General features: G+C 64.4%; 52 protein-coding genes, 1 tRNA gene and 1 other RNA gene (2 of these 54 running past the window's edge). 30 read left to right on the top strand and 24 right to left on the bottom strand.

The window, feature by feature from the left end:
- The 4 genes from ACN9MX_RS06665 to ACN9MX_RS06650 form a co-directional block, all read left to right on the top strand.
- Positions 1 to 645, top strand: the 3' portion of a protein-coding gene (locus tag ACN9MX_RS06665) for an N-acetylmuramoyl-L-alanine amidase (RefSeq protein ID WP_363826518.1). Its footprint begins 54 nt before the window's first position; the window shows 645 of its 699 coding nt (coding positions 55–699); its start codon lies beyond the left edge, outside the window; its stop codon occupies positions 643 to 645.
- 58 nt (positions 646 to 703) lie between these two features.
- Positions 704 to 1090, top strand: an RNA gene (gene rnpB, locus ACN9MX_RS06660) — RNase P RNA component class A.
- A 100-nt stretch (positions 1091 to 1190) separates the two neighbouring features.
- Positions 1191 to 1739 carry a DnaJ domain-containing protein gene (locus ACN9MX_RS06655; RefSeq protein ID WP_426387404.1) on the top strand — a complete coding sequence of 183 codons (549 nt, stop codon included), beginning with the start codon at positions 1191 to 1193 and terminating at the stop codon, positions 1737 to 1739.
- Positions 1712 to 2050: a (2Fe-2S) ferredoxin domain-containing protein gene (locus tag ACN9MX_RS06650; RefSeq protein ID WP_426387403.1), complete on the top strand. Its 339-nt coding sequence runs from the start codon at positions 1712 to 1714 to the stop codon at positions 2048 to 2050. Before ACN9MX_RS06655 ends, ACN9MX_RS06650 begins: the two co-directional genes overlap by 28 nt.
- 2 nt (positions 2051 to 2052) lie before the next feature.
- Here ACN9MX_RS06650 and ACN9MX_RS06645 read toward each other — a convergent pair whose 3' ends face one another.
- Together ACN9MX_RS06645 and ACN9MX_RS06640 are read right to left on the bottom strand one after the other, a co-directional pair.
- The gene (locus ACN9MX_RS06645) at positions 2053 to 2499 is read right to left on the bottom strand and encodes a hemerythrin domain-containing protein (protein ID WP_363734415.1); all 447 of its coding nucleotides are present in this window, start codon (positions 2497 to 2499) and stop codon (positions 2053 to 2055) included.
- A 122-nt stretch (positions 2500 to 2621) separates the two neighbouring features.
- Positions 2622 to 3236: a superoxide dismutase gene (locus ACN9MX_RS06640; protein ID WP_133654793.1), complete on the bottom strand. Its 615-nt coding sequence runs from the start codon at positions 3234 to 3236 to the stop codon at positions 2622 to 2624.
- 214 nt (positions 3237 to 3450) lie between these two features.
- Here ACN9MX_RS06640 and ACN9MX_RS06635 point away from each other — a divergent pair, with 214 nt between their 5' ends.
- Positions 3451 to 4008: a urate hydroxylase PuuD gene (locus ACN9MX_RS06635; protein WP_363734417.1), complete on the top strand. Its 558-nt coding sequence runs from the start codon at positions 3451 to 3453 to the stop codon at positions 4006 to 4008.
- Positions 4009 to 4184: 176 nt separating this feature from the next.
- On the opposite strand, the gene ispZ is transcribed toward ACN9MX_RS06635, so the two are convergent.
- The 5 genes from ispZ to ACN9MX_RS06610 all read right to left on the bottom strand — a co-directional run bounded on the left by ispZ (position 4185) and on the right by ACN9MX_RS06610 (position 9427).
- Positions 4185 to 4835: a septation protein IspZ gene (ispZ, locus tag ACN9MX_RS06630; RefSeq protein ID WP_363734418.1), complete on the bottom strand. Its 651-nt coding sequence runs from the start codon at positions 4833 to 4835 to the stop codon at positions 4185 to 4187.
- Positions 4836 to 4936: 101 nt separating this feature from the next.
- Complete coding sequence (gene ftsY / locus ACN9MX_RS06625; RefSeq protein ID WP_133654796.1) at positions 4937 to 5869, bottom strand: signal recognition particle-docking protein FtsY; 933 nt, start codon at positions 5867 to 5869, stop codon at positions 4937 to 4939.
- Between the two features lie 54 nt (positions 5870 to 5923).
- Complete coding sequence (mtaB, locus tag ACN9MX_RS06620) at positions 5924 to 7183, bottom strand: tRNA (N(6)-L-threonylcarbamoyladenosine(37)-C(2))-methylthiotransferase MtaB (RefSeq protein WP_426387402.1); 1260 nt, start codon at positions 7181 to 7183, stop codon at positions 5924 to 5926.
- 1 nt (position 7184) lies between these two features.
- The gene (gene dapF, locus ACN9MX_RS06615) at positions 7185 to 7985 is read right to left on the bottom strand and encodes a diaminopimelate epimerase (protein WP_426387401.1); all 801 of its coding nucleotides are present in this window, start codon (positions 7983 to 7985) and stop codon (positions 7185 to 7187) included.
- A 41-nt stretch (positions 7986 to 8026) separates the two neighbouring features.
- Entirely contained in the window at positions 8027 to 9427 is a 1401-nt protein-coding gene (locus ACN9MX_RS06610) for an amino acid permease (protein WP_426387400.1), read from the bottom strand.
- A gap of 697 nt (positions 9428 to 10124) precedes the next feature.
- Between ACN9MX_RS06610 and ffh the strand changes: the two genes are divergently transcribed.
- From ffh to rplS, 6 genes are all read left to right on the top strand, one after another.
- On the top strand, positions 10125 to 11597 hold the full coding sequence (gene ffh, locus ACN9MX_RS06605; RefSeq protein WP_363734423.1) for a signal recognition particle protein: 1473 nt from the start codon (positions 10125 to 10127) through the stop codon (positions 11595 to 11597).
- A gap of 44 nt (positions 11598 to 11641) precedes the next feature.
- Positions 11642 to 12109 carry a 30S ribosomal protein S16 gene (rpsP, locus tag ACN9MX_RS06600; protein WP_426387399.1) on the top strand — a complete coding sequence of 156 codons (468 nt, stop codon included), beginning with the start codon at positions 11642 to 11644 and terminating at the stop codon, positions 12107 to 12109.
- A gap of 5 nt (positions 12110 to 12114) precedes the next feature.
- Positions 12115 to 12594 (top strand): ribosome maturation factor RimM, encoded by a 480-nt coding sequence (gene rimM, locus ACN9MX_RS06595; RefSeq protein WP_363734424.1) that lies wholly within the window; start codon positions 12115 to 12117, stop codon positions 12592 to 12594.
- Positions 12595 to 12696: 102 nt separating this feature from the next.
- On the top strand, positions 12697 to 12969 hold the full coding sequence (locus ACN9MX_RS06590; RefSeq protein ID WP_426387398.1) for a hypothetical protein: 273 nt from the start codon (positions 12697 to 12699) through the stop codon (positions 12967 to 12969).
- Entirely contained in the window at positions 12966 to 13697 is a 732-nt protein-coding gene (gene trmD, locus ACN9MX_RS06585; RefSeq protein WP_426387397.1) for a tRNA (guanosine(37)-N1)-methyltransferase TrmD, read from the top strand. Before ACN9MX_RS06590 ends, trmD begins: the two co-directional genes overlap by 4 nt.
- 11 nt (positions 13698 to 13708) lie before the next feature.
- Positions 13709 to 14077 carry a 50S ribosomal protein L19 gene (gene rplS / locus ACN9MX_RS06580; protein ID WP_022681436.1) on the top strand — a complete coding sequence of 123 codons (369 nt, stop codon included), beginning with the start codon at positions 13709 to 13711 and terminating at the stop codon, positions 14075 to 14077.
- Positions 14078 to 14144: 67 nt separating this feature from the next.
- Here rplS and ACN9MX_RS06575 read toward each other — a convergent pair whose 3' ends face one another.
- The gene (locus ACN9MX_RS06575; protein ID WP_426386846.1) at positions 14145 to 15473 is read right to left on the bottom strand and encodes an IS110 family transposase; all 1329 of its coding nucleotides are present in this window, start codon (positions 15471 to 15473) and stop codon (positions 14145 to 14147) included.
- Positions 15474 to 16014: 541 nt separating this feature from the next.
- Here ACN9MX_RS06575 and ACN9MX_RS06570 point away from each other — a divergent pair.
- Both ACN9MX_RS06570 and ACN9MX_RS06565 read left to right on the top strand, forming a co-directional pair.
- The gene (locus ACN9MX_RS06570) at positions 16015 to 18492 is read left to right on the top strand and encodes a TonB-dependent receptor plug domain-containing protein (RefSeq protein WP_426387396.1); all 2478 of its coding nucleotides are present in this window, start codon (positions 16015 to 16017) and stop codon (positions 18490 to 18492) included.
- A 90-nt stretch (positions 18493 to 18582) separates the two neighbouring features.
- Positions 18583 to 19119 (top strand): GNAT family N-acetyltransferase, encoded by a 537-nt coding sequence (locus tag ACN9MX_RS06565; protein WP_426387395.1) that lies wholly within the window; start codon positions 18583 to 18585, stop codon positions 19117 to 19119.
- Here the strand turns inward: ACN9MX_RS06565 and ACN9MX_RS06560 are convergent.
- The 4 genes from ACN9MX_RS06560 to rph all read right to left on the bottom strand — a co-directional run bounded on the left by ACN9MX_RS06560 (position 19091) and on the right by rph (position 22702).
- Positions 19091 to 20410 carry an MFS transporter gene (locus ACN9MX_RS06560; RefSeq protein ID WP_363735350.1) on the bottom strand — a complete coding sequence of 440 codons (1320 nt, stop codon included), beginning with the start codon at positions 20408 to 20410 and terminating at the stop codon, positions 19091 to 19093. The genes ACN9MX_RS06565 and ACN9MX_RS06560 overlap by 29 nt on opposite strands.
- Entirely contained in the window at positions 20410 to 21210 is an 801-nt protein-coding gene (locus ACN9MX_RS06555) for a TrmH family RNA methyltransferase (protein WP_363734429.1), read from the bottom strand. Before ACN9MX_RS06555 ends, ACN9MX_RS06560 begins: the two co-directional genes overlap by 1 nt.
- A 98-nt stretch (positions 21211 to 21308) precedes the next feature.
- On the bottom strand, positions 21309 to 21938 hold the full coding sequence (gene rdgB, locus ACN9MX_RS06550; RefSeq protein ID WP_133654809.1) for an RdgB/HAM1 family non-canonical purine NTP pyrophosphatase: 630 nt from the start codon (positions 21936 to 21938) through the stop codon (positions 21309 to 21311).
- A 47-nt stretch (positions 21939 to 21985) separates the two neighbouring features.
- The gene (gene rph / locus ACN9MX_RS06545) at positions 21986 to 22702 is read right to left on the bottom strand and encodes a ribonuclease PH (protein WP_363755197.1); all 717 of its coding nucleotides are present in this window, start codon (positions 22700 to 22702) and stop codon (positions 21986 to 21988) included.
- Between the two features lie 96 nt (positions 22703 to 22798).
- Here rph and ACN9MX_RS06540 point away from each other — a divergent pair, with 96 nt between their 5' ends.
- The 3 genes from ACN9MX_RS06540 to grpE are packed head-to-tail and all read left to right on the top strand — an operon-like array spanning position 22799 to position 24953.
- Entirely contained in the window at positions 22799 to 23314 is a 516-nt protein-coding gene (locus tag ACN9MX_RS06540) for a DUF6438 domain-containing protein (RefSeq protein ID WP_363755195.1), read from the top strand.
- Between the two features lie 44 nt (positions 23315 to 23358).
- Positions 23359 to 24402 (top strand): heat-inducible transcriptional repressor HrcA, encoded by a 1044-nt coding sequence (gene hrcA, locus ACN9MX_RS06535; protein WP_363734433.1) that lies wholly within the window; start codon positions 23359 to 23361, stop codon positions 24400 to 24402.
- The gene (grpE, locus tag ACN9MX_RS06530) at positions 24399 to 24953 is read left to right on the top strand and encodes a nucleotide exchange factor GrpE (RefSeq protein WP_363755193.1); all 555 of its coding nucleotides are present in this window, start codon (positions 24399 to 24401) and stop codon (positions 24951 to 24953) included. The genes hrcA and grpE overlap by 4 nt, the downstream gene beginning before the upstream one ends.
- 18 nt (positions 24954 to 24971) lie before the next feature.
- On the opposite strand, the gene ACN9MX_RS06525 is transcribed toward grpE, so the two are convergent.
- Positions 24972 to 25229 (bottom strand): hypothetical protein, encoded by a 258-nt coding sequence (locus tag ACN9MX_RS06525; RefSeq protein ID WP_426387527.1) that lies wholly within the window; start codon positions 25227 to 25229, stop codon positions 24972 to 24974.
- Between ACN9MX_RS06525 and ACN9MX_RS06520 the strand changes: the two genes are divergently transcribed.
- The gene (locus tag ACN9MX_RS06520) at positions 25185 to 25805 is read left to right on the top strand and encodes a PadR family transcriptional regulator (protein WP_363734435.1); all 621 of its coding nucleotides are present in this window, start codon (positions 25185 to 25187) and stop codon (positions 25803 to 25805) included. The two genes, ACN9MX_RS06525 and ACN9MX_RS06520, sit on opposite strands and share 45 nt — an antisense overlap.
- 2 nt (positions 25806 to 25807) lie before the next feature.
- Entirely contained in the window at positions 25808 to 26086 is a 279-nt protein-coding gene (locus ACN9MX_RS06515) for a DUF2218 domain-containing protein (protein WP_363734436.1), read from the top strand.
- Between the two features lie 96 nt (positions 26087 to 26182).
- Here ACN9MX_RS06515 and ACN9MX_RS06510 read toward each other — a convergent pair whose 3' ends face one another.
- Positions 26183 to 27514 carry a methyl-accepting chemotaxis protein gene (locus ACN9MX_RS06510; protein WP_363734437.1) on the bottom strand — a complete coding sequence of 444 codons (1332 nt, stop codon included), beginning with the start codon at positions 27512 to 27514 and terminating at the stop codon, positions 26183 to 26185.
- A gap of 345 nt (positions 27515 to 27859) precedes the next feature.
- Here ACN9MX_RS06510 and sdhC point away from each other — a divergent pair, with 345 nt between their 5' ends.
- Genes sdhC through sdhA form a run of 3 tightly spaced genes read left to right on the top strand, consistent with a single transcriptional unit; the run spans position 27860 to position 30395 of the window.
- Positions 27860 to 28192: a succinate dehydrogenase, cytochrome b556 subunit gene (gene sdhC, locus ACN9MX_RS06505; protein WP_414714622.1), complete on the top strand. Its 333-nt coding sequence runs from the start codon at positions 27860 to 27862 to the stop codon at positions 28190 to 28192.
- A complete protein-coding gene (gene sdhD / locus ACN9MX_RS06500) occupies positions 28192 to 28581 on the top strand; it encodes a succinate dehydrogenase, hydrophobic membrane anchor protein (protein ID WP_133654817.1) in 390 nt (129 codons plus the stop codon). Before sdhC ends, sdhD begins: the two co-directional genes overlap by 1 nt.
- On the top strand, positions 28581 to 30395 hold the full coding sequence (sdhA, locus tag ACN9MX_RS06495) for a succinate dehydrogenase flavoprotein subunit (RefSeq protein WP_426387394.1): 1815 nt from the start codon (positions 28581 to 28583) through the stop codon (positions 30393 to 30395). The genes sdhD and sdhA overlap by 1 nt, the downstream gene beginning before the upstream one ends.
- A 354-nt stretch (positions 30396 to 30749) precedes the next feature.
- On the opposite strand, the gene ACN9MX_RS06490 is transcribed toward sdhA, so the two are convergent.
- The 7 genes from ACN9MX_RS06490 to ACN9MX_RS06460 all read right to left on the bottom strand — a co-directional run bounded on the left by ACN9MX_RS06490 (position 30750) and on the right by ACN9MX_RS06460 (position 36351).
- Positions 30750 to 31745 carry a sensor domain-containing diguanylate cyclase gene (locus tag ACN9MX_RS06490; RefSeq protein WP_426387393.1) on the bottom strand — a complete coding sequence of 332 codons (996 nt, stop codon included), beginning with the start codon at positions 31743 to 31745 and terminating at the stop codon, positions 30750 to 30752.
- A gap of 116 nt (positions 31746 to 31861) precedes the next feature.
- Entirely contained in the window at positions 31862 to 32134 is a 273-nt protein-coding gene (locus ACN9MX_RS06485) for an HPr family phosphocarrier protein (RefSeq protein ID WP_363734441.1), read from the bottom strand.
- Positions 32131 to 32535: a PTS sugar transporter subunit IIA gene (locus ACN9MX_RS06480; RefSeq protein ID WP_363734442.1), complete on the bottom strand. Its 405-nt coding sequence runs from the start codon at positions 32533 to 32535 to the stop codon at positions 32131 to 32133. Before ACN9MX_RS06480 ends, ACN9MX_RS06485 begins: the two co-directional genes overlap by 4 nt.
- 32 nt (positions 32536 to 32567) lie before the next feature.
- Positions 32568 to 33500 (bottom strand): RNase adapter RapZ, encoded by a 933-nt coding sequence (gene rapZ, locus ACN9MX_RS06475; protein ID WP_363734443.1) that lies wholly within the window; start codon positions 33498 to 33500, stop codon positions 32568 to 32570.
- Entirely contained in the window at positions 33497 to 33946 is a 450-nt protein-coding gene (locus tag ACN9MX_RS06470; RefSeq protein ID WP_363734444.1) for an HPr kinase/phosphorylase, read from the bottom strand. The genes rapZ and ACN9MX_RS06470 overlap by 4 nt, the downstream gene beginning before the upstream one ends.
- A gap of 136 nt (positions 33947 to 34082) precedes the next feature.
- Positions 34083 to 35678 carry a stimulus-sensing domain-containing protein gene (locus ACN9MX_RS06465; RefSeq protein WP_426387392.1) on the bottom strand — a complete coding sequence of 532 codons (1596 nt, stop codon included), beginning with the start codon at positions 35676 to 35678 and terminating at the stop codon, positions 34083 to 34085.
- On the bottom strand, positions 35644 to 36351 hold the full coding sequence (locus ACN9MX_RS06460; RefSeq protein ID WP_363826480.1) for a response regulator transcription factor: 708 nt from the start codon (positions 36349 to 36351) through the stop codon (positions 35644 to 35646). The genes ACN9MX_RS06465 and ACN9MX_RS06460 overlap by 35 nt, the downstream gene beginning before the upstream one ends.
- A gap of 260 nt (positions 36352 to 36611) precedes the next feature.
- On the opposite strand from ACN9MX_RS06460, the gene ACN9MX_RS06455 reads away from it, so the two are divergent.
- The 3 genes from ACN9MX_RS06455 (at position 36612) to ACN9MX_RS06445 (ending at position 40024) form a co-directional block, all read left to right on the top strand.
- Positions 36612 to 38207: a phosphoenolpyruvate carboxykinase gene (locus ACN9MX_RS06455; RefSeq protein ID WP_363826476.1), complete on the top strand. Its 1596-nt coding sequence runs from the start codon at positions 36612 to 36614 to the stop codon at positions 38205 to 38207.
- A gap of 132 nt (positions 38208 to 38339) precedes the next feature.
- Positions 38340 to 38657, top strand: a complete 318-nt coding sequence (locus ACN9MX_RS06450) for a hypothetical protein (RefSeq protein WP_133654826.1) — start codon at positions 38340 to 38342, stop codon at positions 38655 to 38657.
- 551 nt (positions 38658 to 39208) lie between these two features.
- Positions 39209 to 40024 carry a ferredoxin--NADP reductase gene (locus ACN9MX_RS06445; RefSeq protein ID WP_363734448.1) on the top strand — a complete coding sequence of 272 codons (816 nt, stop codon included), beginning with the start codon at positions 39209 to 39211 and terminating at the stop codon, positions 40022 to 40024.
- A 110-nt stretch (positions 40025 to 40134) separates the two neighbouring features.
- On the opposite strand, the gene ACN9MX_RS06440 is transcribed toward ACN9MX_RS06445, so the two are convergent.
- Positions 40135 to 41739, bottom strand: a complete 1605-nt coding sequence (locus ACN9MX_RS06440; RefSeq protein WP_426387391.1) for an alpha-amylase family glycosyl hydrolase — start codon at positions 41737 to 41739, stop codon at positions 40135 to 40137.
- A gap of 139 nt (positions 41740 to 41878) precedes the next feature.
- Between ACN9MX_RS06440 and ACN9MX_RS06435 the strand changes: the two genes are divergently transcribed.
- The 4 genes from ACN9MX_RS06435 (at position 41879) to ACN9MX_RS06420 (ending at position 49570) form a co-directional block, all read left to right on the top strand.
- Positions 41879 to 43462: a Na+/H+ antiporter gene (locus tag ACN9MX_RS06435; RefSeq protein WP_426387390.1), complete on the top strand. Its 1584-nt coding sequence runs from the start codon at positions 41879 to 41881 to the stop codon at positions 43460 to 43462.
- A 156-nt stretch (positions 43463 to 43618) separates the two neighbouring features.
- A complete protein-coding gene (locus ACN9MX_RS06430) occupies positions 43619 to 44509 on the top strand; it encodes an ImuA family protein (RefSeq protein ID WP_426387389.1) in 891 nt (296 codons plus the stop codon).
- Positions 44406 to 45995 (top strand): Y-family DNA polymerase, encoded by a 1590-nt coding sequence (locus ACN9MX_RS06425; protein WP_426387485.1) that lies wholly within the window; start codon positions 44406 to 44408, stop codon positions 45993 to 45995. Before ACN9MX_RS06430 ends, ACN9MX_RS06425 begins: the two co-directional genes overlap by 104 nt.
- On the top strand, positions 45992 to 49570 hold the full coding sequence (locus tag ACN9MX_RS06420; RefSeq protein WP_426387388.1) for an error-prone DNA polymerase: 3579 nt from the start codon (positions 45992 to 45994) through the stop codon (positions 49568 to 49570). The genes ACN9MX_RS06425 and ACN9MX_RS06420 overlap by 4 nt, the downstream gene beginning before the upstream one ends.
- Before the next feature lie 86 nt (positions 49571 to 49656).
- Here ACN9MX_RS06420 and ACN9MX_RS06415 read toward each other — a convergent pair.
- Positions 49657 to 49732 (bottom strand) — tRNA-Glu (locus tag ACN9MX_RS06415).
- Positions 49733 to 49852: 120 nt separating this feature from the next.
- Positions 49853 to 51619 carry a single-stranded-DNA-specific exonuclease RecJ gene (gene recJ / locus ACN9MX_RS06410; protein WP_426387387.1) on the bottom strand — a complete coding sequence of 589 codons (1767 nt, stop codon included), beginning with the start codon at positions 51617 to 51619 and terminating at the stop codon, positions 49853 to 49855.
- Between the two features lie 137 nt (positions 51620 to 51756).
- Between recJ and ACN9MX_RS06405 the strand changes: the two genes are divergently transcribed.
- Both ACN9MX_RS06405 and ACN9MX_RS06400 read left to right on the top strand, forming a co-directional pair.
- Positions 51757 to 53847, top strand: a complete 2091-nt coding sequence (locus ACN9MX_RS06405) for an autotransporter assembly complex protein TamA (RefSeq protein WP_363755065.1) — start codon at positions 51757 to 51759, stop codon at positions 53845 to 53847.
- A protein-coding gene (locus tag ACN9MX_RS06400; RefSeq protein ID WP_426387386.1) for a translocation/assembly module TamB domain-containing protein crosses the window boundary here: on the top strand, positions 53847 to 56185 show its 5' portion. The gene runs 1849 nt beyond the window's last position; only the first 2339 of its 4188 coding nucleotides appear in the window; its start codon is at positions 53847 to 53849; its stop codon lies off the right edge, out of view. Before ACN9MX_RS06405 ends, ACN9MX_RS06400 begins: the two co-directional genes overlap by 1 nt.

Below are 56185 nucleotides of genomic sequence, written 5' to 3'. Positions count from 1 at the left end.
CTGCCGGTTTCGATGCTGGTGCTGCACTATACCGGGATGGTGGATGCGGCGACGGCGATCAACTGGCTCGTCAGCCCGGAATCCAAGGTTTCCGCCCATTATGTCGTGACCGAGGACGGGCAGGTCATTCGCATGGTGGATGAAGAAAAGCGCGCGTGGCATGCGGGCCGGGCCCATTGGCGCGGCATTGACGATATCAATTCCGCCAGCATCGGGATCGAGATCGTCAATCCAGGCCATGAATGGGGCTATCGGCCCTTTCCGGACGCGCAGATGGGGTCGCTGATCCCGCTGATCCACCAGATCGTGCAGCGCCACAAGATCACCCGCGGCAATATCGTCGGGCACAGTGACGTCGCTCCGGCCCGCAAGCAGGATCCTGGCGAGTTATTTCCCTGGGCCCAGTTGGCGCGGCTGCGGCTGGCCCTGCCGCGCCCCACCAGGAATCTCATGGACCCGCATTGGAGCGACGGGGGCTTCATGCTGGCGCTCGAACGCTTCGGCTATGACATTGCCGAGCCGCGGGCGGCGGTGGTGGCGTTTCAGCGCCGGTTCCGGCCGGAACTGATCGACGGGATCATCGACGGAGAATGTCGCGCCATCCTGTTGGCCCTGCTGTTGCCGAAGCCGCAGGGCGACGATTGAGCGGAATGATGATGCAAAGGGATGACGAGCGCCGCTGACCTGTGTATAGGCGCCTCTGCCAGAGGGCCGGGCGGCCGCGGCGTGGCGGGTAACTTCCACGGCGAGGAAAGTCCGGGCTCCACGAAATGACGGTGCCGGCTAACGGCCGGCTGGAGTGATCCAAGGGACAGTGCAACAGAAAGCAGGTCGCTACAGCTTCGGCTCAGCGAAATTGAAAGGGTGCGGTAAGAGCGCACCGCGCCTCCGGCAACGGAAGGCGGCACGGTAAACCCCACCGGGAGCAAGACCGAATAGGGGCGGCGCGCAGTTTTAGGCTGCTAGGCCTGTTTCGGCTGAGACCGCCCGGGTTGGTTGCTTGAGGGACGGAGCGATCCGCCCCCTAGAGGAATGGTCGCCACCTCTCGCAAGAGGGGGACAGAACCCGGCTTACAGGCCCTCTGGCATTGGGATTCTCGCCATCCGACGATGGGGAGGATTTGAAATGAAGGCAATTTTCATCAGCAGCCGGGGTGGCGTTCCGCCTGCGGCCTGCCTAATTTGGAACCATGGCAAGAAGCAGCCGATCCAATGACTGGGGCTTTCCCCGCTGGCGCAGCTATGGCGCATCGCGTGAGGCGCAGCAGGTGCGCCTGTGCGACCGGCATGGCTGCGACCGGCCTGGCGCCTGCCCCGCGCCCAAATCGCCGAACAGCCGCGAGCGCTGGTATTTCTGTACCGATCACGCGGCGGAATATAATCGCAACTGGGATTATTTTCAGGGTCTCGACCAGGAAGAACGCGATCAGCGCGAACGTACCGAGCGGCGTGATGCGGGCGGCTATCAGAACAGCGCCTACCATGGCTGGGGCGGGCCGGGAGACGGCACCCGGTCCCGTGACGAACTGCATGCGCTGCAGGCGCTGGAACTGGAGGACGACGCCGATTTCGATGCCGTGAAGAAAAGCTGGCGGCGTCTGGCCAAGGAATATCATCCCGATGTGAAGCCTGGCGATGCACAGGCCGCCATACGCTTCCAGACGATCCAGGCCGCCTATGAAGTGCTGAGGGCCGCGGAGGAGCGCCGGACATGGAAGCCGCGGGAGCGGACGGATTGAAGGATCGCATCGGGTCGAACTGGGATCATGCGGTGCTTGTCTGCCGCAAATGTTCGAAGAAGCTGGACGGCGGCTTCGGTCCTGAGGGTGACGAGCGGCTCGCCAAGGCGTTGCGGCGGCATCTTTCGCTGAAGAAGGGACGCAAGGCGGCGGCGGGGATCGTGGAGGTGAATTGCCTGGGCGTCTGTCCAAAAGGGGCAGTGACGGTCGTCGACGGCGCGCAATCCCGTGACTGGTTGCTGGTGCGGGCTGGCGCTGACCTGAATGAATTGGCCGAGGCGCTGAATCTCGTCCCGGTGGGGGAAGGCTGAGTTCAGCCTCCGCGCATTATCCGGGCCGGTTCGATCAATCCGGCATCGGACAGCAGGGGCATCAGCAATCCTTCTTCCTGGTGCAGCCGATTCATGATGCTGGCCAATATCTCACGGGTTTCGCGACAGAAGCCGGTCCATTCGCGTTCGATCCGGTCATCGCTCCATCGTGCCATATAGGCGGCAAAATCGCCGGCGATGGGAGCCATTTCGCTTTCGAGACGGGCGGCCGTGCTTCGCAGCTTTTCATGTCGTTGCCGCTGCATGTTGGGATAGAAAATCCGGTCTTCCAGCGCCAGATGCGCCATCAGCAGCCGCGCGAACTGCCAGCGCAGCGTACCCAGTCTTTGCGGAACATTGTCATCCGCGATCGCCTGACGAAAACGGACGGCCATCGCCTCTATCTCATCATGCTGTTTCTGCAAATTCTGCAAACTTTCGAGGTCCATGCGCTGTTCCCTCATCCCCGTGGGATATTCCCCCAAGCCGGGTTAAGAAACAGTTGTCGGGACTTCAAAGGTTCGAGGAGCGGGAGGCCCGCCGCGCACTGCGAGCGGCGGGCCTTCTCCAATCAGGCCGGCTGGTCGGCGCGGCTGACGCCTTGGCCGTCGAGATTCTGCGCGGCGAAGTCCCAGTTGATCGCTTCCTTGAGGACGCGGTCGGCATAGTTGGGACGTGCGTTGCGATAATCGATATAATAGGCATGCTCCCACACATCGAGGATCAGCAGGGGCTGGTGGCCCTCATGCGCGACGGGCGTGTCCGCATCATGATAGCTGGTGACTTCCAGCTTGCCGTCCTTCAGGATCAACGCAGCCCAGCCGCTGGCGAAATGACCCACCGCCTCGGCCTTCAGCTTTTCGATCAGCGCATCGACCGAACCGAAACCCTCATTGATGAGGTCCAGCAACTGGCCCGACGGCGCGGTCTTGGTGGGAGAGAGCGACTGCCAATAGAAGCTGTGGTTCCAGATCTGGCCAACCTGGTTGAACAGGCCACCCTTGCTGGACTTGATCAGCTCGACCAGCGACTTGCCCTGGAGAGAGGCGTCGGCCGCGACCAGTTCATTGGCCTTCACGACATAGGCATTGTGGTGCTTGCCATGGTGGAAGTCGAAGGTTTCGGCGGTCAGGATGTCGCCAAAGGCATCCTTGGGATAGGGCAGGGGGGGCAAAACAAAGGCCATGTCGGAACTCCTCGGGTTCTTGGATCGGATGGCCGCATAACGATGATGCGGCCGGAAGGCTCCCCGCCCCTAGCAGTGTTATCGATTGACGAAAAACAGGATATTTTCGTCTAAGATACGGAAATATCCATGTGACATCGGCGTAACGATCGCATAGCATCACCGGTCAGGCCGTCAGGAGAATGCGGCGGTCGGAACTTTGGGGGAAGGGTCCATGGCAAAATTCTTCGGCAATCTGCATCTTGTCCTGGCTGCGGGGCTGCTGCTCGCGATCATAGTGATGTTCGGCGCGCATGCGGGGATGGTGGATGCGAACACGATCTTTCGATGGCTGCACCTGTTCTTCGGCATCACCTGGATCGGGCTGCTTTATTATTTCAACTTCGTCCAGATCCCCACCATGCCGAAAATTCCGGCTGAACTGAAGCCGGGCGTTTCCAAGCATATCGCGCCTGCGGCCCTGTTCTTCTTCCGCTGGGGCGCGGCCATGACGGTGCTCACGGGTCTGATCGTGGCCTGGCTGGCGGGTTATGTCGTCCAGGCGCTGACCTTGCAGCAGCCTTATCTGCTGATCGGCATCGGCATGTGGCTGGCGCTGATCATGGCGTTCAACGTCTGGTTCGTGATCTGGCCGAACCAGAAAAAGGCGCTCGGCATCGTTCCGGCAGAGGATGACGTGAAAGCGAAGGCGGCGACCACCGCGATGATGTTCAGTCGCATGAACACCCTGCTTTCGCTGGCGATGCTCTATTGCATGGTCAATTTCAGCTGATGCCTGATCAAGGGGGCGGGTGTCTGGTGACGCCTGCCCCCGGGCAGGTTTCGATCTGATCAGATCCACCGGCCTTAGAGCGCGTTGCGTTAAATCCGAATCATGCAGCGCGCTCTATGCTTTTGATGTCGCATCGTTTTTGCGCAAAACCGGTTCCCACTTTTGCGCACGATGCTCTAGCCCTGCGGCGGGGTCGTTTCGCCAACCTCGTCACTGTCGAGCGTTTCGCCCAGGTCGAGGCCGTGGCGCATCAGCATCGGGATGTTTGCGGCGGCGAACAGGACCGACACTATGGTAACGCCCCAGACCTTGACGGCGAGCCAGCTGTCGAAGCTCATCGTCCGGCGCATCACCTCATTGGCGAGCGCCATGGCCACGAAGAAGAAGGCCCAATTGCGCGACAGCTTCCGCCAGCCGGTCTCGGTCAGGCCGTCATAGGCCGCCTGGAGGAGATATTTGAGTAGCGCCTTGCCGCGCATCAACCCGGCAAACAGCATCAGTGCGAAGAAGGCGTAGATGATGGTCGGCTTGATCTGGATGAAGCTCTGGTCGCGGAAATAGATGGTGAGGCCGCCGAAGAAGAGGATCAGCAGAGCCGACAGCCAGAGCATGGGGGAGACCCGGCCGAGCTTCACGCGGGAGATGATCACGGCGATGACGATCGCAGCCATGAAGGCGGCCGTGCCGAACATCATGGCGGTGATCGGATTGCCCGGACCCCAGAGCCAGCCCGCGCCCTTGTAGGTGAGGAAGAAGACGAGGAGCGGGCCGAAGTCGAGCGCGAGGGACAGGTTGCCGTTGTGGGTGGTTTTTTTTCGATTATCCATTGTGCGCTTCCGTGCTCCTGCGAAGACAGGAGCCCAGGCCTGCCGTCTGAACTGGGCCCCTGCCTTCGCAGGAGCACGTTGTTGCCTTGGGAGGGGTCGGTTCACCGCGCATAGGCGGTTCCCGCTATCGCCCGCGCCATGTCGCCTGGATCGAAGGGGCGCAGATCCCCGATCTTCTCACCGACACCAATGGCATGGATGGGCAGGCGGTATTTCTCCGCCGCTGCGACCAGTACGCCGCCGCGTGCCGTGCCGTCCAGCTTGGTCATGACAAGGCCTGTTACCTGCGCGAATTCCTTGAACACCTCGATCTGGTTCAACGCATTCTGTCCCGTCGTCGCATCCAGCACCAGCACAACGTCATGCGGCGCCGCCGGGTTCAACCGGCCGAGCACGCGGCGAATCTTCGCCAGTTCATCCATCAGTTCGGTCTTGTTCTGGAGACGGCCCGCCGTGTCGACGATCAGCACGTCGATGCCGGTGGCGGTGGCCTGCTTGACCGCGTCGAAGACGATGCCCGCCGCGTCGCCGCCTTCCTTGCCCGCGACGATGGGAATGCCCAGCCGCTCGGCCCACACCTTGAGCTGGCCGATGGCGGCGGCGCGGAAGGTGTCGCCCGCCGCCAGCATCACGCCATAATCCTGCTCCAGGAAGAGGTTGGCGAGCTTGGCGATGGTGGTGGTCTTGCCCGATCCGTTGACGCCGATGACCAGGATCACCTGCGGGCGTGGGAAAGCCTCTATCTCCAGCGGACGGGCAACGGGAGCGAGAACCTTCTCGATTTCCTCCGCGATGATCTCCCGCAGATAATCTTCGGTCAGTTCGCGATTGTAGCGGCCCTCGGACAGGCGGTCGCGCACGCGGGCGGCCATGGCGGGGCCAAGGTCGCTGATAATCAGCGCTTCCTCGATCTCGTCCAGCGTCTGTTCGTCCAGAGCCGCCTTGGTGAAGAGGCCGGTGAGATTTTCGCCGAGCTTGTCGGACGTGCGCTTGAGGCCGCCGAAGAGGCGATCGCGCCAGGATGTTTCAGCCATGTCTATCCACCAGCGTCATCCTCACCTGCGCGGGAATGAGCGAAAAATTGTCTTTCACGCCGCCTCTTGCGCGATCAGCGCGCCATTCTCAAGGGCCGTGATGGTCGCAGGGACGATGAAGGAGGGCGATTGCGGCGTCGAAAATCGCACGGGCGCGAAATTTTCGGCATGGCCAGAAAGGCCGTTGCGCTCCACCAGCACGGATTGCCGGCTGCCGATCAGGCTGCGCAGCCAGCGTTCCCGTTGCGCCTCGCATGCCGAACGAAGGCGGGCGGCGCGGGCTTTTATCACGGCCCGGTCAACCTGCGGCATGCGGGCGGCGGGGGTGCCCGCGCGCGGGGAATAGGGAAAGATATGGCCATGGACGACGGCGCATTGCTCGATCAGCCTGACGCTGTTTTCGAACATGGCATCATCCTCTGTCGGAAAGCCGGCGATGATATCTGCGCCGATGCTGATGTCCGGACGGGCAGCCTTGAGGCGTTCGACGATCGCTATGGCTTCGGCGCGGCTGTGACGGCGCTTCATGCGCTTCAGGACCATGTCGTCCCCGGCCTGGAGCGACAGGTGCAGATGCGGCATCATGCGCGGCTCATGGGCGAGGAGGTCGAACAGCCGTTCGTCGATCTCCACGCTGTCGAGCGAGGAAAGGCGCAGGCGGGAAAGGTCGGGCACGCCCTTCAGGATGCGTTCGACAAGCAGGCCGAGCGAGGGCGCGCCGGGCAGGTCCGGGCCATAGCTGGTGACGTCCACGCCGGTAAGCACGATTTCCCTGTACCCCGCGTCGACCAGTTCACGCGCCTTGTCGATCACCGCGCCTGCGGGCACGGAACGGCTGTTTCCCCGGCCAAAGGGGATGATGCAGAAGGTGCAGCGATGATCGCAGCCATTTTGGACTTCAAGGAAGGCGCGGGCATGTTCGGCGAAGGCGCTCGCCATATGCGGCGCGGTTTCGCGTACCGCCATGATGTCGGATACCAGGGCCTTCTCCGACGCATGGGCCGTGTAGTGGGTGGGGTCCATCTTGTCGCGGTTGCCGATCACCGCATCGACCTCGGCCATTTTCGTGAAGGTTTCCGGCTCCGTCTGCGCGGCGCAGCCGGTCACCATGATTCGCGCATCGGGTCGGTCCCGGTGGGCGCGGCGGATGGCCTGGCGGGTCTGGCGAACCGCCTCGGCCGTCACCGCGCAACTGTTCACGACGATCAGGTCATCCTGTCCGTCGGCCATTTCGCGACCGATAATCTCTCGAATCGCCTCGCTCTCCGCGATGTTGAGGCGACAGCCCAGCGTGATGATCTGCGGCCCGCTCATCTCAGAAGCGTGCCCAGTCAGCCTCGCCGTCGAAGACATGGGTGGCAGGTCCGGTCATCATGATATGTCCGCCCGGCGCCCAGTCGATCACCAGATCGCCGCCCGGCAGGCTCACCGTGGTCGGCCCGTTCACCAGCCTGCGCCGCACCGCCGCCACCGCCGTCGCGCAGGCGCCGGTACCGCAGGCGCGGGTCAGCCCGGCGCCGCGTTCCCAGACGACCAGGCGGATGTGATTTTCCCCCACGACCTGCGCGAAGTTCACATTCACGCGCGCGGGGAAGAGCGGATCATGTTCGATCAGCGGCCCCAAACGGTCGAAGTTCACACCGTCCAGACGGTCCACGAAGAAGATCACATGCGGATTGCCGACATTGACGGCGGCCGGGGCGGGCAGGTCTTCCCAGCTTGTCGGCATGGTCAGCGTGTCCATGGCATAGGCGAGTGGGATCGCGTCCCATTCCAGCCGCGGGGCGCCCATGTCGACGCTCGCGCCGCCATCGACGCCCTTCGCGTCGAGCAGGCCCGCCTTCGTCTCGATCAGCACGTCCCGGCCGACGAACAAGGGCACGCAACGGGTCGCGTTGCCACAGGCCTCCACCTCGCTGCCGTCGCTGTTGAAGATGCGCATCGATACATCGGCGCATTCGCTGTTGCCGATCAGGATGAGCTGGTCGCAGCCGATCCCGGCATGACGGTCGGCAATGGCCTGCGCGCGCGCAGGCGTCATGTCGATCGCGGCTTCCCGCGCGTCGATCACGACAAAGTCGTTGCCCAGTCCATGCATCTTCGAAAAACGGCCCATAGTGCGCGCGCATGTAAGGCCTGCAAGGGCAAAAGGCCAGACTATCCTGCGTTCAGCGCGGCACGCCGGCGCCCATAGAGGAAATAGACCGCCAGACCGACGGCGTTCCAGATCAGGCAGGCGAGGATGGTCTTCACCGGCAGGCTGATGAACAGATAGGCGCAGCCTAGCACCGCACCCAGGCCGACTAGCGTGGCAGCAGGCGTGCGGAAGGGTCGTTTCAGGTCGGGCATCCGCCGCCGCAGGATCAACAGGCATGCACCCACCGCGGTGAAGGCGATCAGCGTTCCCGCATTGGCGAGCGCCGCGATCTCGTCAATGGGCAGCAGGCCGGCGATGATGGCGACGAGCATGGCGGTGACGGCGGTGATCCGGGCGGGCGTGCCGCGCCGGGAGATCAGCGCCAGCCTTTGCGGCAGGAAGCCGTCGCGCGCCATGACGAGGAAGATGCGGCTCTGGCCATAGAGGAAGCCGAGCAGCACCGTGGGCAGCGCGATCACCGCCGCGATGGCGACGATCCGCGCCACCTGCCCCTGGCCCATTTCGCGCAGGATGAGCGCCAGCGGTTCCGGGCTGTCGGCGAAGCGGGTGAAGGGCATCGCGCCGATCGCCGCCGCGGCGACGAGGATGTAGATGAGGGTGCAGACGACCAGCGATCCGACGATGCCGATGGCGAGGTCGCGATCAGGGTTCTTCGCTTCCTCTGCGGCGGTGGAAATGGCGTCGAAGCCGTAAAAGGCGAAGAAGATGATCGCGGCGGCCGCCATGACGCCCCGCTCGACGCCGTCCGGGCCCGTCGACTTGGCGAAGCCGAATGGCATGAAGGGGTGAAGATTCTGTGCGTCGAAGGCGGGCAGGGCGATGGCGACGAACAGGCTGAGGGTGGCGATCTTGATGAGGACGAGCAGGCTGTTCAGACGCGCGCTTTCATGCGTGCCGAGCATCAACAGGCTCGCGACCACGGCGATGATGAAGATGGCCGGTGCGTTCAGGAGCCCGCCCAGTTCCGGCCCCCTGGTCAGCAACTCCGGAAAGCCTGCCGAGGTCAGCAGCGGTGCGGCATAGCCCGACCAGCCCACCGCCACCGTCGACACCACCAGCGAATATTCGAGGATCAGGCTCCATCCGACGATCCATGCAATGCCTTCGCCCAGCACCGCATAGCTGTAGCTGTACGCGCTGCCGGCGGCGGGCATCATGGTGGAAAGCTCCGCATAGGCGAGGGCAGCACAGGCGCAGATCGCGCCCGCAATGGCGAAGGACAGCAGCACGGCGGGACCGGCCCGATCCGCGCCGACGCCGATCAGGGTCAGTATGCCAGTGCCGACGATCGCGCCGACGCCCAATGCCAGCAGATGCGGCCAGGACAGGGTGCGCGCCAGCCGGTGCCCTTCATGGCTGGGCATCATTGCTTCCATCGGCTTGCGGCGTGTCCAGCTCATTGGCCAAATTTCCTTTGTTCTTGGGCTATAGCCGCTCTGGGTGGGCAGCGGACTGAGAGCTTCTGGCTTGTCTTCACGACAAAGCGACGCTCAAGCGGTGTGTCACTTTGCGAGGATTGCGACCCGGATAGCGATAGCAAAGAAAGTCGGCGCAGCTAATATAAGGGCGACTAGAGGGGCACCAAAAGCACCAGGGCCATCATACGGCCCGCCGAGGATCCAATAAGCGCCCACGGCATAGGAGATAACCCACGGCAGCAACCACCTTGAGGGGACTAGTGCCGTCACGACCAGTGGCCCAAAAGCAATTGCTATAATTTTCAGTAATAGCAGGGTTGCAGCTGACATTGATTAGCCTGCCCAATTAGCATGAGTTGAAGTCATGGCTCTTCCGTAGCGAAGGATACTTATCCACAAGCCGAATGTCCGCAAGTGGCCGATTTCGAAGACGCGGTGGATGGTGAAAAATGATCGAAAGCCATCCTCCCCTGCGAAGATCGCGCCGGTTGCATCTCCCCGGTCGTTGCGCTAAAGGCGCCCTGCAATCGGGCGGTTTGCCGTCTGATACCCTGACAGATCCAGGACGCTCAAAATGGGGCATCGGATGGACGCTGGCCGGCGAGGTTTCGCCCGCCGGCGATTTTGTCGTTTGGCAGGGTAGGCACGATTTTCCGGGCCTTTCGGCCCATATGAGGTGATGATGTTCGATTCGCTAAGCGATCGTCTCGGTGGGGTATTCGACAAGCTGCGTGGGCGCGGTGCGCTGACGGAGGACGATGTCCGCGCCGCGATGCGCGAGGTGCGAATCGCGCTGCTGGAGGCCGACGTCGCGCTTCCGGTGGTCCGCCAGTTCGTCGATCAGGCGACGGAACGGGCCGTCGGCAGCGATGTGCTGCGTTCGGTCACGCCGGGGCAGATGGTCGTCAAGATCGTTTCCGACACGCTGACCGAGACGCTGGGCGCCGAAACTTCCGAACTGCTGATCGACGTGACCCCGCCCGCCGTCATCATGATGGTCGGCCTGCAGGGGTCGGGCAAGACCACCTCCACCGCGAAGATCGCCAAGCGCCTGAAGGAAAAAGAGCGCAAGAAGGTGCTGATGGCGTCGCTCGACGTTCAGCGCCCGGCGGCGCAGGAGCAGTTGGCGGTGCTGGGTACGCAGACCGACGTCGCGACCCTGCCGATCGTGCCGGGACAGCAGCCGGTCGATATCGCCAGGCGGGCGCTGCAGTCCGCGAAGCTCCAGGGCTTCGACGTGGTGATGCTCGACACCGCGGGCCGCCTGCACGTCGACCAGGCGCTGATGGACGAGATGAAGGCGGTCGCCGAAGTCTCCAACCCGGCGGAAATCCTGCTGGTGGTCGACTCGCTGACCGGGCAGGACGCGGTCAATGTCGCGACCAGCTTTTCGGCGCAGGTGCCGCTGACCGGCGTGGTGCTGACCCGCATGGATGGCGACGCGCGTGGCGGTGCGGCGCTGTCGATGCGTGCCGTGACGGGCCGTCCGATCAAGTTCGCGGGCACGGGCGAAAAGCTGGACGCGATCGAGCCTTTCCATCCTGCGCGCGTGGCGCAGCGCATCCTGGGCATGGGTGATGTCGTATCGCTGGTCGAAAAGGCCGCCGAGACGATCGACGCCGAGGAAGCCGACAAGCTGGCCAAGAAAATGGCCAAGGGTCAGTTCGACATGAACGACCTGCGCGCTCAGCTCAATCAGATGCGCCGCATGGGCGGGCTGGGCGCGCTGGCGGGCATGCTGCCGGGCCTCAAAAAGGCGCAGCAGGCGATGGCGAACAGCGGCGCGAACGACAAGACGCTGATCCATCTGGACGCGATGATCGGATCCATGACGCCCAAGGAGCGGGAGAAGCCCGCCCTGATCAACGCCAAGCGCAAGATTCGTATCGCCAAGGGGTCCGGCACTACGGTGCAGGAAGTCAACCGTCTCCTGAAAATGCATCAGGAAATGGAAACGGCGATGAAGAAGATCCGCAAGATGGGTGGCCTGAAAGGGCTGGCCAAGATGTTCACCGGCGGCGGCATGGACAAGCTGATGGGCGGCGCGGGTGGCGCGCCGGACCTTGGCGGGCTTGGCGGATTGGGTGGTCTTGGCGGTGGCGGCAACATGCCGAACCTGCCGCCCGGTTTTCAGAATTTTATGAAGAAATAAACAGTTTCAACAGATTAGATTAGAGTAGAAAGGTCAATAACAACATGGCAACGTCCATTCGTCTTTCGCGCGGCGGTTCCAAGAAGCGTCCCTATTACCGCATCGTCGTGGCCGACAGCCGCGCCCCGCGTGACGGCAAGTTCATCGAGCGCATCGGCAGCTACAACCCCGTCCTGCCCAAGGGCGACGAGAAGCGCGTCGTTCTGGACGTCGAGCGCGCGAAGCACTGGGTTGCCGCCGGCGCGCAGCCGACCGACCGCGTTGCCCGCTTCCTGGACGCAGCCGGCGTGAAGGAACGTGCCGCCCGCAGCAACCCGAAGAAGGCCGAGCCGGGCCAGAAGGCCAAGGATCGCGCCGAAGATCGCGCTGCCAAGGCCGCTGAAGCCGTTGAAGCTGCCGAAGCCGCAAAGGCTGCCGCCGCCGAGGCTGCTGCCGCTCCCGCCGAAGAAGCCGCTGCTGAAGAAGCTGCTGCTGAAGAAGCTGCTCCGGCCGAAGAATCGGCGGAAGGCTGAGCCCCTTGACCGACAAGCCCGTCACTCTTGCCGTCATCATCGGCGCGCATGGAGTGGCGGGCGAGGTTCGCCTGAAACTGTTCGGGGAGGGGGCCGAGACGCTCAAATCCTATGATGGTTTCGATGCGGCTGGTGCCAGGCTGACGCTGAAGTCGGTGCGTCCCGGTCCGAACGGCGCCGTCGCCCGCTTTGCAGAGATCGGCGATCGCACCGCTGCGGAGGCCCTGCGCGGCACGGAACTGACCGTCCCGCGCGCGGCTTTGCCTCCCCTGGGGGAGGGCGAATATTATCATGCCGATTTGATCGACCTGCCTTGTTTTTCCAGCGATGGCGAAGGGCTGGGGCATGTCGTCGCGGTCGAGAATTTCGGTGCGGGCGACATCATCGAGGTGGAGCGGCCCAACGGCAAGCGCTTCATGGCGCCGATGCACGCCGTGACCATTGCCGAAGGACGGGCTGTCGTCGAGGCGGCGTTCGCTATTTGATTTTTCGGTTGGCGTGCTCCTGCGAAGGCAGGAGCCCAGTCCTGCCGTCTGAACTGGACTCCTGCCTTCGCAGGAGCGCGTTGTGTAGTTCGAGGGCGAACCATGCCGAAACTTCTTGCCGCTCTCTATCTGCTCCTGATGGTCGCCGCGGGCTGGCGCCTGTTCGGCATGGCATGGTCGCGCGGGCTGAAGATCGCGGCTGCGGCGGGGCTGGTCATTCCCATTCCCATGCTGTTCCTGCTGCCCGCGTTGATGCAGCCTGACCGGCCCTTTGCAGACCTGCTGCGCGCCATCGGCACCGCGCTGATGCTGGGGGGCGCCGTATCGCTGCTGGGCGGCATGGCGGGCGCCTGGCTGAGGGCGCGGCGGGCGTGACCTTTCGCGCGCAGATATTGACGCTCTATCCGGAGATGTTTCCTGGGCCTCTGGCGGTGTCGCTCGCCGGGCGCGCGCTGGCGGAGGGCAAATGGGCCTGCAATCCCATCCATATTCGCGACTTCGCCACGGACCGGCATCGCACGGTGGACGATACGCCCGCGGGCGGCGGTGCGGGGATGATATTGCGCGCCGACATATTGGGCCTGGCGATCGATCATGCGCTGCAGAAGGCGCCCGACCTGCCGGTCATCGCCATGACGCCGCGGGGCGCGCCGATCACCCAGGGGCGGATTCGCGAACTCGCCGCCGGTCCCGGAGCGACCATCCTCTGCGGCCGGTTCGAGGGTTTTGACGAGCGGATTTTCGAGGCGCGGCCGGTCGAACAGATCAGCATGGGCGACATCATTCTTTCCGGCGGGGAAATGGGTGCCCTGATGCTGCTGGATGCTTGCATCCGCCTGCTTCCTGGGGTAATGGGCGCCGCTTCCAGTGGGGATGAGGAGAGCTTCGAAAGCGGCCTTCTCGAATATCCCCACTATACCCGGCCCGTCATATGGGAAGGGCGCGCGATCCCCGAAGTGTTGCGATCGGGGGATCATGCGAAGATCGCCGCCTGGCGGAAACAAAGGGCGGAAGAGGACACACGGCTAAGGCGGCCGGACCTTTGGGAACGCCATATCGGCGTTCGGGACCAGTCGCCCTCTGGTGCGCAACGCGAAGAGTAGGACTTGAAGTCATGAACCTGATCCAGCAGATCGAGGCCGAGAATATCGCGGCCCTTGCCAAGGATATCCCCGAATTCCGTCCCGGCGACACGCTGCGCGTCGGCGTGAAGGTCATCGAAGGTGACCGCAGCCGCGTCCAGAATTATGAAGGCGTGTGCATCGCCCGCTCGAACAAGGGCATGGGCAGCAACTTCACCGTGCGCAAGATTTCGTTCGGTGAAGGCGTGGAGCGCGTCTTCCCGCTCTACTCGCCGAACATCGATTCGATTACCGTCGTCCGCCGTGGCGTCGTGCGTCGTGCGAAGCTCTATTATCTGCGCGGCCGCACCGGCAAGCGCGCTCGCATCGCCGAGCGCCGCGACGTGCGCAGCGAGGATTGATCGCTTTTACGCTGGCTTGACAGTTGTAAAAAAGAGACAGGCGGCGCCCCATGCGGGCGCCGCTTTCCTAAGAAACAGCCATATCAGGCTCCGGTGTCAGTTCCTGAAGCGAGAAGCCAAAGGCCTTGGCGCGGCGCTGGAGGTTGCCGATCACCCGGCTGCGATACCGCTCTTCATATTGGGTGGCGCCGGGATCATGATACGCCATCCCGAAGCGCAGGCTGTTATAAAAAAGGACAGCGATCTTTCGCGCCGTTGCGGTCACGGCTTTCGCCTTTCCCGCTCGGGCAGATAACCGCCGGTAAAACGCGCCCAGCGCGGTGTCGCTGCGGCCGATCGTGGTTGCAGCCAAGCGCAAAAGTGCCGCCGCGCGGCTCGACGATCGCCGTGTCTTTGATGACAGCAGCTTGCCGCCCGATATCTTGTTACCCGGCGCCAGGCATAGCCAGGACGTAAAATGCTTTGAACTGGGCCAAGCCGAAAGGTCGGTGCCGCACTCGCCGACGAGCTTGAGCGCCAGAGACGGTCCGATTCCATGGATCTGTGTCAGGTCCACGCCCAGCACGCGATAAAGCGCGGACCGGACCTCGAAGTCAGGCGCGTTCACCTGCCGTCTTTTAGTCCGGACTTTGGGGAGGCGGCGGATATCGTGCCCCTTGTCGATTTCGAGCGCCTTGAGCGCGACCTCTAGCTTACGATCGCATTCGAGGATTTTGGTCTGATAAAAGTCGTACAAGGCCAGCGACTGGCAGAGTGCAAAGATGTGCTCATCCCGCCAGTTTCCCGACAAGGCGGCGCAAATGGTCTCCACGGACGCGTGGCAACGGACGTCGCGCATTTCCGCCAGCGTGATGGGCGTGCGTTCGCCGGCCACAATGGCCCTGATGATCCGCATGCCCGTAACCCCGGTGATATCGGAAACGACGTGATGAAGCTGCACGTTCATCTCCATCAGCGCCTTCTGCATGTGCTGGATATGGGACGCTGCATATTCGATCAGACGCTCGCGCTGCCGGAGGTAAGAACGCATGGTCGCCACGCCCGCCTCAGGACGGAAGCTCCCTCGCAATAGCCCATAGCTGTGAAGGCGTTGCAGCCAGGCCGCATCGCTGACATCGGTCTTTCGGCCCGGGACGTTCTTGGCGTATCGGGCGTTGACGAGAATGACGTGAAAGCCGTGCTCCTCCAGCACTTCATAGGCCGGGATCCAGTAAACGCCGGTGGATTCCATCGCCACGCTGGTGACACCACTCGCCTTGAACCAACGGGCCATATCATGCAGCTCGCCGGTGAACGTGCCAAATGCCCGCACGGGATTGTCGTCCGCCTGCGGATTAATGGCCGCCAAGTGCATGGTCGAGCCGATATCGATGGCGGCGGCGCCAGGGTTGACCATGGACAAAGCGTCTGAACCTGGGGATTTTGCTCCTGTCATTCCATGTCCTCCTTCAAAGCGGAGGGTATGGGCTATGCCAACCGTCATCTTCCTAATCGGGATCGCCGCAGCACGGCGTCACCACTCTCAAGTACGCAAATGCCCACGGGCCACGTTTTTTAACGGGGTATCATGCCTCCAATAAGCGAACGGCCGCGACCCTCCTAGCCAACACCATAGCACGGCCCGTTTCTACCCTGCACAGGCGGGCTCAGCCGGGGACCGTTTTTTATGAATTTCAGGGATTTGACGGATGAGTCCGCACCCTTTTCGATTTCCATGGCGAAACGATTTTGGGCGGCAGCGGAAATTCGTTTTTCTCTGATGGCGGTTTTGTGTCAGCACTCCGTTTCCACATATTGCTGAATATTTCTGACGATCGGGCCGCGTGGTCTGACGTACCGGTCGTGCTTACCCAAGAAACGGGAAGAAGATGAACAAGGGAAAATAAGAAAATATCGGTCGGGAGAGGCTCTCTTCATTGGAAGCAAGGGGGCTGTTCATGAATTGCAAGAGTTTCGTTTCTCGCGCCGCCATGGTTGTCGCAATCTCGTCTCCGATGGCCGTTCTGGCCCAGACCAGCGACCCGCAGGCAGCCTCCGCCACGGATGGCGCCGCGATCATCGTCACCGGCACACGGGCGACCGGCGTCACTGCGGCGGAAAGCGCAGCGCCGATCAAGGTTCTCGACAGCGAGGCGCTGACCAAGGTGGGACAACCCAATCTCAACCAGGTGCTGACGCAACTCGTCCCCTCCTTCACCGCGGAAGCCTTTGGCGGAGATACCGCGAACCTGACGCTGGCGGCCCGTCTTCGCGGCCTCAGCCCCAATCATGCGCTGGTGCTGGTCAACGGGAAGCGGCGTCACGGCACCTCCAACCTGCATGTGTTGAGTGGCCCCTACCAGGGCGCGGCCTCACCCGACCTCGACCTGATTCCGCCGGGCGCGATCGGCCGGATCGAGGTGTTGGAGGACGGCGCGGCCGCCCAATATGGGTCCGATGCGATCGCGGGCGTCATCAACATCATCCTCAAGGAGGACAAGGGCCTGATTTCCGGCAACCTGACCGCCGGGCAATATTATAAGGGCGACGGCGAAACCTATTCGGGCAGCGTCACCTTTGCGCCCGACATGGGACCGGACAGCTATCTGAATTTCACCATGTTCCACCGTTTCCACGATTTCTCGCAGAGGGGCGGCGTGGATCGCGGCATCTACAATCGCGACGGGTCGATCCGCACCGATATTTCGGCCGAGCATCAGGCGATGGCGGCCATCGGATTGCCGGGTGCGCCCTATACCAACCGTATCGTCGGGGATGCGCGATCGGAACTCACCACCATCGTCTACAATGCCGGTCATGATTTCGGCGGCGTGGAACTCTATGCCTTTGGCAGCTACGGCCGTCGCGATGCCAGCGCCTATGAAAATTATCGCCAGCCCTGGCGCGTGTCGCGGTCCCCGGTCCTGGGCGTCGCGGGCGAGCAGATCCTCTACAGCGCCGCCGGCTTCAGCCCGCGCGAGGCGATCAAGGAAGATGATTTTTCCAACACCGGCGGCATCAAGGGCGAGACGGCCGGTTTCCGCTGGGACATCAGCACCACCTATGGCCAGGACTATGCCAAGCTCTACACGCTGGGTTCGGCCAACCGTTCGCTGTTCATCGACACCGGGACCACGCCTGCCAACTTCTATGACGGCTTCCTGAAGGCGTCGGAATGGACCAGCAATATCGACATTGCGAAGGAGGTCGATCTGGGCATGGCCCAGCCGGTCAATATCGCCTTCGGCGGCGAATATCGGGAAAATCGCTTCCAGATCGGCAAGGGCGACTTCGGATCGACCTATTTCGAGGGTGGCCAGTCCTATCCCGGCTTCCTGTCCACCGACGCGGGCAAGCACAAGCGGAACAACAAGGCGGCCTATCTGGACATCGCGATGAACCCGATCGAGATGTGGAAGGTCGATGGCGCCGTCCGCTATGAGGACTACAGCGATTTCGGTACCAAATGGACGTGGAAGGTGACCAGCCGCCTCGACCTGTCCGAACAGTTCGCGGTGCGCGGCACGGTCAGTTCCGGCTTCCGCGCGCCGTCGCTGCTGGAGGAATATTATTCCTCGACCAATGTCGGTCCGACCACGGCCTATGTGCAGTTACCGCCCAACTCTGCCGCCGCCAAGCTGCTCGGCTATGAAGATCTGAAGCCCGAAACCTCGCAGAATTACAGCCTTGGCCTGGTCATCCGTCCCGTGCCCAAGCTGAACATCACCATCGATGCCTATCAGGTAAAGGTGAAGAACCGGATCGTGGGAACCGGATCGATCCAGGGTCTGGCCGGCGGTGTGGTCACCAACCAGGCTGTGCTGGATGCGATTGCCGCGCATGGCAATGTGCTCGATCCCTATGTTCTTCAGAACGGCGATGCGGGCATCAACCTGTTCACCAATGGCGCCGACACCCGGACCCGCGGCGTCGATGTAACCGCCAGCTATCCGACGCCGGTGGGCAGCGGTTCCATCCTCTGGTCGCTGTCGGCCAACTATAATAAAACGAAGATCACCAGGCTGCGCATTCCAGCGGCGCTGTACGCGGAAGACGCCCGTTCGACCCTGGAAGACGCATCGCCCAAGTACAAGATCATTGGCGGGGCGCTGTTCACCATGGGCGGCCTGAGCATCAACCTGCGCGAGACGATCTATGGCAAATCGTCCGAGGTCGTGATTTTCGGCACGACCAATCCGACGGTCAGGGTGCCCGAGGCAGCCATCACCGATCTGGAAGTCGGCTATGACCTGAGCAGGGCGATCAAGCTGAGCGTGGGCGCGAACAACCTGTTCAACAAGAAGGCACCGACCATGCCCAATGATGCGAGCGATATGCCGATCGACGGCGCTCGCGTGCTGGACGCCCCGCTGTCCTTCACTCCCTATGGCATCAATGGCGGCTATTATTACGCCCGCATCAATTTCAGCTTCTGACGGGCCTGACGCGGCCGCCGGGCCTTCGGGTGCGGCGGCCCTGTCCTTTTTCATTGGACCTGACGGCGGGCCACCGCGATAGGGACGGCCATGCCGCTGAACCACAGACTTGCCATGCTGGCGGATGAAACCGCCCTGGGCGCCGTCATGACATTGGCGATCGACCGCCTCCAGTCCGATTTCCTCACCCCTGAACAGGTGCGGGCCAGCCACGGCTTCATGGGTCTCGACAGTCGCCTGATCGAAGACGGCACCTATTTCGTGATCGAGGATGGCGGCGCGATCGCGGGTTGCGGCGGGTGGAGCCGGCGCGCGACCGCCTATGGCGGCAACCATAGTGGGGGACGGGACGACCGGTTGCTCGATCCAGCGACCGACGCGGCCAGGGTGCGGGCGATGTACACCCATCCCGATCATGTGCGGAAGGGGGTGGGCACGCTGATCCTGTCGCTTTGCGAAGCGGCGGCGCGGGCGGAGGGCTTCGCGGCGCTGGAGCTGTCCGCCACCATGGCGGGCGTGCCGCTCTACCGCAGCTTCGGTTTTGTCGAGATGCGCGCCTTCGAGGACAGCGGCGTGCCGCTGATCCTGATGCGAAAGCCTATTGCCGGCCCCGATTCCGGCTGGTGAACCAGAGGCCGATCAGACTGAGCGCCGCCGCCGCCGACATATAGATGCCGACAAGCTCCACGCCCCGGACCTGGATGAGCCAGGTCGCGACGATGGGCGCCAGGGCGCCGCCGATGATCCCGCCCAGGTTGAAGGCGAAGGAGGCGCCGGTATAGCGAAGCTGCACGGGGAAGAGATGCGGCAGATAGGCGCCGAGCGGGCCGTAGACGAAGCCCATCAGGAACAGGGCGAGGCTGAGTATCAGGAAGATCGGCAGCAACTGCCCGGTGCCGATTGCGGGACCGAAGATGACGCCCATCGCCACCGTGCCGATGCAGCCCGTGGCCAGCACGCGCGTCGGGCTGCTCTTGTCCGCCCACCAGCCGGCAAGAATGATGCTGAGCGCCATGAACAGGATCGCGCCCAACTGGATCGCGAGGAAGGTCTCACGGTCGATCCCGAGCGTGGTGGTGCCGTAGCCGAGCGCGAAGGCGGTCGCGATATAATAGACGGCGAAGCAGGCCGCGCATGCGAAGGTGCCGGCGACCGCCGCACCCAGATGGCTCTGGAGCAGCGTGGCGAGCGGCACGGCGGGCGGCGGCGCTTCGGCGCGGGCGGCGGCGAATTCGGGCGTCTCGGTCAGCTTGAGGCGGATCCACAGGCCCAGCAGCACCAGCACGGCGCTGCCCAGAAAGGGCAGGCGCCAGCCCCAGGCGAAGAAATCCTTGTCCGTCAGGAACATGCCAAGGACCAGGAACAGGCCGTTGGCGGCGAGGAAGCCGACCGGCGCGCCCAGTTGCGGGAACATGCCGAAACGCGCGCGCCATCCGGGAGGCGCATTCTCGACCGCCAGGAGCGCCGCGCCGCCCCATTCGCCGCCCAGCCCCAGGCCCTGGCCGAAGCGCAGCATGCAGAGGATCAACGGTGCCCACCAGCCGATGCTCTGATAGGTCGGCAGGAATCCGATGGCGAGCGTCGATCCGCCCATCAGCATCAGCGATGTCACCAGCGTGGCCTTCCGCCCGATGCGGTCGCCATAATGGCCGAACACCGCCGCGCCGAGCGGCCGGGCGAAGAAGGCAAGCGCAAGGCTGCCATAGGCCGCGAGCAACTGCGCCGAAGGGGAGGAGGCGGGGAAGAAGAGCGGCCCGAAGACCAGGCTGGCGGCCGTGGCGTAGATGTAGAAGTCGTAGAATTCGACCGCCGTGCCGATCAGGCTCGCCGCCAGTACCCGCTTGTGCCGCAGCATCGCACCGATGCCGCTCATGTCCCTCGCCCCTGCTTCCAAGGCCTGCGCGCCCCCCGATGCCATCATGTCCTCGCCCGTTTCTGGTTCAGCAATTCATAGGCCATGACCGCACAGGCGACCGCGGCGTTCAGGCTGTCCGCCTTGCCCAGCATCGGCATCTTGACCAGCAGGTCGCATTCGGCCTCATAGCTTTCGGGCAGGCCCTGCGCCTCATTGCCGACCAGCAGGAAGCTGGGGCTTTGATAATGGGGTTGCTGATAGTCGTGGCTAGCCTTCAGGCTGGTGCCGATCAGCTCGCCCGGCCCCTGGCGCAGCCAGTGCATGAATTCGCCCCATCGCGCCTGGGTGATGCTCTGGGTGAAAAGGGCGCCCATGCTGGCGCGCACCGATTCGACCGAAAAGGGGTCGACGCAATCGTCGATCAGGATCAGCCCGCCCGCCCCCACGGCGTCGCCGGTGCGTAATATGGTGCCCAGATTGCCGGGATCGCGCAGCGACTGGGCGACGATCCAGATGTCCGCCTTGCCCCGGTCCAGCTTCGCCAGCGGGGTCAGCCGGTCGCGATAGACGCCGACAACGGCCTGGGCATTGTCCTTGCCGCTGATCTTCGAGAGGATGTCGGGCGTCGTTTCGATCACGTCGCCGCCCGCCGCCTCCATCGCCGCGATCAGCTCGGCGGCGAGGGGATGGGTGGAGCCGGCATGGAACAGCATTTCCGGCAGCACCCCTTCCTCCCGCGCTTCAGTCAGGATACGCAGCCCCTCTGCCAGGAAAAGGCCCTCCGCCTTGCGGAACTTCTTTTCGCGCAGGGAGCGGACGCGCTTCACCAGCGGGTTGGAAAATCCGGTGATTTCTCGCGCCACGATCCTGTCTCTTGCCCTTTGCCCGAAGGTCCGCCGAAACGGCCTCTCTATAGGGGGAGCGCGGAAAAGGGTAGGGGGCTTGGGACCCCCGACACCCTTCAGAAGACCGTCGCCACCAGTTGCGCGAACGCGTCGGCGCGATGGCTCATGCCATGCTTTTTCTCCGGGTCCATCTCGCCAAAGCTGATGCTGTGGCCATGCGGCTGGAAGATCGGATCATAGCCGAAACCCCGGTCCCCGCGCGGCGGCCAGGTGATGGTGCCGTCCACGCGGCCTTCGAACGCCTCCACATGGCCGTCGGGCCAGGCGAGGGCGAGGGCGCAGATGAAATGGGCGCCATGGCCCGCTTCCGGCCCCTTCGCCTGGATATTGTCCCAGACAAGCTGCATGGCGAGGCCGAAATCCTTGGTCGGACCGGCCCAGCGGGCGGAGAAGATGCCCGGATCGCCATTCAGCGCCTCCACGCACAGGCCGCTGTCGTCGGCCAGTGCCGGGAGGCCGGCAAGGTCCGCCGCCTGCATCGCCTTCAACTCCGCATTGGCGATGAAGGTGGTGCCGGTCTCCTCCGGTTCGGGCAGGTCCAGCGCGGCGGCGGACACCGTCTCTATGCCATAGGGCGCCAGCAATTCGCCGATTTCCCGCACCTTGCCGGGATTGTGGCTGGCGATCACCAGTCGTCCCGGACCCAGTTTGCGGATCGCCTGTTCCTGCCCGAAATCGTCGCTCATTCTGTAGTCCCATATCGTCGCTCGCCGGAAACGAGCGGAAGGAAGGATTATCTCCCGGTCGCCTTGTCCTGCGCCGCGAAAATCTGCGCGCAGCCGATGCGGGCGAGGCGCAGCAGTCGCAGCAGCTCCTCCTCGTCATAGGTCGCGCCCTCGGCCGTTGCCTGCACTTCCGCGAACTTGCCGTCGCCGGTCAGGATCAGATTGGCGTCCGCCTCGGCATTGCTGTCCTCCGCATAGTCGAGGTCCAGCACCGGGGTGCCGTTATAGATGCCGCAGCTTATCGCCGCGACCTTCTGCACGATGGGATCTTCGGCAAGCGCGCCGGAGGCCAGCAGCTTGTCGATGGCGATGCGCAGCGCGACCCAGCTTCCCGAAATGGCGGCGGTGCGGGTGCCGCCATCGGCCTGGATCACGTCGCAGTCGACGACGATCTGCCGCTCGCCCAGCTTCTGGAGGTCGACCACGGCGCGGAGCGACCGGCCGATCAGGCGCTGGATTTCCTGGGTGCGGCCCGACTGCTTGCCCTTGGCGGCTTCGCGGCTGCCGCGGGTGTGGGTGGCGCGGGGCAGCATCCCATATTCCGCCGTGACCCAGCCTGATCCCTTGCCGCGCAGGAAGGGCGGCACCTTTTCCTCGATGGAGGCGGTGCACAGCACGCGCGTGTCGCCGAAGCTGACCAGGCAGCTGCCCTCGGCATGGATGGTGAAGCCGGGCTCCATGGTGATTTCGCGCATCTGGTCGGGCGCGCGGCCGGAAGGACGCATAAATATTCTACTCCGAAGCGTTGTGTCGAGCGGGCTTAGCGTCGGGCGGCCCATCATGCCAGTGGCGATGCAGCCGAAAGATGCTAGAGAGCGGCCATGGGGACGAAAGCATTATCGATCGTGGCGGCCACGCTCCTGCTGGGCGGATGCGCCATGGAGCAGGCGGAACTGGAAAAGCCGACGCTGGCGGGCGACACGATCAGATTTTCCGCTGGTCCCTGTTTTGGTGTCTGCCCCAGCTACACCTTGCGCGTGACCCCGGACGGGTCCGGCCTGATCGAGCCGCAGCGTTTCACCGCCATTCCCGGTCCGACCCGTTTCACCGTGACGCCGGCGCAATATCGTCGCTTCCGTGCGGCGCTGGCGCAGTTCCGGCCGGCGCAGGGCACGGCCAGGCGAATCGGCCAGGGGGAAAACTGCGTCCGCTTCGCCACCGACATGCCCGCCTATGTGATAGAATGGACACGGGAAGAGGCGCCGCCCACCCGACTGGAATTCCAGTCAGGCTGCATGGATGCCCGCTATGGCAAGCTGCGCGCCACCATTTCCGCGATTCCCAGGATGCTGGACGTAGGCCCCATGGTGAAGCCGACGAATGCGAAGGGTCGGTGACGGACGGGCTTGAGCCGCGATCGATGCTTGCCTAGATAAGGGTCATGGCGGTCACCCCGATCACCGAACTTAACGAACGCGCGCGCGACGTTTTCCGTCTGGTGGTGGAGAGTTATCTCGGCACCGGGCTGCCCGTCGGCTCGCGCACGATCAGCAAGATAGCCTCGCTCAGCCTGTCGCCAGCCTCGATCCGCAATGTCATGCAGGATCTGGAGGAACTCGGCCTGCTCGCCGCGCCGCATACGTCGGCTGGACGGATGCCGACGGAAACCGGCCTGCGGCTGTTCGTCGACGGCATGATGCAGGCTGCGGAACCCTCTTTCGAGGAACGGCGCGCGATCGAGGCAGGGATCAGCGAAGGTGGCCCGATCGAGGATGCGCTGTCCGCCGCGACCGCCGCACTGTCCGGCCTTTCGGCCTGCGCCGGTATCGTGATGGTGCCCAAGCGCGAGCCGGTGCTGCGGCAATTCGGCTTCGTTCCCCTGAACGACCGCCAGGCGCTGGCAGTGCTGGTGGGCCAGGACGGATCGATCGAGAATCGCGTCGTCGACCTGCCCGCGGGCGTGACGCCGATCATGCTGAACGAAGCGGCCAATTTCATGTCGGCGCGTTTCGGCGGGATGACGCTGGCGCAGGCGGGCGAGGCGCTGCGGCGCGAGGTGGAGGGCGATCGCAATGCCCTGCAGGGCGCGGCGCGGGTGCTGGTGGAGCAGGGCATTGCGCTCTGGTCGCGGGATGCCGACGACCGGCCGGTGCTGATCGTGAGGGGGCAGGCGAACCTGCTGGACGACGGCACCGCCGCCGATCTGGAGCGCGTGCGCCAATTGCTGGAGCAGCTTGAAGGCAAGCAGGAGATTTCCCGGCTGCTGGAAGGCGCCCTGGCGGGCAGCGCGACCAAAATATTCATCGGTTCGGAAAACAAGCTCTTTTCCCTGTCCGGTTCTTCGGTCATAGCCGCGCCCTACCGGAGCGGTGACGGCCGGGTGGTGGGCGTGGTCGGCGTCATCGGCCCGACCCGCTTGAACTATGCACGGGTGATCCCCATGGTGGATTTCACCGCACAGACGCTGTCGAGATTGATGAGATGAGCGAAGACAAGCAGAATATCGAAAATATGGAAGTCGTGGACGAACTGCCCGAAGACGCGGCGCCTGCCGGCGATGCGGCGGCGGAACGGATAGCGGGCCTGGAAAACGAGCTGGCGGCCGCGAAGCAGGACGCGCTCTACGCCCATGCCGAAACGCAGAATGTGCGGCGGCGGCTGGAAAAGGAACTGGCCGATGCGCGCGCCTATGCCGCGACGGCCTTTGCCCGCGACATGTTGTCGGTGGCGGACAATCTGGGCCGCGCGCTGCAGGCGATCCCCGCCGATCTGCGCGAGGACGAGAAGTTCAAGGGCCTGGTCGCCGGGCTGGAGGCGACGGGACGGGAGCTGGAGGCCGTGTTCGGCCGCAACGGCATCGAGAAACTGGTGTCGGTCGGCCAGCCGCTCGATCCCAACAAGCATCAGGCGATGATGGAGGTGCCCTCCACCGACGCGGAACCGGGTACGGTTCTTGTGGAGATGCAGGCGGGCTATATGATCAAGGATCGGCTGCTGCGCCCGGCGCTGGTGAGCGTGGCGAAGAAGCCCGACTGATCGTTTTCGAAAACGCAATCAAGTGCCCGCCGGATCAGCGTCCGGCGGGTTTTTTCGTGGGCGAATGTCCGCCACGATATCGATCCCGATGCGGGCGGGAACCTGCCACGGCCGGATCAGGCCACCTGACACCCAATATCGGAACTCGAATAAAGATATATCGTAGATCTTGACGATTGCTGTTTTTAAGATATATCTCAAACTATCATGAAACAGTTTAGAGATTCGAATATGCATCAACATCATCATCACCGTGGACATCGCCGCTTCGGCCATGGCGCCATGTTTGGACCAGGGCGCCCGGAACGGGGCGGCTTCGGGGGCCATTTTGGCGAAGCCCCCCATGGCGGCGGAAGAGGCGGACATTTTGGCGGGGGACGGGGCGGCGGGCGTCGGCGCCTGTTCGGCAACGACGCGCTCAGGCTCATCCTGCTCAAGCTGATCGCGGACGCGCCGCGCCATGGCTACGACCTGATCCGGGAGATCGAAACCCTGTCGGGCGAGGTCTATGTGCCCAGTCCGGGCGTCGTTTATCCGACCCTGACCCTGCTGGCCGACATGGGCCTGATCGCCGAGCAGCCGGGCGAAAGCAGCCGCAAGCTGTTCGCGATCACCGAGGCGGGCGCGGCCCATCTGTCCGACCATGGGGAAGGGGTGGCGCTGGTCATGGACCGGCTGCGGTCGCTGGCCCGCAAGGCCGAGCGCACCGACGGTGCGCCGATCCGCCGGGCTATGCACAATCTGGGGATGGCGGTCCGGGCGCGCCTTGAAAAGGAGGGCGCCGATGCCGAGACCATGTTCGACGTCGCTGCATTGATCGACGATGCGGCCAGCAAGATCGAAAGGCTTTGACGATGACCTTGACCGCGGATGTGCCGACCGTGCACGCCAGCCGCTATCTCCAGCAGCTATGCAAGCATTGGAGTCACAAGTTCGAAACCGCTTTTGACGCGCAGCAAGGCAGCATCGCCTTTCCCATGGGACCGATCCGGATGACGGCCGGGGCCGACGCCCTGACCGTGACGATCGAACCGCAGGAGGGCGCCGATGTGGAGCGTTTCAAGCGAGTGGTCGCGGACCATCTCGACCGCTTCGCCTTCAGGGAAGCGCCCTTGGCCTTCGACTGGCGCTAGGGGATATTGGGAACAGGGCTGAGGCGGCGGACAGCAGTTTCGGCAGCCTGATGCGCGGGATTGGCGGATACGAGCATCCGCCAGCCCGATTGCCTCTCAGGCCACTTGCCGTCCGAAATCAGTGGACGCCGCGCGCAGGGTGGACAGCTTGCCTTCCACGCTCATGAAGCCGCGTTCCAGCTGGTCGATTTCGGAGGCCACCACTTCGGTATCCTGACGGATCGCGCTGATGGTCGATGACATGGAGTCGGCGGCCAGCGCGGTTTCGTCGACAGCCGCAGTGATCATCGTCACTGTCTGCGCCTGCGCGTCCATGGCGTGGCGGATGCGTTCCGCGCTGGCCTGCACTTCGCCGACCGTGTCGCGAATGCGTTCGTTGGTTTCCACAGACTGGCGGGTCGAGGCCTGGATGTCCGCGATCTTGCCGGCGATTTCGTCAGTGGCGCGGGCCGTCTGGTTGGCGAGGCTCTTCACCTCCTGCGCGACCACCGCAAAGCCGCGGCCGGCATCGCCTGCGCGGGCGGCCTCGATCGTGGCGTTGAGTGCGAGCAGGTTGGTCTGACCGGCAATATCGCGGATCAGGCCAAGGATCGATTCGATCGATTTCGCATGATCGGACAGGGTGGTCGACATGGCCACCGCGTCGCCCGACTGGCGCGCCGCGCGCTGCGCCACGTCGGCTGCGCTCTCTACCTCCGTCCGGGCGTCCTCTATGGCGCGGATCAGCCCGGCCGAGGTCCGGGCGGCTTCGCGCATGGCAAGCGCGGATTGCTCCGCAGCGGCGGCGACTTCCGAAGCCTTGCCCAGCATGCCGCGGGTCGCGGCCGATGCGTCCTTTGCCTGCTCGCGCAGTGATTCGCCGAGCTGTGACGCGCCGTCGATTTCGCCCATGATCCGCTGTTCGAACATCGTGCCAAAGCGCTGGCGCTCGTTCCGCTGCGCTTCGGCCTCGTCGCCCGCCACAACATTCGCGATCAATCCGGCATCGACCATGCTGACCTGCATCATGATCTGCACCAGCCGGCGGCGGCTGGCTTCATCCTCGGCGCGTTCCCAGATGAGGTCGACCAGCTTCTCGTTGGCGATCGCGACCGGCATCAGAACGGCGCGCAGGGGCGAGCCGTGCTTGCGCGCATGGCGGACGCAGGCAACCGAGGAAAGCGCCCATTCCCCGGCCTCATAATGGCCCAGCTTGTGGCGCACATATTCCGTCGCTTGCGTCTCGATCTTGGCGAGGGTGGCGGGACTGAGCCTGGATCGCAGTCCGTTCTGCTCGACATAGACATCATAGAAGGTGCGCGCGGCCAGGGTCGCCTGTTCACCCAGCAGGTCGCGAATCTGGCGCAGACCCTGCGCCAGCTCTCCATGCGGGTCGATATCCCTGATCATGGCAAGCAGGGCGTTTTGGGACGTGGCGGCGGAATTCATGTGCGGCAAAACCCCGATCTGGTCTTATTGTCAGCTCGGGTGATAGCGCCATTTGGTTAATCACTTCTTAGGACCGACGGATATCGAACGCGCCTGACCGGCAGGAAGCCGCTGGTCCGCATCAGGCGGCGCAAAGTCGGCATTTGCAGTGGTCGGACGGCAAAATGTTCCGCCTGTTGTGGAACGAACGGTCGATCGCGCCTTCGGGGCGGCTTGCCCTCCCGGCATATCGCTCTTAAGGGGACGAGACTCGAGGGACAACATCAGGGACGTAGGGAAGATATGGCGCGAACCACGAGCCGGCCGCTCTCGCCGCATTTGACGATCTGGAAATGGGGGCCAGCCATGGCTGTTTCCATCATGCATCGCGTGACCGGCAACGGTCTGGCGACGGTGGGCGCGATGGGACTGGTGTGGTGGCTGATGGCCGCCGCCATCGGGCCGGATGCCTATGCGACCTTCGTCGCCTGCGCGACTTCGCCGATCGGCTATCTTGTGATGGCGGGCATTAGCTGGTTCTTCTTCCAGCATCTCTGCTCTGGGCTTCGCCATTTCGTGCTCGACCTGGGCGCGGGCTATGAGCTCAAGAACAACAAGACCTGGTCAGTGCTGACCTTCGTCCTCTCGACGCTCCTCACCGTCGCCTTCTGGGCGGCCATCTGCACGGGGAAATTCTGATGGGAACCGGAACCGGAATCGGCCGCGTCCGCGGTCTTGGATCGGCCAGGCATGGCGCGCATCACTGGCTGGCGCAGCGCTATACGGCCGTCGGCAACCTGGCTCTGGTGCTGTGGCTGCTGATCAGCCTGATCGCGCTGCCGGGCCTTGACTATCAGAGCGTCCATAACTGGATCGCGCAGCCGCTGGTCGCCGTGCCGCTGATGCTGATGCTGGTCAGCATCTTCTATCACCTGCGCCTGGGCATGCAGATCATGCTGGAGGACTATGTCCACGACAAGGGCCTCAGCTTCTTCTGCATTCTGCTGCTGAACTTCTATGCCATTGGCGGCGCGTCCGCGGGCATCTTCGCGATCGCAAAGATCGCCTTCACGGGGATCGTCAAATAATGAGCGAAGCCTACAAGATCATCGACCACAGCTATGACACGGTCGTCGTGGGTGCTGGCGGTTCCGGTCTGCGCGCCACCATGGGCAGCGCGGAAGCGGGCCTGAAGACCGCCTGCATCACGAAGCTGTTCCCGACCCGCAGCCACACCGTGGCGGCGCAGGGCGGCATCGCGGCCAGCCTTGGCAACAATTCGCCCGACCACTGGACCTGGCACATGTACGACACCGTCAAGGGGTCGGACTGGCTGGGCGACCAGGACGCGATCGAATATATGGTGCGCGAGGCGCCGGCGGCCGTGATCGAGCTGGAACATGCCGGCGTGCCGTTCAGCCGCAACGACAATGGCACCATTTACCAGCGTCCGTTCGGCGGCCACATGCAGAATATGGGCGCCGGCCCGCCGGTGCAGCGCACCTGCGCCGCCGCCGACCGTACCGGCCACGCCATGCTGCACGCCCTGTACCAGCAGAGCCTGAAGTATGACGCGGACTTCTACATCGAATATTTCGCCATCGACCTGATCATGGAAGACGGCCCGAACGGCAAGGAATGCCGGGGCGTCATCGCGATCTGCATGGAGGATGGATCGATCCACCGCTTCCGCAGCAAGGCGGTGGTGCTGGCGACGGGCGGTTACGGCCGCGCCTATTTCTCCGCCACGTCGGCGCATAGCTGCACCGGCGACGGCGGCGGCATGGTACTGCGCGCGGGTCTGCCTCTCCAGGACCTGGAGTTTGTGCAGTTCCACCCGACCGGCATTTACGGCGCGGGCGTGCTGATCACCGAAGGCGCGCGCGGCGAGGGCGGGTACCTCACCAACTCCGAGGGTGAGCGCTTCATGGAGCGCTATGCGCCGTCGGCCAAGGATCTGGCGTCGCGTGACGTCGTGTCCCGCTCCATGGCGATGGAAATGCGCGAAGGGCGCGGCGTGGGTCCGAACAAGGACCACATCTACCTGCACCTCGACCATATCGATCCCAAGGTGCTGGCGGAACGCCTGCCGGGCATCACCGAAAGCGGCAAGATCTTCGCGGGCGTCGACCTGACCCGGCAGCCGTTGCCGGTGACGCCGACCGTCCACTATAATATGGGCGGCATTCCCTGCAATTATCATGGGCAGGTGGTGACCAAGGTCGGCGACGATCCGGAAGTGGTGGTGCCGGGCCTCTATGCGGTCGGCGAAGCGGCCTGCGTGTCGGTCCATGGCGCGAACCGGCTGGGTTCCAACTCGCTGATCGACCTGGTCGTGTTCGGCCGCGCAACCGGCCTGCACCTCAAGGAAACGATCAAGCCCAACGGCACGCACCGTCCGTTGCCCAAGGATGCGGCCGATCTGGCGCTTTCGCGCCTCGACCACTACCGCAATGCCAAGGGTGGCTCGCCCACGGCGAAGATCCGCCTGGAAATGCAGCACACCATGCAGAAGCATGCTGCCGTGTTCCGCGACAGCGCGCTGCTGTCGGAAGGCGTGCAGAAGATGGTGCAGGTCAATGCCAGCATGCAGGATGTCGGCGTCAGCGACCGCTCGCTGATCTGGAACACCGACCTCATCGAGACGCTGGAGCTGGACAATCTGATGAGCCAGGCGGTCTGCACCATGGTCAGCGCGGAAAACCGCAAGGAAAGCCGTGGCGCCCATGCGCATGAGGACTTCCTGAACCGCGACGACGAAAACTGGATGAAGCACACCGTGAGCTGGTTCGAGGGCTGGGGCGGCACGGGCGGCAAGGTGTCGCTCGATTACCGTCCGGTGCACGATTATACACTCACCGACGAGGCGGAATATATCAAGCCGAAGGCGCGCGTTTACTAAGGACGGATCGACATTCAGCCCTGACGGCCTGCAAATGTCGGCCTTTCGTGCTTCCGGTGCTCACCTACTGGAAGTAGGCTGCGCGCCGGGTCACGAAAAACCACCATTTTCGGCTCGTCATCATCTGAACGTCGATCCGTCCTAAAGGGCTTTCCAGGCGATCGGAACGGTCGCGAGGGACCCGGCAGATCGCAATCGCTTGAAGCTGTTATGCGGAGAGGGCGGGCTTTACAGCTCGCCCTTTTCTTTCATACGGATATTACTGTGTCGGAACGATGGTCGCCTAAGCTGCGCTTCTTCCGTCCATGATCAGGCGGGGCCAAGGCCTCCATTCCGTCCCATCAAGGCAGCGTTTCAGGTGGCGTGGGAGCTTCCGTGCCGCGCGACGGCGACGCGGTTCCGACCGGAACGCTTGGCCTCGTAAAGGGCCATGTCCGCGACCGCCAGCCAGCTTTCGCCGGTCGGCCAGTCGCCGCGCAGTTCCGCTACACCGAAGCTGGCGGTTGCGCGCAGCGGCGGGGTGCCGGCTATTTCCGCGGCGGCGATCGCGTCGCAGAAGCGTTGCGCCGCCCTGGCGGCGTCCTCTATGGGCGTTTCGGGCAGCAATATGCCGAATTCCTCCCCGCCCAGCCGGCCGAGCGAATCGCTGGGTCGTTGCAGGCCGGTGCAGAGCTGGGCGATGCCACGGATCACCTGGTCTCCGGCAGGATGGCCATAGGTGTCGTTGATATGCTTGAAATGGTCGATGTCGAACAGCAGCAGGCTGGCGGGCCGCTGATGACGTTCGAACAGGGCGATGGCGCGGTTCATTTCGCCCAGGAAAGCGCGGCGGCTGAGCGCGCCGGTCAGATGATCGCGCTCCGCGATGCGGCGCAGTTCGAGCTGTTCGACCACCAGCGCCGCGAGATTCCTGAGGATGGCGATCTGCGCCGGGTCGAACTCCCGCGGCACGGTGTCGATCGCGCAGAGCGAACCGATATTATAGCCGTCGGGCGTTTCCAGCGGGATGCCGGCATAGCTGCGGATATTGGGATCCCCCGTCACCAGCGGATTGTCGCGGAAGCGCTCATCCTCCTGGGCGTCGGCAATGATCAGCGGCGCCCGTTGGCGGATGGTGTGCGCGCAGAAGGCGACATCGCGCGAGGTTTGCGTTGCGTCGAGTCCGGCCAGCGACTTGAACCATTGCCGGTCCGTATCCACCAGCGAGACGGCGGAAATCGGCACGCCCAAAATGCTGCGGACCAGATCGGTGATGCGGTCGAAAGAGGGTTCCCGCGGCGTGTCCAGGACCTCATAGCGGTTGAGCGCGGCCAGGCGCGCCGGTTCGTCCATCAGCTTGGGATCGAGCATTGCCAACCGTCCTCAACCGGCGGCGCGCCCCTTCCGCGCACCGGATTCTCGTTCGCCGTTAATCTGTGATAGTCGTTTTGCCCCGTCTGACAAAGACTTGACGGGTGCAGCCTGTCCTATTCCTCGCCGAATTTGTCTTCGACAAGGGTCACGAGCTTGCCCAGCGAATCGGCCGCCTCAGGCCCGCTGGCGCTGATCGTGATGCTGTCGCCCATCGCCGCGCCCAGCATCATCAGGCCCATGATGGAGGTTCCGGTGACCTCGCTGCCATCCTTGCGCACCGTGATCTGCGCGGGCAGGCCGCTGGCCAGGGTCACGAATTTCGCACTGGCCCGAGCATGCAGGCCGCGCCGGTTGCTGATCCTGACTTCCTGGCTGATTTCGCTCATGTGGTGCTGCCCAACAGTTCCGATGCGACGCTGATATATTTCTGACCTGCTTCCCGCGCGGCGGCGACGGCCTGGCGCACGTCCATGACCTTGCGCGCGCTTTCCAGGCGGATCAGCATCGGCAGGTTGATGCCCGCGATCACCTCGATCTCGCCGGCCTTCAGCAGCGATATGGCAAGGTTGGACGGGGTGCCGCCGAACAGGTCGGTCAGCAGGATGACCCCGGTTCCATCGTTCACGCGCGCCACCGCGTTGGCGATGTCGGTGCGACGCATTTCCATGTCGTCCTCAGGCCCGATGCAGATGGTTTCGATCTGCTGCTGCGGACCGACCACATGCTCCATCGCGACAACGAATTCCGTCGCCAGCGCCCCGTGGGTGACGAGTACCAATCCAATCATCTTGCTTGCGTGGCCCACCTGTTTTTCATGAATTACGCTTTCGGGCCTCCCGGTCCGCGCTTCTCCAGGGCGTCCTGGGGCGCTGATTCCATATTTCGGTGCGAGACCGTGGGCGAAAAGCCCGCATCTTGCAAGTATCTGGCGACGCGTTCGGCCACATGGACCGACCTGTGGCGGCCGCCCGTGCAACCGAACGCTACGGTAACATAGCTTTTTCCGCCCTCCGCGTAGCGGGGCAGCAGCAGGGCCAGCAATTGTTCGATGCGCCCGACCGCCTCATCATAGGCGGGATCTTCCTTGATATAGGCGGCGACGTCGGGATCGAGCCCGGTCTTGGGCCGCAGCGCATCCTCCCAATGCGGGTTGCGCAGGAAGCGCATGTCGAACAGCAGGTCCGCGTTCAGCGGCACGCCGCGCGAATAGCCGAAGGACATGATCGTCAGCACCGGGTCCGACAGCCCCTCCTGCGCGAAGCGGTTGCGGATTTCCTGCTGCAGCCCGTTGCTGGTGAGGCTGCTGGTGTCGATCACCTGATTGGCCCAGCGGCGCAGCGGTTCCGTCAATTCCCGTTCGCGGGCGATGCCATGACGGGCGGGACGGTCGGTGGCCAGCGGATGGCGGCGGCGCGTCTCCGCGAAACGGCGCTCCAGTTCCTGGCCGGAACAGTCGAGGAACAGGGTGTCCACATCATGGCCATGGCGCGTCCGCAGCGCCTTGATCCGCTGGACGATGGCGGCCGCGTCAAAGCCGCGCGTCCGCGCGTCGATGCCCAGCGCCAAGGGACGGTCCGTCCCTTCCTCATGCCCCTCCGGCAAGGGCGTGTCGAGCAGCCGGTCGAGCAGGACGAGCGGCAGATTGTCGACCACTTCCCAGCCCATATCCTCCAGCGTCTTGAGCGCGGTCGTCTTGCCCGCGCCCGACAGGCCGGACACCAGCAGGATGGTCTTCGGCGCGATCCGGCTCACAATGGGTCCGCGCCTTTCAGGCCCAGCTTCCTGACGGCGAGTTCGACCTTGATCGGGGTGGAGGCTTCGAACGGGGCGAGGCGGACGACAGGGATGTCGACGCCCGCAATCGCGCGCTGCGCGGTCTCAAGCGGCATGCGCTCCACATCGTCGCTGAGGTCGACGGCCAGGGCAACGGGAGCATTGTCGGCATGGGGCATGCCGACCAGGCCCAGGCCCCGCACCTCCATCATGCCGGCGATCCGGTCAGGCGCGCGGGCGAACAGCTGTCCCTCTATTTCCAGCAGGCGGGTATAGTCGTCGCTCACCAGCACGGCGCCGCGATCGATCAGGCGCAGCGCCAGGTCGGACTTGCCCATGCCGCTGCTGCCGCAGAGCAGGACAGCCCGGCCGTCAATCGCCACGCTGGTAGCATGCAGGGTTTCGGAAGATTGTGTCGACGCCATATCGCCTTATCGCTTTGGCGCCATATTAGCCCCTGTTGGCGCTGGTGGGAATCGAATTAACCGACACGTTCTCATTATGACGCAGTTGGCCCATTATGACGCAGTTGGTGGGGCGGATCGGCTCCCGCTTTGCGTCCTATTCCGATATGATGCCCGGATCGCGCTCGACCGCCATGGGCAGCCGCACGATGAAGCAGGCGCCGCTCTGCGCGTCCTGGCGGTCCGCAATGCTGATCTTGCCCTGATGCCCCTCCACGATGGAGCGGGCGATGGCGAGGCCGAGGCCCGAATGCTTGCCGAACGCTTCATTTTCCGGCCGCACGCTGTGGAACCGGCGGAAGACATGTTCGCGTTCCGACTTCGGGACGCCTGGCCCCTGGTCCTCGACGCTGACCAGCACTTCATTGTCCGCCACGGTCGCGACGATCTGGACCAGTCCGTCGTCGGGGGAGAAGGAGATCGCGTTGTCGATGAGGTTGTCGAGCACGCGGATGATCCGCTGTTCCTCGCCCAGCACCACGGCGACATTCTTGCGCGGACGGGCAAAGGCGAGGCCGACGCCGCGAGGCACGCCGCGCGCTTCGCGGGCAACGACCATCTTTTCGATCAACAGGCCAAGGTCGATCGGCTCGAAACGGGTGCGGGACAATTGCGCATCGATGCGGGACGCTTCGGCAATGTCGGTCACCAGTCGATCGAGCCGGAGCACATCGTCCTGCGCGATCGCCATCAGTTGCGCCCGCAGATCCGGCTTGTCCACCCGGTCGAGCGCATCGAGGGCGGAGCGCAGCGAGGCGATGGGGTTTTTGAGCTCATGGCTGACATCGGCGGCGAAGGCGTCAGTGGCGTCGATCCGCTGGCGCAGCGCATGGCTCATGTCGGAAAGGGCGCGGGCGAGCATGCCGATCTCGTCCCGCCGGTCGGGCAGGCGCGGCACGGTCACCTCGCGCGCCCGGCCGAGCCGTACGCGCACCGCAGCGCGGGCGAGGCGCTGAAGCGGTTGCACGATTGTGCGCGCCAGGAACAGCGACAACAGGATCGAGGCCAGCACCGCCGCCGCCAGGACCATGCCCAGACGGAAGCGCTCTGCCCGGACAGTGCGGGTGATGTCGCGGGCATTTTCGGTCGCGAGCAGGCTGGTGCCGTCCTTCACGTTGACGGCGGCCGAAATCATGAATGTGCGATCGGGCGCATAGCGGTTCACCGCCTGTGTGTGGCCGCTGCCGCGCGCCGCCACCAGTTCGGGCCAGGCCTGCGCCCGATCGACCACCGGTTCCTCGAAATTGGGCGGCCGGTCGGCGGACACGACCCGATCGATCACCCTGTCGAGGAAGCGGGCGACATGGCGCTGCCATTCCTCCTCCTCCGGCAGGCGAAGACGATAGCGCGGCGCGTTCATGGTGAAGCTGTCCGCGATCAGCCGTCCGGCCGCGTCATAGCGGCGGACCCGGTCCTCCGTCTGCCGCGCATAGGCGGCGATCAGCGCATTCTGCCGGTCGGCCGGTGCGTTTTCCAGGCCGATGGCCAGCAGCTTCAATTCCCGCGCCGACTGCTGCAACCGGTCGTCGACGATGCGCGTGCGGTAGCTGTCCAGGTAGAAGAAGCCGCCCGCCAGCAGCGCCAGCGCGAACACATTGACCGCCAGGATGCGCGGGGTCAGGCTGATCCGGCCGGACCAGCTCCACCCGGCGCCCGCGTCATGCTTCTTCGGAGAAACGGTAGCCGGCGCCATAGAGGGTGTCGATCGCGTTGAATTCGGGGTCGACTTCGCGGAACTTGCGGCGAAGGCGCTTGATGTGGCTGTCGATGGTGCGGTCGTCGACATAGACGTCGTCCTGATAGGCGGCATCCATCAACTGGTTGCGGTTCTTGACCACGCCGGGGCGGGCGGCAAGCGTTTCCAGGATCAGGAATTCCGTGACGGTCAGGGTCACGTCGCGGCCCATCCATTTGACCCGGTGGCGGGCGGGGTCCATTTCCAGCCGGCCGCGCACGATTGGTTCGGCGACCGGCTCGTCCGGTGTGGCGTCCACCTTGCGGGCCTCCGACCGGCGCAGGATCGCCCGGATGCGCGCGATCAGCAGCCTTTGGGAGAAGGGCTTGCTGATATAATCGTCCGCCCCCATGGCAAGGCCCAGCGCCTCGTCCAGCTCATCGGCCTTGGACGTCAGGAATATGACCGGCATATGGCTTTTCTCACGCAGCCGCCGCAGCAGTTCCAGCCCGTCCATGCGGGGCATCTTGATGTCGAACACGGCCAGATCGGCCGGGTTTTCGATCAGCGCCTTCAGCGCCGCTTCCGGATCCGAATAGAGGCGTGTCAGGAAACCTTCCGTCTGCAACGCGATGGAGACGGAGGTCAGTATGTTCTTGTCGTCGTCCACCAGGGCGATGGTTGCGGTCATGCTGCGTCCCGAAAATCGTCGGCAAGAGGAATGTCCCTGCGTTAGACGAACCCGGCTGCCCCCGCAAGGAAGGTCGGCAGGGGGGTTATGCGGTGTAGTCATGGGAATTCGGGATAAATGCAGCAGGCGTGAAGTTTTCGGGGGTTTGACGCGCTTTATGCAAAGGCCTATGCCCGATGCGTCTGCAGCAGACGGCGCCAAGCGGCAGGAAGATCGCGGCGTTGGGAGGCGGACCGATAATGATATTCAGGAGTATAGGCGTGCAGGCCAAATCCCCTTTCACCCTCGATCAGCAGGGTATTTCCACCGGCGCTGTTCAATATTGGAATCTGGGTACCGCGCCGCTGGTCGAAGCCGCGCTCGCCAATGGCGAAGGTATTTTGGCCAAGGACGGCCCGCTGGTCGTAAAGACGGGCAAGCATACCGGCCGGTCGGCCAGCGACAAGTTCATCGTCAGGGACGCGGAAACCGAATCCACCGTCTGGTGGGGCAAGACCAACGTCCCCATGACGCCGGAGCATTTCGCCGCTCTCAAGGCCGACTTTTTCGCGGCGCTGGGACAGAAGGACAAGCTCTACATCGCGGACCTGTTCGGCGGATCGCAGCCCGAGCACCGCGTCAATGTGCGCATCATCAACGAATTCGCGTGGCACAACCTGTTCATCCGCACGCTGCTGGTCCGTCCGGGCGCGGATGAGCTGGCGGGCTTCATGCCTGAATATACGATCATCGACCTGCCGACCTTCCGCGCCGATCCGGCGCGCCACGGCAGCCGCAGCGAAACCGTCATCGCGGTCAACTTCACCGAGAAGCTGATCCTGATCGGCGGCACCCGCTATGCCGGCGAGATGAAGAAGTCGGTGTTCGGCATCCTCAACTATCTGCTGCCCACGCGCGGCGTGATGCCCATGCACTGTTCGGCGAATATCGGCCCGAACGGCGACACCGCCGTCTTCTTCGGCCTGTCGGGCACGGGCAAGACCACCCTGTCGGCCGATGCTAGCCGCACGCTGATCGGCGATGACGAGCATGGCTGGTCGGACACCGCCGTCTTCAATTTCGAGGGCGGCTGCTATGCCAAGATGATCAACCTGTCGGCCGAGGCCGAGCCGGAGATCTTCGCCACCACCAAGCGTTTCGGCACGGTGCTGGAAAATGTCGTGATCGACGAGGAAACGCGCGAGATCGACCTGGACGACAACAGCCTGGCCGAGAACAGCCGCGGTTCCTACCCGATCGACTTCATCCCGAACGCGTCGGAGAAGAATCTGGGGCCGGTGCCGAAGAACATCATCTTCCTGACCGCCGATGCCTATGGCGTGCTGCCGCCGATTGCGCGTCTGACGCCGGACCAGGCCATGTATCACTTCCTGTCGGGCTATACCGCGCGCGTCGCGGGGACCGAGATCGGCGTGACGGAGCCTTCGGCGACCTTCTCCACCTGCTTCGGCGCGCCCTTCATGCCGCGCCATCCGTCGGTCTACGGCAATCTGCTGAAGGAGAGGATCAACAAGGGCGGCGTCACCTGCTGGCTGGTCAATACCGGCTGGACCGGCGGCAAATATGGCGTTGGCCAGCGCATGCCGATCAAGGTGACCCGCGCGTTGCTGAACGCGGCGCTGGACGGCAGCCTCAACGATGCCGAATTCCGCACCGACCCCAATTTCGGGTTCCAGGTGCCGGTTGCGGTGCCGGGCGTCGATAAGACCATCCTCGATCCGCGGGCGACCTGGAACGACAAGGCGGCCTATGACGAGACGGCGGGCAAGCTGGTAAAGCAGTTTGTCGACAATTTCGCCCAGTTCGAAAATCATGTCGACGCCTCCGTGCGCGAGGCGGCACTGACGGCCGCCTGACAGGCGCGACCCCTTTCGAAGGAGGCCGGTGGAGAGATCTTCCGGCCTCCTTCGTTTTCGGCCAACCTCTTTCGCTTTCGATCTGCCGGCCGCAATGCTATCCTGTGGCAAATCATTGGCGGGACATGAGCTATGGCGCTTTTTGACGATTTGATCGGAAATATGGGCGGACTGGAGGCGGTGGCCGCCAGGATCGGCCTTCAGCCTGAGCAGATGCAGGCCCTGATGAGCGAAATAGGCGGCAAGATCGGGGCGGGCGAAACCGATGTCGCAGCTCTTGCGACCACGGCTGCCGAGCATGGCGTGTCGGCCGACAAATTGCAGGAACTGTTTGCGCAGTTCGGCGGACCTGAAGCGATATTGTCGAAGATCGGCGGGCTGTTCGACCGGGACGGCGACGGCAATCCGCTCAACGAACTGGGTGGCCTTGCAAAGGGTCTCTTCGGCTGACAATTCGCGCGGCCTTCCCTGTCCAGGGGGCCGGGATCGCGATGGTAAGCGGGCATTTTCGACCGGCTTTTGCTGCCGATGGTGAAAGCATACCCCCGATGGGGTATGCTTTTGGATAGAGAATCCCTTATAAGCTGGCCCTGGGAATGGACGTGTCGGTGTCCGAAGCAGGGGAAGTCATCATGCCGGGGGGTCTGCTGCGCGGCGCCGCCGCCATTGCCATGCTGTTGAGCGGCCAAGCGCAGGCGCATGGCCTATCTTCCTTCAGCGAGCGGATGTGGGACGGTGCGTGCACGCCCGCCTATCGTGCATTGCTTGGGCCGCGACCCGGCGATCCTTCCTGCTGTGTTCCCGGGCGCCGGGCAGTGCCGCCCCTTTGCCCGCGGTCCTGAACCGAGGCGGATGGCCATCAGCTTTCGCCCCGACAAGTTTTTTTCACCTTGCCTTGGAACGCCCCAGGGGGCATTCGCGCTGCATCGCCTATTGCGAAGCTGACGCAACTGACGCTCTTGCCCAGCGACAGTCGCCCTGAATCTGGCAGGGGAAAAGGTTTGAACGACGTGACGATCGAAAAGCCGGCATTGGAACCGACCGGCGCGCTTTCCGTGGAAACCGTGCTGTCGGTGCGGCATTGGAACGAGCATCTTTTCAGCTTCCGCATCACGCGGCCGGCCAGCTTCCGCTTCCGGTCGGGCGAGTTCGTGATGATCGGCCTGCAAGGCGATAATGGCAAGCCGTTGCTGCGCGCCTATTCCGTCGCCAGCCCCGCCTGGGACGAGGAACTGGAATTCCTGTCGATCAAGGTGCAGGACGGCCCGCTGACGTCCAGGCTGCAACTGATCCAGCCGGGCGACCAGATCTATCTTGGGCGCAAGCCGACCGGCACGCTCGTCACCGACGCCTTGTTGCCCGGCAAGCGATTGTTCATGCTGTCGACCGGCACGGGCCTGGCGCCTTTCCTCAGCCTGGCGCGCGATCCGGACGTCTACGAATTTTATGAGCAGGTCGTGGTCGTGCATTCGGTGCGCCGTGTCAGCGACCTTGCCTTTCATGACGAGCTGTCAGGCAAGCTGGCGGAAGATCCGCTGGTGGCTGAGCAGGCGGCAAACCAGTTTCACTATGTGCCGACCGTGACGCGCGAACCGTTTCGGAACAATGCGCGCATCGACAAGCTGATGGAAACCGGCACCTTGTTCGAAGGCATTCCGGGCGAGGCGAGGTTCAATCCGGAAACCGACCGGATCATGATGTGCGGCAGCATGGAGATGATCAAGCAGTTCGGCGCCTATTTCGAGGAACAGGGCTTTGCCGAAGGCTCCAACGCCGCGCCGGGCGCCTATGTGATCGAGCGCGCCTTCGTAGGCTGATCGCACCGGGACGGACTTCCGTTCCGACGGACTGCAAAGGGCGGAAAATATCCGCTTTCCGCATGTCTGTTGCGCGCCGACCGCTCGGTGCAGCATGAGGGCGATGGATATTATCGTGCCGGGGTGACGATCCTTGCAACCATGCCGGACGCCGCCGGGAAGAGCCGGCTTTCCACTCCGCCTGTCGTCAGCAGTGGCTGGCACGGCTCCCGAAGGGCCCAGGCGACTGGCTGGCTGCCGAGGTTGAAGGCGCAGAGCAGCCGTTCATCCTCATGCGCGCGTTCGAAAAGGAGCAGGTCATCGGGAGCGTCCCGGAAATGGATGGCGCCCGCCCGCAATGCAAGCGACCCATTGCGCAGCGCCAGCACCCGTCGCGTCCAGTGCAGGAGGGAATCCGGCCGCGCCTCCTGCACGTCGACGGCGAGCGCGCGATGCGTTTCCCCCATCGGCAGCCACGGCCTGGCCTCGGAAAACCCCATATAGGGCGCATCGGACCGCCATGGCATCGGCGTTCGCGCGCCATCGCGGGATAGGGTCAGCGGCCAGTTGGCGATGGCTTCGGGATCCTGCAGATCCTCGAAGGCGATGTCGACCTGCGGCAGTCCCAGCTCCTCGCCATAATAAAGGAAGATATTGCCGCGCAGACAGGCCAGCAGCAGCATCTTCATCCGGCAATAGGCTTCCGCGTCCCTGTCCTTGGCCCAACGCGAGACGGCGCGGGGAGCATCGTGATTTTCGAACGCCCAACTTGGCCAGCCCGCATGAGTCTGGGCTGGCCATTTGACAAGCGCCGTCCTCAGGAAATCGGCGTTCAGGTCCGGCGCATAGAGAAAATCGAAGCCATAAGCGGTGTTCAGCCGGCTATCCCCCTGGGTGAAGGCCTTCATTTCGATGTCGCTGTTTTCGCCGCCGACTTCGGCCACGGTAAAGCGGTCTTCATATTCGTCGAAGACTTTCCGGACCTTTTCCAGGAACAGCGGAATGTCGGGATGGCTCTGGCTGTATTTCTTGATCTGGAAATCAAAGGGGCGCGTGCGGACCTTGCCGTCTTCGGGGGCGGGCGGGTTGTCGCGCAGTCGCGGGTCGTGCATCGAATGGTTGATCGCGTCGATACGAAAACCGTCGACGCCCCGGTCCAGCCAGAAGCGGATGATGTCGAACACGCTTTCCTGCACCTGAGGATGATGCAGGTGCAGTTGCGGCTGCTGCGTCAGGAACTGGTGCATATAATATTGGCCGCGCCGCGCGTCCCAGGTCCAGGCCGGACCTCCGAAAACCGACTGCCAGTTGTTGGGCGGCGTTCCATCCGGCTTTGGATCCGCCCAGACATACCAGTCCGCCCTGGCATTGTCGCGGCTGGATCGGCTTTCGACGAACCAGGGGTGCTCATCGGACGTATGCGCCCAGACCTGATCGACGATGATGCGCAGGCCCAGTTCATGCGCCCGTGCCACCAGGGCGTCGAAATCCGCAAGCGTGCCGAAGATCGGGTCGACATCGCAATAGTCCGACACGTCATAGCCGAAATCGCGCATGGGGCTCTTGAAGAAGGGAGAAAGCCAGATGGCATCCACCCCAAGCGATGCGACATAGGGCAGATGCGCGGTGATGCCCGGAAGGTCGCCTATGCCGTCACCATTGGAATCGGCGAAGCTGCGGGGATAGATCTGGTAAATGGCGGCGCCGCGCCACCAGGGCAGTTTTTTCTCCGTCATGGGGCAGGACCACTCCACGCATTGATTGCATATATTGCCTTTCTGGATGGACTGTGGCGCTTTTCATAGGGGTCTTGATCGCCGCCCGCTTGGTCCGGGGTCCGCCAGCGGCTATCCAGCCCGATTGGAAGAGGGAGATATGCACCCGATGGAGATGTTCGAACTGGTGATCGTGATGCTGCTGGCGATCATCGTCCTGCATTATGCGGCCAACAGGCTGGGCCTGCCGCCGGCCGTCGCGCTGCTGGCCGGGGGCGCGCTGTTCGCCTTTTTGCCGGGCTTGCCGGTGATCTCGCTCGACCCGCAACTGGTGCTCGTGATCTTCCTGCCGCCGCTGTTGATGGATGGCGCCTGGTTCATCGCGCTGCGGCATCTTCGGCGGCATATGTTCGGCATAATGGCGCTTGCCCTGGGGGCGGTGGTCTTCACCACGGTCGTCGTGGCCGTGGTTGCGCACTGGCTGGTGCCGGGCCTGCCCTGGGCAGCCTGCGCGGCCCTGGGCGCCATTGTCTCGCCGCCTGACGCCGTGTCCGCCCGCGCCGTGTTGCAGCGTGTCCATTTGCCCCGCCGCCTCTCCATCCTGCTGGAAGGGGAAAGCCTGTTCAACGACGCCACGGGGCTGGTGCTCTTCCGCTTTGCCATAGCTGCGGTAGCCACTGGCGCCTTCAGCATGGTCGACGCCTTGCAGAGCTTCGTCATCCTGGCCGCGGGCGGCGCGCTGATCGGCATCGCCGTCGGTGCGCTCTGGGTGCTGGCGGTCAAGCGGCTGGACGACAAATATCTGATGATCGCTTCCTCGCTGCTGGCACCATGGGCGTCGTATCTGCTGGCGGAATCCATCCATGTCTCGGGCGTGATCGCGACGGTCACCACCGGCCTCATCTGCGGCTGGTACCAGCATGTCGTCTTCCCTGCCATGGTCAGGATGAACGGCACGGCCTTCTGGGCGGTGATGATCTTCCTGATGGAGGCTTTCGTGTTCCTCCTCATCGGATCTTCGCTGCGCGACGTGATCGAACGCGTCGGCGGTTTCGGGGTGGTGCTGGACGAGATGGCATTGCCTGTCCTGGCGATCCTGGCGGCGCTGACCGTCGCCCGTTTCCTCTGGGTTTTCGGATCGGATGCGGTGATCGCCGGGCTGAGGGCGACCGGCCTGTGCGGTTATCGACCGATGGGGTTCCGGGCGGCCACCATATTGGGCTGGGCGGGGATGCGCGGGGTGGTGACGCTGGCCGTGGCGCTCAGCGTCCCGGCGGACTTCCCCGGCCGCGACTTCATCCTGACGGCGTCTTTCGCTGTCATCATCGGCACCGTGCTGCTGCAGGGAACGACGCTGGGCGCCGTGATCCGGCTGGTGAAGCTGGAGGAACCGGAAAGCGACCGCCCGCGCATGACGATGAGCGAGGCCGAAGCCGCCATGGCACAGGCGCAGGTCGGTGTCGTGGAGCGGCACGCCTATGATGCGGAGGGCACGCTGCTTCATCCAAGGCTGCTCGAACGGTATCGGCGCCATGCCGAATTGTCGGCCGACTATGCCGGGCAGGAGGAACAGTTTTCGGAGACGCTCCATGCCCATTTCGATCTGGTGCTGAAGGCGATCGCCGCGGGTCGGGCGGAACTGCTGCGCCTCCACCGGACCGGAGAGATTGACGAAAAGACGCTTCAGGAACTGGAACGCGACCTGGATCTGGAGGAACTGAGCGCTCTTTCGGCCAAGGCATGACCTGCCGGAGCCTGGCCTCATCGCATAGGGCGGGCACATTCCCATAAACGCAGCGCGGCTGCATCGTCCGTCGCCCGCATCTTTCCGGCTCGTCCCTTGCGCGCCCGATTGACAGGACGCGTCATCGGGACGAAAAGAACAAATAGGGAACATTATATGGCTGAGTCGGTGAAGACCCTTGCTGCCCTCAGGCGGCATATCGCATCGCTGGAGAGCGTTCCAGCCGCGCAGCCGCATGCGCGCGTGGAAACCGGATATGCCCCGCTCGACCAGGCGCTGGATGGAGGTTTGGCGCGGGGCCGGGTGCATGAATTCTTCGCCGCGACGGAGGAAATGGCGGCGGCGGCAGGCCTGGCCTCCATCCTCGCGAGGTTGGCGGCAGGAGAAGCGCCTTTGCTCTGGCTGCGCACGGCGGCGGCCGGTCGATCCGGAGGGATGCTCTATGGCCCCGGATTGGCGGCATTGGGCATTGATCCGTCGCGGCTGCTGATCGGCATGATGGCCGATGATGCCATGCTGTTGCGGGCGGCGGTCGATGCGCTGCGTTGCCCCGCCTTGGGATCGCTGGTGGTGGAATTGCGCGGTCCGGCGCCCTTGCTCGACCTGACGGCCAGCCGACGGCTGGCGCTGGCGGCGGAGGCATCCGGCGTCACGGCCTTCATGCTGCGCGTGGGCGGCGATCCAGTGCCCAGCGCAGCGGACACGCGCTGGCGCGTGGCGGCGGCGCCCTCACCGACCCTGCCGGGAGGCGGGCCGGGCAGAAGCGCCTTCGACCTGTATCTGATGCGGCGACGGGCGGGGCGGGATGGGCTTGGCTGGCGGCTGGTCTGGGACAATGGCCTGGGCATGTTTGAACAGAGTGGAGGTGGGCGCGATGAACGCCATGACCTTGGAAAGAGCGCTTGGGAACAGGATGCCTGGGAACGGAATGGCAGCGGGCAGGATGCAGGCGGAAAGGACGGCGCAGGACGAGATCGGCAGACGCCGCTATCTGGCGCTGTGGTTCCCGTTCCTGCCGATCGACCGGCTGCGGATCGCGCGGCCTGATCTCTGGACGGCGCAGGGCGAAGGGCCGGGTGTCGTCGTTGAGCAGGTGCGCGGCGCGATGCGGCTCGCGACGCTCGACGCGGATGCCCTGGCACTGGGCCTGACGCCTGGCATGACGCTGGCCGATGCGCGTGCGCGCGAGCCCGATCTGCGCGTGTTCGATGCCGATCCCCATGGCGATCAGGATTGGCTGGAGCGGCTGTGCGACGGTTGCGCCCGCTATACGCCGGTGGCGGCGCTGGATTCGCCCTTCGGCCTGATGCTCGACATTACCGGCTGTGCGCATCTCTGGGGCGGCGAGGAGATGTTGGCGCGCGAAGCGACAGAACGGCTGGAGCGCCATGGCATGCGGGTGCGTCATGCCCTTGCCGGAACGGCGGAGGGTGCGCACGCCCTGTGCCGTTTTCCGGTCGGGGCGACGGCGGATGAGGATGCGGCGCTGCGACGCCTGCCGGTGGAGGCATTGCGGCTGGAGGAGGGAAGCGCGGTGGCGCTGCGTCGCGCGGGGCTTCGTACCGTGGGCGATCTGGCAGCGCGACCGGCGGCGGTGCTGGCGTCGCGCTTCGGCGAGGAGGCTGTGGATGCGCTGAATAACCTGCTCGGCCTTGGCCGGCGGCCGCTCGCACCCCGGCAGTTGCGCCCGGCGATCCGGATCGAGCGCCGTTTTGCCGAACCCATGGGCAGCACCGCCTTTGCCCTCAGGACGCTGGAGGAGATGGCGGCCGAGGCGGGGGATCGCCTCAGCGAACGCGGCCAGGGGGGGCGGCGCTTCGAGGCGCTGTTCTTTCGCAGCGATGGCCTTGCCTTTCCATTGCGGGTGGAAACGGGCCTGCCGGTGCGCGATGCGCCTGCGATCATGCGATTGGTGCAGGAACGGATCGATGCGCTGTCCGATCCGCTCGATCCCGGTTTCGGTTTCGACATGTTGCGCCTCACGGTGCCGCAGACAGAACCGATGGCGCCGACGCAACTGGCGCTGGAGGGTGGAGAAGCACGTCGCGAGGAAAGCGTCTCCGCCCTGGTCGACCGGCTGTCGATCCGGGCGGGCCGGGCGCGCATCCAGCGGCTTCATCCGAGGGACAGCCATATCCCCGAACAGGCCCAGCTTGCACTGCCCGCAGTGGAAAGCCGGGCGCCCATGAACTGGCCGCAAGGCGCGCAGGAGGAGCCGCCCATGCGCCCGCTCCATCTGTTCGATCCGCCCCAGCCGATCGATGTGGTGGCAGAGGTGCCCGACGGCCCGCCCCATCGTTTCCGGTGGCGCAAGGTATTGCATGAAGTGACGCGCTATGAAGGCCCCGAACGCATCGCGCCCCAATGGTGGACCGCCAGCGATGGCGCGCTGGAAGGCGAAAGCGTGGGGCTCACCCGCGATTATTACCGGGTCGAGGATGCGCGCGGACGGCGTTACTGGATTTTTCGTCATGGACTTTACGGCGCCGAGGCAGAGCATCCCGGCTGGTACATCCATGGCCTGTTCGCATGAAACGGCATGGCAAGGGGCCTGATCCGTCCAGGCCCAGATCCATCGACAGGCGCGAACGGAATGCGCTGGAGGCCGGGCGGGAAAAGGGGCGGCGCAAATCGCGCGGCGAGCCTCCGCCGGTCGGGCCGGAGGCGCCGCCCTTTGCCGAGTTGGTGGCGGCCACCAATTTCTCCTTCCTGCGCGGCGCGTCCCATCCGCAGGACATGGTGACATGCGCTATTGCCCAGGGGCTTGAAGGGTTGGGAATAGCCGACCGCAATAGCGTCGCCGGAGTAGTTCGCGCCCATGTCGCGCGCAAGCGTTGGCCCGAACGGATGCGCGCCGGCTTGCTGGAGGCGCGCAAGGAAGCGGGACAGCCGCTGGAACTCGATGCAGAGGAGGAGCGCGCCTGCCGGACCGACCTGCGGCTGATCGTCGGCGCCAGGCTGGTCTTCGTGGACGGCACGCCGGACATCGTCGCCTATCCGGCGACGCGGCGGGGCTGGGGCGAACTCACCAAATTGCTGACCGTCGGCAATCTCCGATCGGTGAAGGGCGATTGCATCCTGCGTTATGAGGATCTGACGGCCTATCTGGACGATCTGCTGCTGATCGTGATGCCTGGCTCGACCGCGACCCGGCAGACCGCGCATCGCCAGCCGGTGAAATATGATTATGACGACCGGCCGTCGAAGGAAGCGATCAGGCAGGGTCATCTCAGCCTCGTGCCGCCGCCTGCTCCGTCCGACCTGGAAGGATTGCTGGCCCGATTGTCGCGCCTTGCCCCGCGCCGGGTCTGGCTGGCGGCGGCATTGCGCCGGGACGGACGGGACGCCCGGCGGCTGGCGCAGTTCAAGGCTTTGTCCGTGGCGACGGGCGTACCATTGCTGGCGACCATGGACGCGCTCTATGCCGGCGCGGCGCAGCGCCCCTTGCAGGATGTGCTGAGCTGTATCCGCGAAGGCACCGGCATCGCCAAGGCAGGACGCTTGCTGGAGGCGAATGCGGAAAGGCATATCCATAGTCCCGCCGAAATGGCCCATCTGTTTCGCGATTGCCCCGAGGCGGTGGCGGAAAGCATAGGGTTCCTGAACCGGGTGCATTTCACGCTGGATCAGCTTTCCTACGAATATCCCCATGAGCCCGTACCGGAAGGATGGACGGCGCAGCAATGGCTGGAGGAATTGACCTGGTCCGCCGCTCACGCCCGCTATGGCGCGCGTCTTCCCCGGAAGGCGCGCCAGTTGCTGGAAGAAGAGTTCGGTCTCATCGCCAAGCGCAACTATGCCTATTATTTCCTGACCGTGCATGACATCGTCGCCTTCGCCCGGACGAAGGGAATCCTTTGCCAGGGACGCGGATCGGCGGCGAACAGCATGGTGTGCTTCCTGCTGGGCGTGACGTCCATCGACCCGCTCAGGCACGATCTGCTCTTTTCGCGCTTCGTATCCGAAGAACGCAATGAACCGCCCGACATCGACGTCGATTTCGAGCATGAGCGGCGCGAGGAGGTCATGCAATATATCTATGAACGCTATGGCCGCCATCGTGCCGGGATCGCCGCGACCGTCATCCATTACCGTTCGCGCAGCGCCGTGCGGGAAGTGGCGAAGGTGCTGGGCCTTAGCGAGGATGTGGCCGCCCGCCTCTCCAGCACGGTCTGGGGCAGCTATTCCAGCGACATGAACGATGCGCGGATCGTGGAGGCGGGTTTCGCGCTCGACAATCCGCAGATTGCGCAGTTGAAGGCGATCGTCGACCAATTGCTGTCCCAGCCCTTTCCGCGTCATCTCTCGCAGCATGTGGGGGGATTCGTGCTGACGCAGAACCGGCTCGACGAGACGGTGCCGCTGCACCATGCGGCGATGGAGGATCGCAGTTTCATCGAATGGGACAAGGATGACATCGACGCCCTTGGTCTGATGAAGGTCGACGTGCTGGCGCTGGGGATGCTGAGCTGCATCCGCCGGGCGTTCGACCTGATGCGGGAACAGGGGCTGGGCGACCATCAGCTGACGATCGATCTCGATGCGCAGGACGAGGCCGTCTACGACATGCTGTGCAAGGGCGACAGCATCGGCGTCTTTCAGGTCGAAAGCCGGGCGCAGATCAACATGCTGCCGCGCCTGAAGCCGCGTTCGATCTATGACCTGACCGTGCAGGTGGCGATCGTTCGCCCCGGACCGATCGAGGGCAATATGGTCCATCCCTATCTGCGGCGGCGATGCGGGGATGAGAAGGTCAGCTATCCGCGACCGTCGCCGCATCATGGGCCAGCCGATGAGCTGGAGAAACTGCTTGGCGAGACCTATGGCGTGCCGCTGTTCCAGGAGCAGGCGATGAAGCTAGCCATCGTTGCGGCGGATTTTACCCCGACGGAAGCCGATGCCCTGCGCCGCGCCATGGCGACATTCCGCAATGTCGGCACCATTCACCATTTTCGCGAGAAGATGATCAGGGGCATGGTGAAGCGGGGTTATGAAGCGGAATTCGCGGAACGCTGCTTCAGGCAGATCGAGGGTTTTGGCAGCTACGGCTTTCCCGAAAGCCATGCGTTGTCCTTCGCGCGGCTGGTCTATGTGTCGGCCTGGATCAAATGTCATCAGCCCGCGGTGTTCGCCTGCGCGCTGCTCAATTCGCAGCCCATGGGCTTTTACGCTCCCGCTCAGATCGTGCGGGATGCGCGGGATCATGGCGTCACCGTGCATGATGTCGATGTGAATATGAGCGGGTGGGACAATGCGCTCGAACCGCTGCTGCGGTCGCGGGACAGCGGGCGGGGCGAGGGGGAGGGACGGGCTCTGGCGCTGCGTCTGGGACTGCGTCAGGTGGATGGTTTTCGACAGGATTGGGCGAAGCAACTGGTCGCGGCGCGGAAGGAAGGGCTGTTTTCCACCATGGAAGAACTGGCGCGGCGCGCGGGATTGCCGGTACGGGCGTTGCGGTTGCTGGCAGATGCCGATGCCTGCCGGTCGCTGGGACGGGACCGGCGGGCCGCCCTCTGGGAAGCGCGGCGGACGCCCGCGAATGAACTGCCCCTGTTTGCCGCTGCCAAGGCGCAGGAATTGGGGGAAGAGCCGGATGCGATGCTGCCCGCCATGGCTCTGTCCGAACATGTCGAGGCCGATTATCTGGTGACGCGCCTGTCGCTCAAGGGGCATCCGATGCAATTCCTGCGCCCGGTCTTCGCGGCGGAGGGGGTGCTGAGCTGTGCCCGGACTTCGGCGGCGAAGAACGGGACGCTGGTGAAGACCGCCGGTGTGGTGCTGGTGCGGCAGCGGCCGGGCAAGGGCAATGCGGTCTTCATCACCATCGAGGATGAGACGGGGATCACCAATGTCCTGCTGTGGGCACGGCTGTTCGAACTGCAGCGGCGCCCGGTCATGGCGTCGCGACTGATGCTGGTCGAAGGGGAAGTGCAGCGCAGCAAGGAAGGCGTGGTCCACCTGATGGCTTCCCGCGTGCACGACCGGACTGCGGAATTGTCGCGGCTTTCTCAAACCGATGTGCAGGAACCTTCCCGCATGCGTCACGATCACGCCCGCGGACATCCGCGCGATGTTCGGATATTGCCGCAATCACGCGATTTTCATTGAGGGAAGGCTGTCGCAACAGGCCGCAGGAATGCGCCACGGCACTTCTGCTTCTTTCCGCCCAAGAAGTATCAACTCCTTGAGTTTATTGGTGACCCCTACGGGAATCGAACCCGTGTTTCAGCCGTGAAAGGGCCGCGTCCTAGACCGCTAGACGAAGGGGCCACAGCAGGTTCGCTTGGGCGTCGCTGCGAAGCGAGGCGGGCATTAGGCGGTGGCTCCGGAACGGTCAACCCCCTTTTCGTCATGAAAATGACGCGGGGCAAAAAATTGCCGATCCGCTGCTCAATCGGCCCAGGCGGCATCCTCCAGATGCAGTTCGGCGGCGGGGCGCGGCCCCCAATCGTCGATCTTCGCCCGGCCCGCGATCCACAGGCGCCGGTCGCGGGGCGCGCCAAGAATAGCCTGACCCAGATCGGATTCCGCCTGGCGGAAGGCGATGGTCTTGATCGAGCGGCCGTCATCGCCTGCCATGATGGCGCGCAAATGTCCGTTGCCGACGATGTCCGCCTTGACCACCCGCATCGGTCCGGACGCGATGAGCGGTGCAGGCCATCCCGCGCCATAGGGACCGCCGGCGTCGATGGCGGCGACGAAGTCCGGATTGACGCCCGCAGGTGCCAGCACGGCGTCGATCAGCAACGCGCGGTCGTCCCGCGCCCTCGCCACCGCATCGGCAAGGCGCTCGTCGAGAAAGTCGGCCAGCGCATCGATCTTGTCCGCCGCGACCGTCAGGCCGGCAGCCATGGCATGGCCGCCGCCCGCGACCAGCAGGCCGCTGTCCTTCGCCGCCAGGACCGCCGCGCCCAGGTCGACGCCGGAGATGGAGCGGCCCGATCCCTTGCCGGTCCCATCCTCATCGATGGCGACGACGATGGCGGGACGTCCGGCCTTCTCCTTGATGCGTCCTGCGACTATGCCGATCACGCCGGGATGCCAGCCTGCGCCCGACACCAGCGCCACCGCCCGATTGCCCTGCGCGGCAAGACGCTCTTCCGCCTCCGCCTGCACGGCCGCCTCTATGACCCGGCGTTCCTCGTTGAGCTGGTCCAGTTCCCGGGCGATGCTGGCCGCCTCCGCCGGGTCTTCGGTGGTGAGCAGCCGCACGCCCAGATCCGCCTTGCCCACGCGTCCGCCGGCGTTGATGCGGGGGCCAAGCGCGAAGCCCAGATCATGGCAAAGCGGCGCCCGCGTCAGGCGGCTGGCGTCGATCAGGGCGGAAAGGCCGATATTGCGGCGCTTCGCCATGATCTTGAGGCCCTGCGCGACGAATGCGCGGTTGAGCCCCTTCAGTTGCGCCACGTCCGCCACCGTGCCGAGCGCGACGATGTCGAGCAGTTCCATCAACGGCGGCTCGGCGCGCTGGGCGAACCAGCCGCGCCCGCGCAGCACGCGGATCAATGCCGCACCGAGCAGGAAGGCGACGCCCACCGCCGCCAGATGACCATGCGCTGCTGCTTCTTCCGCTTCGTCAAGGCGATTGGGGTTCACCAGCGCCAACGCTTCGGGGAGGGCGGCGGCACATTTATGATGGTCGACGACGACGACATCGACGCCCGCCGATTTGGCCATGGCAAGCGCGTCGAACGCCTGCGCGCCGCAGTCCACCGTGACGATCAGCGTCGCGCCCTCTCGCGCCAGCCTGACGAGCGCCTCGCCGGATGGGCCATAGCCTTCCATCAGCCGGTCGGGGATATAGGGTCGCGCCGCAAGTCCCAGATCGCGCAGCAGGCGGATCAGCAGCGCCGCGCTGGTCGCGCCGTCCACGTCATAATCGCCGAAGATACGCACATCCTCGCCGCGCACCACCGCATCGGCCAGCCGTTCGGCGGCGGCGTCCATGTCGCGGAACAGGCTGGGGTCGGGCATGAAATGGCGGATGGTGGGGTTGCGATGCGCCTCTACCGCATCGCGCGGGCAGCCGCGCGCCAGCAGCAATTGCGTGACCAGATCATCCGGGCGATAGCCGGGATCGCGCCCGTCGCCATTGCCCCCGCGCCACCGCCAGGGCTGGCCAAGGATAGAACGGGTGATGTTGAGCGCGATGGTCATGCGGCCGGTCTAGACCGGTTGGGATTCGGAAGGAAGCACCCCTCTTCATGACGCGGGCGGAACTTTGGCAACCCGCTGCGCGTATTGGCTGTTCCCGCCCTGCATGGGCGAAGGGCAAAAGGGGCAAAGCGGTTTCCATGGGTTCAAGGCAGAAGCGGGTCCGGCGAGCCTTGGGTCTGATGATGATGGCGTCCTCTTCCCTTCCACTGATGGCGCAGACGCCGCCGCCGCAACAGCAGGAAGAACCGATCCTGCCCGATAGCGAGTTCGAGGCGCGCCTGCCCGGCGTGGAAGAGGCCCCCGCTGACAAAAGCGCGCCTTTGCCCTCGATCGATCAGTGGATCGATGAACAGATGCCGGCAGCCGGCGCTGCGCAGCAATTGCCTCCGCCGACCGAGCCGCAGGAGGAGCGTGAACTGGCGCAGCCGCTGCCCCCGCTCGACAGCGTGCAGGTTCCGGTACAGGTCGCGACCGACAACAACCCTGATGAAAAGACGCAGGCGGTACGTTATTCGGTCGTGGTGGATGGCTTCGGCAAGACGGGTCTGGAGCCGGCGTTTCGCGATTCTTCCGCCCTGATCGATGGCGACGGCAAGGCTGATACGGCGGCCATGGTGCAGGCCCGCGCCCATGAGGATGAGGCGTTGGCCGTACGGCTGCTCTATTCGGAAGGCTATTATGATGCGACCGCGCTCGCATCGCTCGACCAGGCGAATGACGGGGCGTTGAAGGCGGTCATCTCGGTTACGCCGGGCAAGCGCTACCGGATCGGGGACATTGTGATCAACGCCGGGCAGACCGTGCCGCCTGGCCTGATCCGCGACAGCCTGCCGCTCAGGACCGGCGATTATATCGTCGCGGCCGCGGTCGAGGGGGCGGAGGCCAATGTCGGCGTCAAGCTGCCGGAAAATGGCTATCCCTTCGCCAAGCTGGGGCAGCGGGACATATTGCTCGATCCCGCAACCACGACGGGAGACTATACCCTGCCGGTGGAGACGGGACCGCGCGGATCGTTCCGGGGGATCACCACCACGGGCGAAAGGCAGGCGTTCGGCGCCGATCATATGAAGGTCATCAGCCGGTTCAAGCCGGGCGAGCTCTACGACAGCCGCAAGGTGGACGACCTGCGCCGGGCGCTGGTGGCGACGGGGTTGTTTTCCAGCATCTCGGTCGATCCGGTCAGGACGAACGAGCCGGGGCCCGACGGCACCGAATATGTCGACCTGACGGTCGCGCAGGAAGCAGGCAAGCCGCGCACGCTGGCGGGCGAGCTGGGCTATGGCACGGGCCAGGGCTTCCGCGCCGAGGGAAGCTGGACCCATCGCAACCTCTTCCCGCCCGAGGGCGCGCTGATCGCCAGCGTGATCGCCGGAACGCAGGAACAGGGCGCGTCGGGCACCTTCCGCCGTTCCAATGCGGGCAAGCGCGACAAGACCTTCCAGGCTGGCGTCACGCTCAACCACCAGAATTACGATGCCTATGAAGCCTATACGGCGGGCCTCAACATCGGCTGGTCGCGCCAGTCGACACCGATCTTCCAGAAGCGCTGGACCTACAGCTATGGCGCTGAAGTCCTGCTGACCAACGAACAGGTGGTTGTCGATCCGGCGACGGCGGACAAGGTGCGGCGGACCTATTTCATCGGCGGCCTGCCGCTGCAGCTTGGTTACGACAGGTCCAACGACCTGCTCAATCCCACACGGGGGTTCCGCGCCAATCTGCGGGCCGAGCCGGAGGGATCGTTGCAGGGCAGCTTTTCGCCCTATCTGCGCGCGACTTTCGACCTCACCGGCTATTATCCCTTGTCGGACAGCCTGGTGATCGCCGCGCGCACGCGCGTCGGCACCATCAGCGGGGTGAACCGGGATGACGTCGCGCCTTCCCGGCGCATCTATGCGGGCGGCGGCGGGTCGGTCCGCGGCTATGGCTATCAGGAACTGGGGCCCAAGGACGCGAACAACGACCCCATAGGCGGCCGGTCCGTCAACGAATTCGCGGTCGAGGGCCGCTACCGCTTCGGCGATTATGGCGTGGTCGCCTTCGTCGATGCGGGTCAGGTCTATGAAAGCTCCATGCCGCAATTTTCCAACATCCGTTACGGCGCGGGCGTGGGCGGGCGCTTCTACACCAATTTCGGACCCTTCCGCGCCGACATAGCCATGCCGATCAACCGGCAGCCGGGCGAGTCCAAATTCGCGCTCTACATTGGCATCGGGCAGGCATTCTGATGGCTGAGGAAACCCCGACCGTCGTCGTCAGTCGCCCGCTGTGGCAGAAGATCCTCCTGTGGGTCGTCGGACTGGTCGCAGCCCTCGTCCTGCTGGTCGCCGGGCTGCTGCTGTTCCTGAACAGCCAGCCGGGCAAGGCCTTCCTGATCCGTCAGATCGCCGGGCTGAAGCTGGAATCCGGCATGGGCATATCGGTCGGCCGGATCGAGGGGTCGATCTACAGTGACATGGTGATCCACGACCTGGTGCTGCGCGACCCGAAGGGGCCGTTCGCCGCATCGCCGCGCGTCCATATGGTGTGGAGTCCCTTTCGCTACATCAACAACCATATTTCGGTGCGGCTGCTGGAAAGCCCGCTGGTGGTGCTGGCGCGCAGTCCGCAGTTCAACGTGACGCAGAGCGACCCCAATGCGCCGATCCTGCCGGACCTCGACATCGATGTCGACCGGCTGAAGATCGCAAGGTTCCTCGTCGCCAGGCCGGTGATCGGCCAGAAGCGGGAGATTGCGATCGACGGCGTGACTCATATCGCCGACGGCCGGGCCATAGTGTCGGCCAATGCGGTGGTGGACAGCGGTGACCGTCTTCAGGCCAGGCTGGACGCCGTGCCCGCGCAAAATCGCCTGTCCATGAAGGGTATGCTGACCGCGCCCAAGGGCGGCGTGATCGCGGCGATGAGCGGCCTTACCGACGGCTTCACCGCGACGCTGGACGGGAAGGGCACCTGGCAGGCGTGGAACGGGCGGCTGGTCGCAACGTCGGGCAAAGGCGAGCTGGCGAATGTCGCGCTTGCCGCCCGCGACGGCAATTTCACGGCGAAGGGACCGCTGCGGCCGGGACTGGTCTTCGCCGGGACGGTCGATCGGCTGACGGCGCCCGCGCTCGACCTGGACATGTTCGCGGGACTGAACCAGCGGCGCGTGAACCTCAAGGGTTCGTTGAAATCCCGCGCCTTGTCCGCCACCGCGCAGGGTCTGGTCGACCTGGGCCAAAGTCGGTTCAGCGCGCTCAGGATCGACGCCACCCTGCTCACGCCCGGCGCGATCATGGAGAAGGTGAGGGGCCGGGACGTACGCGCTTCGGTGATCCTGGACGGGCCGATGGCGACGCCCTTCATCGATTATGACGTCACGGCGAAGGAGATTGCCTTCGACGCCACGGGCATCGAAAACCTGAAGGCCAGCGGGCGCGCGGTGATCGATGCGGACCGCATCCGCATTCCGGTAAGCGCCACCGCCAGCCGCGTCACCGGCCTCAATGCGGCGGCGGGTGGCCTGCTCAACAATCTGCGCGTGAAGGGTGATTTCGCCTATGCCGCGGGCAAGCTCATCAGCGACAATCTGAAGATCGACAGCGACCGGGTGGACGCCACGGCCATCGTTCTGGCGGACATGGACAATGCCATCTATCGCGGCGCGCTCAAGGGCCGGGTCAACGACTACAGGATCGACGGGGTCGGCATCGTCAATCTCAACACCGATGTGAAACTGGTTCCAGGGCCCAAGGGCGGCTTCGGCCTGTCCGGCCGTTTCGGCGTGCGCACGGCGCGCTGGGACAATGCATCGGTTCGCGATTTCCTGGGCGGCAATGCCGTTGCTTCCGGCACCATCGGCATGACGCCGGAGGGCAGGTTCACGCTCAACGGCTTGAAGGGCGCAGCGCCCAACTTCCGGATCCACAGCGGTTCGGGCAGCTATGACACCGACGGTCGGATCGCCTTCGACGCCAGGGCGACATCGAACCAATATGGGCCGCTGGCGCTGACCGTGCGCGGCACGATGGAGCGGCCCAATGCCGTGCTCCGCGCCGCAAGGCCCAATGTCGGCGTGCAACTTCATGACGTGGTGGCGAAATTGAACGGCGAGGCGGCGGGCTATCGGCTCGAAGCGACCGGCGGGTCGGCCTATGGCCCGTTCTTCGCCAATGTGCTGATCCATACCGCCAGGGGGCCGCTCACCATCGACATAGCCAAGGCGCGCTTCGCCGGCATCGACATGAACGGTCGCGTGCAGCAGAGCGCCGCCGGTCCCTTCACCGGGCAGCTTGCCATGAACGGTTCCGGCGTGACCGGCGCGGTTCGCCTGACGGCATTGGGCAAGGCGCAGGGCGCGCAGTTGAACGCCACCGCCAGCAATGCCAAACTGCCGGGCGAAGCGGATGTCGTGATCGGCCGGGCGTTGATCACGGCGAACATGGTGCTGGCCGACCAGCCGCAGATCAGCGCCGATGTGCAGATGGCGAATGCGGCCTATGGCGATTATGTCGTGCGCAAGGCGCGGGCGCGGGTCGACTATCGCGGCGGGCGCGGACGGGCGCAACTGGTGGCGGACGGATCGAC

Origin of the sequence: Sphingobium sp. R-21 (assembly GCF_049913335.1) — a bacterium.
Taxonomy (GTDB): Bacteria; Pseudomonadota; Alphaproteobacteria; order Sphingomonadales; family Sphingomonadaceae; genus Sphingobium.
The sequence above is the reverse complement of the archived record's forward strand: the minus strand, read 5'-3'. Positions and strand labels throughout refer to the sequence as shown.

Coding starts and splice junctions, on each gene's coding strand:
- ACN9MX_RS06590 (WP_426387398.1), top strand. CDS start 12,697: ATGCCGAAACTTCTTGCCGCTCTCTATCTGCTCCTGATGGTCGCCGCG.
- ACN9MX_RS06520 (WP_363734435.1), top strand. CDS start 25,185: ATGCATCAACATCATCATCACCGTGGACATCGCCGCTTCGGCCATGGC.
- ACN9MX_RS06570 (WP_426387396.1), top strand. CDS start 16,015: ATGAATTGCAAGAGTTTCGTTTCTCGCGCCGCCATGGTTGTCGCAATC.
- sdhC (WP_414714622.1), top strand. CDS start 27,860: ATGGCTGTTTCCATCATGCATCGCGTGACCGGCAACGGTCTGGCGACG.
- ACN9MX_RS06635 (WP_363734417.1), top strand. CDS start 3,451: ATGGCAAAATTCTTCGGCAATCTGCATCTTGTCCTGGCTGCGGGGCTG.
- ACN9MX_RS06430 (WP_426387389.1), top strand. CDS start 43,619: ATGGCTGAGTCGGTGAAGACCCTTGCTGCCCTCAGGCGGCATATCGCA.
- recJ (WP_426387387.1), bottom strand. CDS start 51,619: ATGACCATCGCGCTCAACATCACCCGTTCTATCCTTGGCCAGCCCTGG.
- rpsP (WP_426387399.1), top strand. CDS start 11,642: ATGGCAACGTCCATTCGTCTTTCGCGCGGCGGTTCCAAGAAGCGTCCC.
- ACN9MX_RS06450 (WP_133654826.1), top strand. CDS start 38,340: ATGGCGCTTTTTGACGATTTGATCGGAAATATGGGCGGACTGGAGGCG.
- ACN9MX_RS06655 (WP_426387404.1), top strand. CDS start 1,191: ATGGCAAGAAGCAGCCGATCCAATGACTGGGGCTTTCCCCGCTGGCGC.
- ACN9MX_RS06565 (WP_426387395.1), top strand. CDS start 18,583: ATGCCGCTGAACCACAGACTTGCCATGCTGGCGGATGAAACCGCCCTG.
- rplS (WP_022681436.1), top strand. CDS start 13,709: ATGAACCTGATCCAGCAGATCGAGGCCGAGAATATCGCGGCCCTTGCC.
- ACN9MX_RS06575 (WP_426386846.1), bottom strand. CDS start 15,473: ATGGTCAACCCTGGCGCCGCCGCCATCGATATCGGCTCGACCATGCAC.
- sdhD (WP_133654817.1), top strand. CDS start 28,192: ATGGGAACCGGAACCGGAATCGGCCGCGTCCGCGGTCTTGGATCGGCC.
- ACN9MX_RS06440 (WP_426387391.1), bottom strand. CDS start 41,739: ATGACGGAGAAAAAACTGCCCTGGTGGCGCGGCGCCGCCATTTACCAG.
- ACN9MX_RS06540 (WP_363755195.1), top strand. CDS start 22,799: ATGGGGACGAAAGCATTATCGATCGTGGCGGCCACGCTCCTGCTGGGC.
- rdgB (WP_133654809.1), bottom strand. CDS start 21,938: ATGAGCGACGATTTCGGGCAGGAACAGGCGATCCGCAAACTGGGTCCG.
- ftsY (WP_133654796.1), bottom strand. CDS start 5,869: ATGGCTGAAACATCCTGGCGCGATCGCCTCTTCGGCGGCCTCAAGCGC.
- mtaB (WP_426387402.1), bottom strand. CDS start 7,183: ATGAGCGGGCCGCAGATCATCACGCTGGGCTGTCGCCTCAACATCGCG.
- ACN9MX_RS06485 (WP_363734441.1), bottom strand. CDS start 32,134: ATGAGCGAAATCAGCCAGGAAGTCAGGATCAGCAACCGGCGCGGCCTG.
- ACN9MX_RS06425 (WP_426387485.1), top strand. CDS start 44,406: ATGCAGGCGGAAAGGACGGCGCAGGACGAGATCGGCAGACGCCGCTAT.
- ACN9MX_RS06435 (WP_426387390.1), top strand. CDS start 41,879: ATGCACCCGATGGAGATGTTCGAACTGGTGATCGTGATGCTGCTGGCG.
- dapF (WP_426387401.1), bottom strand. CDS start 7,985: ATGGGCCGTTTTTCGAAGATGCATGGACTGGGCAACGACTTTGTCGTG.
- ACN9MX_RS06645 (WP_363734415.1), bottom strand. CDS start 2,499: ATGGACCTCGAAAGTTTGCAGAATTTGCAGAAACAGCATGATGAGATA.
- ACN9MX_RS06465 (WP_426387392.1), bottom strand. CDS start 35,678: ATGGCGCCGGCTACCGTTTCTCCGAAGAAGCATGACGCGGGCGCCGGG.
- ACN9MX_RS06610 (WP_426387400.1), bottom strand. CDS start 9,427: ATGAGCTGGACACGCCGCAAGCCGATGGAAGCAATGATGCCCAGCCAT.
- ACN9MX_RS06640 (WP_133654793.1), bottom strand. CDS start 3,236: ATGGCCTTTGTTTTGCCCCCCCTGCCCTATCCCAAGGATGCCTTTGGC.
- ACN9MX_RS06515 (WP_363734436.1), top strand. CDS start 25,808: ATGACCTTGACCGCGGATGTGCCGACCGTGCACGCCAGCCGCTATCTC.
- ACN9MX_RS06490 (WP_426387393.1), bottom strand. CDS start 31,745: ATGCTCGATCCCAAGCTGATGGACGAACCGGCGCGCCTGGCCGCGCTC.
- ACN9MX_RS06470 (WP_363734444.1), bottom strand. CDS start 33,946: ATGGCGTCGACACAATCTTCCGAAACCCTGCATGCTACCAGCGTGGCG.
- ACN9MX_RS06525 (WP_426387527.1), bottom strand. CDS start 25,229: ATGGCCGAAGCGGCGATGTCCACGGTGATGATGATGTTGATGCATATT.
- ACN9MX_RS06460 (WP_363826480.1), bottom strand. CDS start 36,351: ATGACCGCAACCATCGCCCTGGTGGACGACGACAAGAACATACTGACC.
- ACN9MX_RS06405 (WP_363755065.1), top strand. CDS start 51,757: ATGGGTTCAAGGCAGAAGCGGGTCCGGCGAGCCTTGGGTCTGATGATG.
- ispZ (WP_363734418.1), bottom strand. CDS start 4,835: ATGGATAATCGAAAAAAAACCACCCACAACGGCAACCTGTCCCTCGCG.
- ACN9MX_RS06420 (WP_426387388.1), top strand. CDS start 45,992: ATGAAACGGCATGGCAAGGGGCCTGATCCGTCCAGGCCCAGATCCATC.
- rph (WP_363755197.1), bottom strand. CDS start 22,702: ATGCGTCCTTCCGGCCGCGCGCCCGACCAGATGCGCGAAATCACCATG.
- ACN9MX_RS06650 (WP_426387403.1), top strand. CDS start 1,712: ATGGAAGCCGCGGGAGCGGACGGATTGAAGGATCGCATCGGGTCGAAC.
- grpE (WP_363755193.1), top strand. CDS start 24,399: ATGAGCGAAGACAAGCAGAATATCGAAAATATGGAAGTCGTGGACGAA.
- sdhA (WP_426387394.1), top strand. CDS start 28,581: ATGAGCGAAGCCTACAAGATCATCGACCACAGCTATGACACGGTCGTC.
- ACN9MX_RS06510 (WP_363734437.1), bottom strand. CDS start 27,514: ATGAATTCCGCCGCCACGTCCCAAAACGCCCTGCTTGCCATGATCAGG.
- ACN9MX_RS06560 (WP_363735350.1), bottom strand. CDS start 20,410: ATGGCATCGGGGGGCGCGCAGGCCTTGGAAGCAGGGGCGAGGGACATG.
- hrcA (WP_363734433.1), top strand. CDS start 23,359: ATGGCGGTCACCCCGATCACCGAACTTAACGAACGCGCGCGCGACGTT.
- ffh (WP_363734423.1), top strand. CDS start 10,125: ATGATGTTCGATTCGCTAAGCGATCGTCTCGGTGGGGTATTCGACAAG.
- ACN9MX_RS06480 (WP_363734442.1), bottom strand. CDS start 32,535: ATGATTGGATTGGTACTCGTCACCCACGGGGCGCTGGCGACGGAATTC.